The organism is Aquabacter sediminis (assembly GCF_028863665.1).
Classification (GTDB): Bacteria; Pseudomonadota; Alphaproteobacteria; order Rhizobiales; family Xanthobacteraceae; genus L1I39.
In genome coordinates, this window is the sequence record NZ_JARBFX010000009.1 from 111,339 (window position 1) to 168,566 (window position 57,228).

The following is a 57,228-nucleotide window of genomic DNA, read 5'->3' on the forward strand; positions in this document are numbered from 1 at the left end:
TGAAGTTCAAGGAGGGTCCCTTCACCCTCATGTCCCGCTATTCCCGCGAAGCGGTGGCGGCGGCGGTGCACGACGTGTGTGATCGCATGGGCCATCCCGAGCCGCGCCTGCCGGTGCCCCTGCCGGCCTGAGATCCAAAGCCGGCTCTGCAAAGAGGCCGGCCCCTGAAACGTGGCGCGGCCTTTCCGGCCGTCGCCAGGAGGAACCGCACATGAGCACCACCGACGTTGTCTTCCTGTCCGGCGCCCGAACCGCCATCGGCGATTTCGGCGGCGCGCTGAAGGATGTGCCGCCCACCGCGCTGGGCGGCCATGTGGCCAAGGCGGCCATCGCCCGCGCGGGCATTGAAGCATCCGACATCGGCCAGACGGTGATGGGCAACGTCATCCATACCGAGCCGCGCGACATGTACCTTTCCCGCGTCGCGGCCATGGAAGCGGGCGTGCCCAAGGAGACGCCGGCCTTGACCGTCAACCGCCTGTGCGGCTCGGGCCTCCAGGCCATCATCAGCGCCGCCCAGATGGTCAAGCTGGGCGATGCGTCCTTCGCGCTCGCCGGCGGCGCCGAATGCATGAGCCGCAGCGGCTACCTGATGCCCGGCGCCCGCTGGGGCCAGAAGATGGGCAATCTTGGCCTGGTGGACATGATGGTGGGCGCGCTCAGCGATCCGTTCGGCAATGGCCATATGGGTATCACGGCCGAGAACATTTCCGAGCGCTATGGCGTGGACCGGGCCGCGCAGGACGAGGCCTCCCTGGAAAGCCACCGCCGCGCGGCCGCCGCCACAGCCGCCGGGCTCTTCAAGGAGCAGATCGTCCCCTTCGAGATCGCCTCCCGCAAGGGCACGGTCAGCTTCGAGACCGACGAGCATGTGCGCGCCGACGTCACCGCGGCCGATCTCGCCAAGCTGCGCGCCGTGTTCAAGAAGGACGGTACCGTGACCGCCGGCAATGCCTCTGGCATCAATGATGGTGCGGCCGCCGTGGTCATCGCCTCCGGAGAGGCGGCGAAGCAGCGGGGCCTCACCCCGGTCGCGCGCCTGGTGTCCTATGGACTGGCGGGTGTCGATCCCTCCGAAATGGGCATGGGGCCTGTGCCGGCGGTGAAGACCGCCCTGGAGCGGGCGGGCCTGACGGTGGCCGATATCGACGTGATCGAATCCAACGAGGCTTTCGCTGCCCAGGCATGTGCCGTCAGCCGTGCCCTCGGCTTCGATCCGGCCAAGGTCAATCCCAATGGCGGCGCCATTGCGCTCGGCCACCCCGTAGGGGCGACGGGCGCCATCCTCACCGTCAAGACGATCTACGAGCTCCAGCGCACGGGAGGCCGCTATGGCCTCATCACCATGTGCATCGGCGGCGGCCAGGGCATCGCCATGGTCATCGAGCGTCAGTGACGCACAGGCGGGGGCGTCCCGGACGCTCCCGCCCGTCGCAGCTGGTGCTGTGCTCTCGGCGCCCCAGCCTGCGGCAGTATGGGGGTGCCTGATCCATGCAGCCTGGCGCGCTTTCCGTCAGGGAGCGCCCCGCTTTTGCCTTTCACTCTGTTTCAACCAGATCGGATCAGGCTCTAGAGTGAGATGTGATTCGCGCGGGAACAGGGGGCCCGCGCCTGGCAGGCATGGGGCGGACGCGGCATGGGCGAGTGGAGCAAGGGCGCGGGCAGGGCGGAGCTTTGCCGAAACACCGGCGCGCCCGGCATCCCCGCCTCCGGGCGGCGCACGGCACCTCGGTCTGCCGTCTTTTTCCATCGGCGCCCTCTGGCCGCCGGACTTTTCGCCCCCGTTCTGGCGATCCCCGCCTCCGCGCATGCCGCACCATTGCTCGACGTGGTGGCGGGCGGTGTCAGCCCCGTTGCGCTCCTCGCCGGTTGCGCCTCCCTTGCAGCCCTCGGCCTAGGGCTGGCCTGTGCCATACGCAGCCGGGCCGCGGCGCGGATGCAGCGGGCCGGCGCGCGCGCCCTGACATTGGCGCGTGCCGATGCCATGTCGCTCGCCGCACTTCTGGGCGCGGGCACGGATGGGGCCGCGATCTGGCTCGGGGGGAATGAGCCGCCCATGCTGATGGGCGCGGCCGGTCGGCTTCTCAAGATGGACGCCGCGGGCAGGGGCGAGGTGCCGGATCTGTCCCTGTGGCTGGGCGCCGGGGTCGCCGATAGCCTCTCGATCCCTCTTCAAGGCCTGTTCCTGCGCGACGAGCCCTTCTCGCGGGACATGACGGTCGCGGGCGTCCTGATGTGCGTCGAGGGCAAGGCGGTGGCGGGAAATCGCGTCGTCACCACGCGGCGCCTCAGTGCCTCGGCGGAGGGCGAGGTCTCCACCTTGCCATTCCAAGGCCTCTTCCGTGCCTCCACCCTGCCGGTGTGGCAGCGGGACCTGGAGGGGCGCCTGGTGCGCGTGAACCCGGCCTTTGCGACCGCCGTGGGCGGAGGAAGCCCGGAGGAGGTCTGCGCCAAGGGCCTGGAACTGCTCGATCAGCCGGCCCGCGAGGCGTCCGCAGCCGCCCGGCGCAAGGGCGAACCCTATCAGGCGCGAGTGCGTGTTGTGGCCGGGGGGCGCCGGCAGATCCTTGATGTGCTGGAAGTGCCCGGGCCCCAGGGCAGCGCGGGCCTGGCGGTGGACGCCACCGCTGCCGAGGCGCTGCGGGGCGAGATCGAGCGGACCATCGCAGCCCATCGCCGCACACTCGACCAACTGGCCACGGCGGTGGCCATGTTCGGCGCGGACGAACGCCTCCAGTTCCACAACTCGGCCTATGAGCGCCTGTTTGAGCTCGATCCCGCCTTCCTGGACGAGCGCCCCACGGAGAGCGAGATCCTGGAGCGCATGCGCCTCGCCCGTCGCGTGCCGGAGCAGGCGGATTTCCGTGCCTGGCGCGAGCATCTGCGCGACGCCTATCGCGCTCTCGAGCCGGTGCACGACTGGTGGCACCTGCCGGGTGGCCAGATGCTGCGCGTGGTCGCCACCCCCAATGCGGAGGGCGGCGTCACCTATCTGTTCGAGGACCTGTCCGAGCGCATTTCGCTGGAGAGCCGCTATAACAGCCTCATCCGCATCCAGGGCGAGACACTGGACGGCCTCGCCGAGGCGGTGGCGGTGTTCGGCTCCGACGGGCGCCTCCGGCTCTACAACCAGGCCTTCCTGGCCCTGTGGTCGCTGAGCGCCCAGGCGCTGGGCGAGCGTCCCCATATCGACGCGGTGGCCGCCATGTGCCGCCCACTCTATGGAGAAACGGGGACCTGGGCGCGCATCCGGTCGGTCATCACCGCCATCGAGCATCGCCGGGGCGAGCAATTGCGCCTGGAGCGCGCGGACGGCCGCGTGCTGGATGGCGCGGCCCAGCCGCTGCCCGACGGCGGCACAATGGTCACCTTCCGCGATGTGACTGACAGTGTGAAGGTGGAGCGCGCCCTCATCGAGCGCAATGAGGCGCTCGAAGCGGCCGACGTGCTCAAGAATGCCTTTGTGGGCCACGTTTCCTACCATTTGCGCACGCCGCTCAACACGCTCATCGGCTATGCCCACATGCTTGGCGAGACCGCCATCGGCCCGCTGAACGACCGGCAGCGCGAGTTCCTGGACCATGTGCGCCAGTCCTCCGACACGCTGCGCGCGCTCATCGACGACATTCTCGACCTCGCCACCATCGATGCGGGCGCCATGGCGCTTGATTTGGGCGAAGTGGACGTGCGCGGCACCCTGGAAGGGGTGGCCGAGGCGGTGCGTGATCTGCTGGAGCAGGTCGACGTCACCTTGCGCATCGATGCCGCCAGCGATGTGGGCCTGTTCGTGGCCGACGGGCGGCGCGTGCGTCAGATCCTGTTCAACCTCCTGTCAAACGCCATCGCCGCGGCGCCCCCCGGCACGACGGTGGTGCTCAGCGCCGAGCGGCGGCCAGATGCGGTGGTGTTGAAGGTGCGTGACCAGGGGCCGGGCATTTCGCCAGAACTGACCGAGCGTCTGTTCGACCGCTTCGAGACCGGCCCTGCCGCCGGCGGACGGGGCGGGGTGGGCCTGGGTCTGTCCATCGTCCGCTCCTTCATGACTCTGCATGGCGGCACCGTGAGCCTCCAGGCGGCGCCCGGTGGCGGCACGGTCGCCACCTGCGTTTTCCCGTTCAATGCCCCCCATCGCAGCGAGGCCGCCGCATGACCGGTTCCATGTCACGCCTCGACGATTTGGCCGAAGGCGGAGCGGGCACCTTTGCGCTCGATTTGCCGGGCCTGTTCGCCACCCAGCAGATGGCCGCCATGCTCGCGCCCTGGCTCTCGGCGGGAGACGTGGTGGCGCTCACCGGCGACCTCGGCGCCGGCAAGACCGCGTTTGCCCGCGAGCTGATCCGCGTGCTCGCGGGCGATCCCGCGCTCGAAGTGCCCAGTCCCACCTTTTCCCTGGTGGTCTCCTACGACTTTCCCCGCGCCAAGGTGCTGCACGCGGATCTCTATCGCCTGGAGGAGCCCGAAGAACTGGAGGAGATCGGCTGGGAAGAGCTGACCGACGGCGCCATCGCTCTGGTGGAATGGCCGGAGCGGGCACCCGCTTATCTGCCTGCCGACCGGCTCACCATCTCCTTGACCCTTGCGCCGGAACTGGGACCGGAAGGGCGCCGCGCCCAATTGATCGGAACCGGTGCCTTCGCCGAGCGTCTCGACCGCCTTCACGCGTCCGAACTCCTGATCGAATCCAGCGGCTTCGCTGAGGCCGAGCGGCGCTACATGCAGGGGGATGCGTCCTCCCGCTCCTATGCCCGCCTCGTTCTGCCCGATCGCTCGGCGGTGCTGATGAACGCGCCGCGCCGGCCCGATGGCCCGCCGGTGCGCCGGGGGCTGCCCTATAGCCGCATCGCGCACCTCGCCGAGGATGTGCGGGCCTTCGTGGCCGTTGCGCGGGGATTGAAAGCAGCGGGCTTCTCTGCGCCCGACATCTACTCGGCCGACCTGGAGCGTGGGCTCCTCATCATTGAGGATTTCGGCGACGAAGGCGTGCTGGAGGGCAATCCCCCCGAGCCCATCAAGGCGCGCTACGAGGCGGCGGTCGAAGTGCTCGCCGCCCTGCATGCCAAGCGCCTGCCCAGCATCCTGCACATTGCCCCCCAAAGCGAATATGTGTTGCCCACCTACGGCATCGAGGCGTTCCAGATCGAACTGGAACTGATGCTGGACTGGTATCTGCCCTATCGGAACGTGATGCTCGACCAGGTGGTGCGGGACGAGTTCACCATGCTCTGGCGCAATGCCCTGGCGCCCGTCCTGTCCGAGCCGCAGACCTGGGTGCTGCGTGACTACCATTCCCCCAACCTGATCTGGCTGCCCGAGCGGGAGGGCTTGAATCGCGTGGGCCTGATCGACTTCCAGGACGCTGTGCTGGGTCCGGCCGCCTATGATGTCGTGTCGCTGGCTCAGGATGCCCGGGTCGATGTTTCTGAAAGCCTCGAGCTGGCGCTGGTCGGCCATTATGTGAAGGTGCGTCGGGAGGCGGATCCCAGTTTCGATGCGCGGGCCTTCGCCCATCTCTACGCCCTGATGGGGGCGCAGCGCGCCACGAAAATTCTCGGGATATTTACCCGGCTGAAGCTGCGCGACGGCAAACCGCAATATTTGCGTCACCTTCCCCGGATTAGGCGCTATCTGGCGCGGTGCCTCGGCCACCAGGAGCTGGGTTCTTTGCGCATGTGGTACGAGGCGGTCCTGCCATCGAAGGAATTCCAGACGTGACCAAACTGCGCAAGGCCATGGTGTTGGCGGCGGGCCTCGGCACAAGGATGCGCCCCTTGACGGATACGCGGCCCAAGCCCTTGGTCGAGGTGAATGGCCGCCCTTTGATCGACCATGTGCTTGATCGCCTGGCGGAGGTCGAGGTGGACGAGGCGGTGGTCAATGTGCACCATCACGCCGACCTCCTGGAGGCCCATCTGAAGGCCCGCAAGGGGCCGCCCCGCATCGTCCTCAGTGACGAGCGCGACGCGCTGCTGGAGACCGGCGGCGGCGTGCGGCGGGCGCTTGGCCATTTCGGAGATGCGCCGTTCTTCGCCATCAATTCGGACACGATCTGGATCGAGGGCATGCGGCCAAACCTCGCGCGCATGGAAAGGGTGTTCGATCCGGAGCGCATGGACGTACTCCTGCTTCTGGCTTCCACCGCCTTGTCCATCGGCTATGACGGGGCGGGCGACTTCATGATGGATCCGGAAGGCCGCCTGACGCGCCGGCCGGAGCGGGTCATGGCCCCGTTCGTTTATGCGGGCGCGGCGATCCTGAAGCCGGGCCTGTTCGCCGATGTGCCCGAGGGGGCCTTCTCTCTGAACCGCATCTTCGACCTGGCGCGGGAGGCGGACCGGCTGTTCGGCATCCGCCTGGAAGGCACCTGGATGCATGTGGGGACGCCGGACGCCATCGCCTCCGCCGAGGAAGCCATCCGGCGCTCCAGCGACTAGAGTGTCGTCCGATTCAGGCCAAATGGACCTGTTCGGAGGCATCGCGGGAGGGGCATCGTCCATGAAGCGGGTTCTGTCCATTCCGCCCACGGCGCCCTTCCTGCCGACCCTCGCCCGGGCTTTGCTCGACGGGCGCCTCGTGCCCGGCTTTGCGCCCGCAGGCGATCCGCTGGCGCTTGCCTCCGCCACCATCTATCTGCCCACGCGCCGCGCCGGGCGCGCCTTCGAGGCGGCGCTGCTGGAGGCGTCGGGCGCCGAAGGACTTCTTCTGCCGCGCATCGTCCCGCTCGGCGATGTGGACGAGGATGCGCTGGCCTTTTCCGAGGAGGCCCCGCTCCTGGCCCCGCCACGTGCGGTGGATGGCGTGCATCGGCGCATCGCCCTCAGCGCCCTGGTGGCGCGGTGGCGGGACGCGCTGGCCGACGGATCCGACCAGGCGGCGGTGGCGGCCGGTCCTGCGGCCACGGTGGCGCTGGCCGACGCGCTCGCAAGCCTGTTCGACCAGATGACCATTGCGGGCGCTGCCTGGGAGCGGCTGGAGGGCCTCGCTCTCGATGAGCATGACACCTATTTCGAAATGAGCCGCCAGTTCCTGCGTATCGCCCGCAAGGCGTGGGAAGGACACCTGGCGGAACAGGGCATGGTGGAGCCCGCCGTGCGCCGCGACGTGCTGGTGGCGGCGGAAGCGCGGCGCTTGGCGGAGCTCGGCGCTGCTGCCGGCCCGGTGATCGCCGCCGGCTCCACCGGCTCGCTGCCGGCCACCGCCCGGCTGCTCTCGGTCATTGCCGGCCTGCCGCTGGGGGCGGTGGTGCTGCCGGGCCTCGATTTCCATGCCGAGGACGACGCCTTCGCTCTCCTGGCCGAGGATGGGCCGGGCGCGGCGCCCGACCACCCTCAGTTCGGCCTCGCTCATTTGCTGGACACGCTGGGCATCACCCGGGAGGATGTGGAGGAGATCGGCGTGCGCGCCGCTCCGCCCCGCGAGGCCCTGCTGAGCGAGACGCTGCGCCATTCCAGCACAACGGACCGGTGGGTCAATCTCCCCGATCGCTTGCCGGATGACGAGCGGGATGCCGCCATTGCAGATGTGACGCTCATCGAGGCGGCCGATCCGCGCGAGGAGGCGCTCTCCATCGCCCTTGTCCTGCGTGCGGTGCTGGAGCGGGCCGGTGCACGGGGAGCGCTGGTGACGCCGGACCGGGATCTGGCTCGCCGCGTGACCGCGGAATTGAGCCGCTTTGGCATCGAGATCGACGATTCCGCCGGCGAGCCGCTGGCCGAGACGGAAGCGGGGCGGTTCGCCCGGTTGGTGGCGCAGGTGGTGGCGCAGGATTTCGCGCCCGTGCCCCTGTTCGCGCTCCTCAGCCACCCCATGGCGACGCTCGGCCGTGCGCCAGCGGAACAGGCCGAGGCGGTGGCGGCGCTGGAACTGGTGGCGTTGCGCGGCCCGCGCCCGCGCACCGGCATTGCCGGCTTGCGTCAGACGGTGGCCGCATTCGACCGCGATCGCCTGCACCGCACCGATCCGCGCCGACGGATCGGTGCGGACCGGCTCGTGCCTGCGCAGGAGCTTGTGGAACGGCTGGCACAGGCTTTCTCCGCTTTCCCCGCCGGACCGGGCCTGCAGCCTTTGGCGAGCCTGGTGGCGGCGCACCGCGTGGCCATGGAGGCCATTGGCGGGCCGCTGGATCTGGAGGCCGAGGAGCCGGGGCGGGCGCATCTGGCGGATGCCTTCGAGGCGATCCTCCAGGCCGCGCCCCACGGACCCGCGCTCTCCGTGCGGGATTATGCCGAGACGGTGGGGGCACTGCTGGCCGACCAGATGGTGCGGCCGCACGCCCGCCCTGGCGCGCGGCTGCGCATTCTCGGGCCGCTGGAAGCGCGCCTTCTGGATGTGGACCTTGTGGTTCTTGGCGGCCTTGTGGAGGGCGTTTGGCCCCCCCAGACGCGGACCGACCCCTGGCTCAGCCGGCCCATGCGGGGCGAGCTGGGCTTGGAATTGCCGGAGCGGCGCATCGGCCTGTCCGCCCACGATTTCGTGCAGAGCTTCGGCGCCCCCCAGGTGGTGCTGGCGCTCCCCGCCAAGGTGGAGGGAACCCAAAGCGTGCCCTCGCGCTTCGTCCAGCGCCTCGCCACCGTCTGCGGCGCGGAGCGCTGGGCGGCGGTGCGGGCACGGGGCGAGGTGTGGCGCACGGCCGCCGCAACCCTCGATCGGGCTCCGCCGGTGCCCCGCGCGGTGCAGCCCGCGCCGGCGCCACCCTTGGCCCTGCGGCCGCGCCAGCTCTCGGTGACGGAAATCGAGACCTTCCTGCGCGATCCCTATTCCATCTTCGCCCGCCATGTCCTGGCGCTCCAGCCGCTGGAGCCGCTCGACGCGGAGCCAGGGGGCGCCGAGCGTGGCACTGCGCTTCATGATGCGCTCGGCCAGTTTGGCATCGCCTTCCCGGAAGACCTCCCACCCGATGCGCTGGACCGCCTCATCGCCTATGGCCGCGCCGCGTTCGCGCCGCTGGAGGTGTTTCCCGCCGAGCACGCCTTGTGGTGGGCGAGGTTCGAGCGGGTGGCCGGCTGGGTGGTGGCGTTTGAGCGGGAGCGGCGGGCGGCGGTGCGCAAGGTGGTGGCGGAGACGGGAGGCGCGCTCGACATCCCGCTCGCCAAGAGCGGCTTCCGGCTCACCGGGCGGGCGGACCGCATCGATATTCTCCAAGACGGCGCCCTCGCCATCGTCGACTACAAGACCGGAACTGCGCCTTCCACGCGCCAGGGCCGGACCTTCTCGCCCCAATTGCCGCTGGAGGCGGCCATGGCGGCGCGGGGCGGCTTCAAGGCGGTGCCGGCGGCGCCCGTCAACGACTTCTTCTATGTGGAACTCAAGGGCGGCGCGGAGCCGGGGCGGGTGAAGCCGGGGGTGGCCAAGGACCAGGACGCCACCTCCATGGCCGAGGAGGCGCTCGGCCGGCTCACGGATCTGCTGCTGGCCTTCGAGGACGAGGCGCAGGGCTATCGCTCGCTCAGCGCCCCCCAGTGGCGTGGGCGGTTCGGGCCTTATGACCATCTGGCGCGGGTGCGCGAATGGGCGCTGGGTGCGGAGGAGGAGGCCTCGTGAGCAGCGCGTCCGATAGCGCCAAAGCCGCGCCCTCACAGACGGCGGCGCTCCTGGCGGCCACCCGCCACCAGAGCGAAGCATCCGACCCGGAGGTCTCCGCCTGGGTGTCCGCCAATGCGGGCTCGGGGAAGACCCATGTCCTCTCCCAGCGCGTCATCCGCCTGTTGCTGGCGGGCACGCCGCCGGGGCGCATCCTGTGCCTGACCTACACCAAGGCGGCGGCTGCCAATATGGCGAACCGGGTGCTCACCACGCTTGGTCGCTGGGTGGCTCTGCCCGATGCCGCGCTGGACGAGGAGATCGCCCGCACCGACCACCGCCGGCCCACGCCCGAGTTGCGCGCCATCGCCCGGCGCCTGTTCGCGGCGGCGCTGGAGACACCCGGCGGCCTGAAGATCCAGACCATTCACGCCTTCTGCGGCGGCCTGCTGCACCAGTTCCCCTTCGAGGCAGGCGTCGCCGCCGGCTTTCGCGAACTGGACGATGCCGGCCGCATGGACCTCCTCGCCCGCATTCGCACCGACCTCATCGTGGAGGCCACGTCCCAGCCCCACGCCGCGCTCGGCCGCGCACTCGCCCATCTCATGGGGGAGACCGGCGACAAGGGCATCGACGACCTCATCGCCGCCTCGGTGGATGCCCGCGCCCGCATCCTCAAGCTGGCACAGGAGGCGGACGCCCGGCGCGCGCAGATCGCGGCGGGACTGGGGCTCGACCCCTCCATCACCCGCGACGGGCTGCTGCGCCAAGTGCTGGACGGCCCCCATCTGCCACAAAGCGAATGGCGGGCGGTGGCGGCAGAGATTGCCGCATCCGGCAAGGCCACCGACCAGAAGCGAGCGGCCTCGCTGCTTGCCGCCGCCGGGGCCGGGTCGCAGGAGGAGGCGCTGGCCGCCTATCTCGGCGTGTTCCTGAAGGCCGATGGCGGTCCGCGCACAGACAAGGACCTTCTCACCAAGGGTGCGCGCGAGGCGCTGCCCACCATCGCCGCCCGGATGGAGGCTGAGCGCGACCGCATCGCGCTCCTGGAGGATCAGCGCCGGGCGGTGGAAGTGCTGGAGCGCACCGATGCCGCCCTCACTTTGGGGGCTGCCGCCTGTGCCCGCTACGAATCCGCCAAGGCCGACCGTGGGCTCCTGGATTTCGACGACCTCATCGCCCGCACAGCTGCGCTCCTGAACCGCGTGCCGGCCTCCTGGGTGCATTTCAAGCTGGATCGCGGCATCGACCATGTGCTGGTGGACGAGGCGCAGGACACAAGCCCGGCCCAATGGGCGGTGGTGCACGGCCTGATCGACGATTTCTTTGCCGGGGCAGGAGCGCGCGGGCCGTTGCGGCGCACCCTGTTCGTGGTGGGCGACGAGAAGCAGTCCATCTTCTCCTTCCAGGGGGCCGATCCCCGCACCTTTGGCGAGATGCGGCACCGGGTGGCCCGAGAAGCGGGCAATACGGGCTTCCGCAATGTGCGGCTGCCCCATTCTTTCCGCTCGGCGCCGGGCGTGCTGGCGGCGGTGGATGCGGTGTTCGCCAGCCAAGCCGCCCGCGCCGGCCTCTCCGACGACGATGCCAAGACCGTCCATGAGGCCATCCGTACCGATGCCCCGGCTTTGGTGGAGGTGTGGCCCACCATCAAGCCGCCGGAACGGCCCAAGGTGGATGATTGGCGGCGCCCCCTGGACGAGGTGCCGGGCGATGATCCCGTCAACATGCTGGCCCAGCGCATCGCGGATTTCGTGCGCCGGGGCATCGCAGAGCGGCTCGCCATCCCCTCGCGCAAGGGGCGCCCCATGCAGGGGCGGGATGTGCTGGTGCTGGTGCGGCGGCGCGGCAAGCTGTTCGAGGCCATCATCCGTGCCTTGAAGGGAGCGGGCGGTGGGGTGGAGGTGGCCGGCGCCGACCGGCTGGTGGTGGCCGACCATATCGCCGCCCTCGACCTGATGGCACTGGGCGATGCGCTGCTCTCGCCGGACGATGACCTGGCGCTGGCCGGCGTGCTGAAGGCGCCCCTCTTCGGCTTCACTGATGACGACCTCATGCGCTGGTGCCCCGGCCGTCCCGGCCGGCTGTGGGACGCGCTTGCGATCGCCGCACCGCAGGAGGGGCCTCTGGCGGATGCCCTCGCCCGCCTGGAGCGCTGGCGGGGGGAGGCGCGGCGCCTGCGGCCGTTCGACTTTTACGCCCGGGTGCTGGGCCGTGATGGCGGCCGCCGGGCCATGTTGGCCCGCCTCGGGCCGGAAGCAGCCGACGTGCTGGACGAATTCATGGCCCTTGCCCGCACCTATGAAAGCGGGGAGGCGGCGACGCTCGCCGGCTTCCTCGCCTTTCTGCGCCGGGGCGGTGCGGAGACCAAGCGCGACATGGAGACCGGTCGCGACGAGGTGCGCGTCATGACCGTCCATGGCGCCAAGGGCTTGGAAGCGCCCGTCGTGGTCCTCGCCGACACAGTGGACGTGCCCCGCCCGCGCACCTCGGAAGGCTTCCTCACGCTGCCCTCCGGCCTCCCGGTCCTGGCGCCGCGCAAGGCGGAGGACCCGGAGGTGCTGGCTACAGCGCGCACCGAAGCGGCGGCGCGCGAGAGCGAGGAATATCGCCGGCTGCTTTATGTGGCGCTCACCCGCGCGGAGGACGCATTGGTGATCTGCGGGGCCGAGACCCGCGCCGCGGCCAAGGACAAGCCTCACGCGCGCCCCGAAGGGTGCTGGTACGACCTGGTCCTCGGCGCCCTTCAGGACGAGGCCCATGCGGTGCAGGTGCCCTATGCCCCCGAGGAGGTGCTGCGCTGGCGCAGGCCGGAAAGCCTGCCGCCGAGCGGCGAGGCGCCAACCACCTCCGTATCCGTGCCGCTGCCTGCCCCCGTCGTCCTGGGGCTGGCCGGGGAGGCCCTGGAAGGGGAAGCGTCGGCTCCGCTGCGCCCCTCCCGCGTGCTGGCCCGCTCAGTGGTTGCGGCCAGCACCGCAGCCGAGGGGCTGGACCCGATGGTTCGGGGGGACCTGATCCACCGGCTTTTGGCTGGCCTCGCCGGGATCGCCCCGGCTGAGCGCGAGGCGGCCGGCTTGCGGATGCTCGGCCACGCCGCCGCCAATCTGCCTGCACAGGTGCACCGGGAGCTTTTGTCCGAGGCCGTCGGGATTCTCGAACGGGATGAGCTTGCCGAGGTGTTCGGTCCCGCCAGCCGCGCTGAAGTGCCGGTGGCCGGGCGCTGGACCACGCCCCAGGGGCGCGTCATCGCGGTGACCGGGCGAATCGACCGGCTCGCCGTGACCGAACGCCGGGTTCTGATTGCCGACTTCAAGACCGACCAGCGACCGCCATCCACAGGCCAGGCGCCGCCGGAGCGGCATGTCTCCCAGTTGGCGCTCTATGCGGCTGTCTTGGAGCGGACCTTTCCCGGTCGCCCGGTGGAGGCCGTTCTGGCCTATACACGCGGGCCGGTGATCGTTTCGCTTGATGCCGGGCGCCTGCGGCGGGCGCTGGAGGCGCTTCACCCATAGGGCCGCGACACCGTCTTCCCTTCACGTCGGCGCGACGCGCCTTGACGGCGGGGGGAGGGGATACCTACGTTGCGTCCACGCTTCCCAATCCCTTCGCCCCCCAAGAGGTGTGTTATGGCGATCGAAAAAGTTTCCGATCAGAGCTTCGACCAGGACGTTTTGAAGTCCGGCAGCCCCGTCGTGGTGGATTTCTGGGCGGAGTGGTGCGGCCCCTGCCGCATGGTGGCCCCCATCCTCGACGAGGTGTCCGACGAGCTGGGCGACAAGCTTAAGATCGTGAAGCTGAACGTGGACGAGAATCCCGAGACCGCGTCCAAGTACGGCATCATGTCCATTCCCACACTGCTCCTGTTCAAGGACGGCAAGATCGCCTCCCGTCAGGTCGGCGCGGCGCCCAAGGCCAAGCTCGTGCAGTGGATCAACACCTCCATCTGACCGCTGCGGCGTTCCGATCCGTGCATCAAGCCCCCGGCGGTCCCGGGGGCTTTTTCATGCCCGGGCGCCCGTGGCCGGCACGGCTTGTGCGTCATAAGCCGCCTGGGCAGCCAGAACGGCATCCATATTGTGCTCCGCCCATCGGGCGAGGGCGGCCACCGTCTCGTTGAGCGTTTCGCCCAGTGGGGTGAGGGCATATTCCACCGTCACCGGAACGGTGGGGAAGACAGCGCGGGTGATCAGCCCATCGCGCTCCAGCTTCTTCAAGGTCTGCGAGAGCACCTTCTGCGAGATGCCGCGGATCTCCCGGCGCAGTTGGTTGAAGCGCACCGGACCGCCGCGCAGACGCGCGAGGATGAGAACCGCCCATTTGTCGGCGATGCGGTCCAGCAGCATGCGCGTGGGGCAGCGCTCTTCATAGACATCATAGGCCCATTGCATCCGCTTCATCCTGGCTGGCCGGTTTCCTCGGTGAAACCATGTCACCGGAAGGTGCTCTCTTTTGCACGTTCACCGGGGAGCGTATGTATCCACCAGAAACGTGGTTTCTATTGGATACCAGGAGATGAACATGTCCGGCAAGAGTCTTGTCCTCGGCGCCACCGGAACGGTGGGGCGGCCTCTCGTGGAGCGGCTTGTCGCGGCGGGGGCGCAGGTGAAAGCGGCGTCGCGGACGGGCAAAACGGTGACAGGCGCCGAGGGCGTGGCCTTCGACTATCGTGACCCCTCCACCTTCGCGACGGCCTTCGAGGGAGTCGACCGCGCTTATGTGATGTTGCCCACGGGCTATATGGACCCTGTCGGTCTGCTGGTGCCCGTGATCGAGGCCGCTGCGGCCCGCAAGGTCAAGGTGGTGCTTCAGACGGCACTGGGTGTCGATGCGGATGATGCGATCCCTTATCGCCAGGTGGAACGCGCCCTGGAGCGCTCCGGCACCCCCTATGTGATCCTGCGGCCCAACTGGTTTTCCGATAATTTCCTGACCTTCTGGAAGCCGGGCATCGACCACGGCGTCATCGCCGTGCCGGCAGGCGAGGGCAAGTCGAGCTTCATCGATGCCCGCGACATCGCCGCGAGCGCGGCAGCGGCTCTCTCCTCCAGCCAGTTCGATGGACAGGCCTTCAACCTGACGGGGCCGCAGGCGCTTGGCTATGGCGAGGCGGCCGCGCTGATTTCGCAGGCGGTGGGTCGCCCTGTCGCTTACACCCCCATCGACGATGAAGCCTTCATCGCCCTTCTGACGCGCGCTGGACTGGCCCCCGATTATGCGGGTTTCCTGGCCTTCCTCTTCCACCCCGTGCGCGAAGGCTGGACCGCTGGGGTAACGGACCATGTGTTGCGCATGACGGGCCAGCCGCCCATCCCGCTTGCCACTTTCGTGCGCGACTATGCCTCTGTCCTGAAGGCATAGCCAAAGGAAGGTGCACCGGGCGTCCACGACCGCCGGGTGCACCTCTCCGATGCAGCCATCTGAGGAGGGTCAGCGATGGGGGTATCGCACGATTCACTCCTTGACCTATTTATATTCATACTGAATACATATTCTCATGCATGACGCTCAACTCACCAACCTTCTTGGCGCCCTCGCCTTGGCCTTGTCCGATGCACAGGATGACGCCGCCCGTTCCGCTTCGGGGCTCGGCACCAGCGCCTGTTCGGCGCTGGTGGTGTTGAGCTTTTATCCGGGCACGCCGATCCGCACCCTGGCGGACATTCTGGGTCTCACCCATTCCGTGGTCGTGCGCCTTGCCGAAGATCTGTCCGACCGGGGCATGGTGGCACGGGACGCCGGCACGAAGGACAAGCGTCAGGTCCAGCTGCGCCTGACCTCGGAGGGCAGGGACGTCGCAGCGAGCATTCTGGAGGCGCGCCGGGCTGCGCTGGGCGCGGCCCTGGGGCAGGTGCCGGCGGCCATCCGACCTGCGCTTGGGGACGCCGTGTCCCACATGCTCGCTGCTCTGACGCAGAGCCGTGCAGCCGCCGATCATATCTGCCGGATGTGCGACGAGGACGCGTGCCCGCAGGACAACTGCCCGGTGGAATGCGAGGCCGTGCGGAAAGAGGGGCCCCGCTTATGACCGACACACAGGCCGTGCAGCCTTCGCCTGATCTCCCTGCTTTTCCCCGGCGCGGGAGGGTTTGGCTCGCCACACTGGCGATCATTCTCTCCGCCGCCTGCTGGGGATTGGCGACGGTGGCCACAAAGGGCCTTCTTGAGGAGGTCCCGCCGTTCCAACTGCTCGGCCTGCAATTGGGTGCGAGCGTGACCTTTCTCTGGTGTTGCGTGGGGGTGGCGCGGCCGTCTTTTGCGGGCCTGGAGCGCATCACGGCGGTCCTTGCCTCCGGGATGCTGGAGCCGGGCCTCGCCTATGGACTCGCAGTCCCCGGTCTTGCACTCACGACAGCGGCCAATGCCACCGTCATCGGCGCTGCCGAGCCGGTCTTCATCTGCGCTCTGGCCTGGCTGCTGGTGGGCGACCGGCCGAGCCGCGGTGTTGCAGGAGTCCTCGCCCTTGCCATTGCCGGCGTGCTGATGGTGACGCTTTCAGGGGCCGAGGGACTGGGGGAGGGCCGGCTTTCGGGAGATGCCCTGGTGGGCCTCGGCACAGCGGTTGCTGCGCTTTACGTGGTGATGTCGAGCCGGCTAGTGGGCTTCATGGCACCGCTCAGCCTGGCGGCCCTCCAGCAGTCGGCGGGGCTGGCTTGCGTGCTCGGTCTTCTGGCGGGCGCCTGGGGCAGCGGGTTCGAGGCACCTGCCGCGCTGTCATGGACCTTGATTCTCACGGCCGCCGCTACGGGCGTCGTGCAATATGCGCTGGCGGTCTGGTTCTATCTGCTGGGTCTGCGGATGCTCTCCGCCCCCATTGCCGGCCTTTATCTGGCGCTTATTCCGGTGTTCGGCCTAGCGGGTGCGGTGCTGGCCCTCGGCGAGCCGATTGCGCCCCTTCAAATGGTCGGTGCGGTTCTGGTCATCGCCGCGATAGGGCTCCTTGGCCTCCTGCGGCGGGCAGCGGCATGACTGCTTGGCGCTGGTCTGCGAGCACGCGACGGGTGGAAATCACCACCCAGCTTTCCGCACCGGACGGCCGCCGGGCATTGAGGCGGGCTGCCGCGCCCTCCGCTGCCGTGCGGTCACGATAGAGCAGGGCTTCATCCAGAAAGAAGGCGCCGCCTGGCACGATCACCGCACCACTCGCGCCCGCTTGCGCGGTTTCACGGCCATCGAAGAAAATGAAGCGACAGGGTGCCACTTCGACCGCGCGGGCCACCACATAGCTCACCCAGGCCTGGAGGGAGGACGTGCCCTTCGCCTGGCGCTCAGGGCGGCGACTGCGGAATGAGAACCCAAAGGTCATGACGCGAAACCTGTGACGCCAAAGGGCGCAATTGCCTGGGAAACGCGCGCAGAGGATTTGAGTTCCGGTAGCAGGGCGCAATTTGCGCAGGTCTGGACCGCACGGGGCGCGGGTCAGTAGCTGACCGCGGCCAGATACAGCCCGCAGGCTGGAGCCATGGGTCCGCAGCGCGCGCGATCGCGGGAGGCCAGGACATCGGCAAGGTCATCAGCACTCCACCGGCCCTCTCCCACCCGCATCAGCGATCCTGCCATGGAGCGCACCTGGTGGTGGAGGAAGGAGCGGGCGGAGGTGACAATGCGGATCTCGTCCCCCACGCGTTCCACATCCAATTGATCCAGCGTCTTCACCGGAGAGGCCGCCTGGCACTCCGCCGCGCGAAAGGCGGTGAAGTCATGCCGACCCAAGAGGCGCTGCGCGGCCGCATGCATGGCCTCTGCGTCCAGTCTTTGGGGAATGCGCCACGCGCGGTCGCGGTCGAGCGCCAGATCCGGCCGGCGGTTGATGATGCGATAGACATAGTGCCGCTTCACGGCCGAGAAGCGGGCATCGAAATCATCCGCCACCGCCTCGGCGGACAGCACCGCGACAGGGACCGGCCGCAAATGGGCAGTCAGTCCGTCTCGCAAGGTGTCCGTCCGCCAGGGACGGGTCAGGTCGATATGCGCCACTTGTCCCGTCGCATGGACGCCGGCATCGGTGCGGCCGGCGCCGGCCACATGGACCTCTTCACCGGTGAGGCGTGTCACCGCTTGCGCCAGCGCGCCCTGGACAGTCGCCAGCTCCGCCTGGATCTGCCAGCCGGCAAAGGACGTGCCATCATACTCGATGGTGAGCTTGTAACGAGGCATGGGCGCGGCTCCCGCCGCTCACGCGAGCCGTGTGCCGGCGGGAACCGGATTGCCATTCAGGAAGGCATCGGCCGTCCCTGCCTGCTTGCCGGCCTTCTGCAGCTGCACCAGCCGCACGGCGCCGTCCCCGCAGGCGATGGTGAGGTGGTCGTCCAAGGCCGTGCCCGGTATGCCCTCGCCCGCAGCCAGCGTCGAGCGCAACACCTTCACGCGGGTCTCTTCCGGCCCCAGCGGGAACCAGGCGCCAGGAAAGGGAGAGAGACCGCGAATATGGTCATGCACTTCTTGGGCGGGGCGGGACCAGTCGATGCGCGTCTCGCCTTTGTCCAGCTTGTGCGCATAGACCACGCCGGCCTCGGGCTGAGGGGTGAAGTGCAGGCCACCCCGCTCCAGGGCGGCAAGGGCGCGCGCCATGAGATCGGCACCGAGCACCATCATCTGGTCGTGCAATTCGCCGGCCGTCATGTTCGGGCCGATGGCGACACGCTCCAGAAGGCCGACGGGGCCCGTGTCGAGCCCGGCTTCCATGCGCATGACCGCAAGGCCCGTCTCGGTGTCGCCAGCCATGATCGCCCGCTGGATGGGCGCCGCTCCACGCCAGCGCGGCAGGAGCGAGCCGTGCAGGTTGAGGCAGCCAAGGCGCGGCGCGTCCAGGATGGCCTGGGGCAGGATCATGCCATAGGCCACCACCACCGCCACGTCGGCCTCCAGCGCGCGAATGGTCTCGGCGGCCTCTTCGCCGCGCAGCGTCTTGGGGGTGAAGACCGGCAGGCCGAACTTCTCGGCGGTCGCATGGACAGGGGAGGGCAGGAGATCGAGCCCCCTTCGGCCCGCAGGCGCGGGGGCGCGGGTGTAGACCGCAACGACCTCGTGGCCCCGGGAGACAATTTCGGTGAGCGTGGGCACGGCGAAATCCGGGGTGCCCATGAAGAGAATGCGCATGGAGGATCCGATCCGTCAGCCGGCGTCGCGCTTGGCGGCCTTCACGAACTTCTTGGTCACCCGGTCACGCTTCAGCTTGGAAATGTGGTCGATGAACAGCACGCCATTGAGGTGGTCGATCTCGTGCTGGAGGCAGGTGGCCAGCAGGCCGTCGGCCTCCCGCTCAATGGTGGCGCCCTCTAGGTCTTGATAGCGCACGGTCACCCGCGCGGGCCGTTCCACTTCCTCGTAATAGTCCGGAATGGAGAGGCAGCCTTCATTATAGACCGAGAGCTCCTCCGACGTTGCGATGACTTCGGGGTTGATGAAGGCCATGGGCTGCTTGGCTTCGCCCTCGCGTGACACGTCGATGGTGACGATGCGGCGCAGCTCGCCCACCTGCACGGCGGCAAGCCCGATGCCGGGCGCGTCGTACATGGTCTCGAACATGTCCGTCACCAGCTTCTTCACCGCATGGTCGACTTTCGCGACCGGCGCTGAAGGCAGGCGGAGCTTGGGATCGGGCAAGATGATGATGGGTCGGATGGCCATTCCCGCCAGATAGGCGATGCAACGGCAACGGTCAACATGTTCGCTCTTTGTTCACGAAGAGGAGTCATGTATTGGGGAGGAGATGATGGAGCAGCTCTTTCCGATGAGTTTTCTCAGTCTCAGCGGCGGCGAGATCCTGGCCGGCATGGGGGCGATCGCTCTTGTGCTTCTGCTTGCCCTCCTGGTGGCCACCCGGCGCACCGCAGCCCTGCGCGCGCAAGAGGCGGCCGAGGCGGCACAGCGTGCGGCCGAGCTGGAAGCGCGTTTGCGCGATCTCGCCCGCATCCAGGCGGAAACGGCCGGGCGCGTGCAAACCATGGCGGAAGTTCTGGCCCAGCGGCAGAGCGAACTTGCCCGCGCGGTTTCGGAGCGGCTTGATTCCACCTCTCATCGGTTGGGCGAAAGCTTTTCCACCGCCGCCCGTGCCACCCATGACAGTCTGACCCGCCTCGCCGAACGCCTGGTTTTGGTGGAGAAGGCGGAGCGGAGCCTCTCCGATCTCTCCTCGCAGGTCGTCTCCCTGCGCCAGACCCTGGCCAACAAGCAGGCGCGGGGCGCCTTCGGGCAGGCGCGCATGGAAGCCATCATCGCCGACGGTCTGCCGCGCGACAGCTATGCCTTCCAATATACCCTCTCCAACGGCCGCCGGCCGGACTGCGCTGTGTTCCTGCCCGGGGATGCGCGCCCGCTGCTGGTCGACGCTAAGTTTCCCTTGGAAGCGGTCACCGCCTTCCGCGAGGCGGCAACGCCCGAGGCCCGAAAGGCCGCCGGCACGCGCCTGGCCGGCGACATGATGAAGCATGTGGGCGATGTGGCGGAACGCTACCTGCTGGCGGGCGAGACACAGGACATCGCGCTTATCTTCGTGCCCTCGGAATCCGTCTATGCCGACCTTCACGAGCACTTCGACGCGGTGATCCAGCGTGCCTTCCGGGCGCGGGTGATGATCGTTTCGCCTTCCCTGCTCATGCTGGCCATCCAGGTGGTGCAGGCGATCTCCAAAGACGCCCGCATGCGCGAACAGGCGGACCGCATTCGCGCCGAGGTTTCGGCATTGGTCGAGGATGTGAGCCGGCTACGAAATCGGGCGGGAGATCTCGCCAAGCATTTCGGGATGGTGGGCGAGGACATTTCCGGTCTTCTCATCTCCGCCGACAAGATCGCCAAGCGCGGGACGCGCTTGGAACAGTTGGAGTTTGAGCAGTCACCTGAAAAGACGGAGCAAACCGCGTCGCCCGTTTCTCGCCGGTCGACAGGTGCGGATCTAAGGGACGCAGCGGAATAGGGGGATATCGGCAAGGCCTCTTTCTTTCTTGCTTGCACTGCGGCGCAACCTCGATAGCCTTCCTGCTTCAAATGGTGATCAAAGCCGGATCTGCGCCAGGGTGGCGCACCGGTGGAGCAGTAGACAAGATGCCTGAATTGCCCGAGGTGGAAACCGTCCGCCGCGGCCTTCTCCCCGTCCTTCAAGGCGCCGTTATCGAGGAGGCCGAAGCGCGCCGTCCCGATCTGCGCTGGCCCCTCCCCGAAAGCTTCGCCGAGCGACTGGCCGGGCGCCGGGTGGAAGCGATCGGCCGCCGGGCAAAATACATCCTCGCGGACCTGGATGGCGGAGAAGTGCTGATCCTTCACCTGGGCATGTCCGGTTCGATCCGCATCGACGGTGGGCCCGCGCCCTCCCGTCCCGGTGCCTTCCATTATCCGCGTGCCGCGCCGGGCCCGCATGACCATGTGGTGTTTCGCCTCGCCGGCGGCGCGACCGTGACCTTCAACGATCCGCGTCGCTTCGGGGCCATCCTGCTGGTGCCCTATGACCGGCTCGACAGCCATCCCCTGCTGCGGGATCTCGGCCCCGAGCCGCTGGGCAACACCTTCCATGCGGAGCATTTGGCCCGGGCCTGCGCCGGCAAGCGCACCAGCCTGAAGGCGGCATTGCTCGACCAGAAGGTCGTGGCGGGTCTGGGCAACATCTATGTGTGCGAGGCCCTCCATCGCGCCGGCCTTTCCCCCCGGCGCCAGGCGTCGACGCTGGCCACCCGAACCGGCGCACCCACCGCGCGCGCCGAGCGGCTCGTCACCGCGATCCGAGATGTGCTGCGGGATGCCATTCTCGCCGGCGGCTCCTCCCTGCGCGATCATCGCCGGGTGGATGGAGAGCTGGGCTATTTCCAGCACGCCTTTCGCGTCTACGACCGGGAGGGACAGGCCTGCCGCACCCTTCATTGCAAGGGGCGCGTGGAGCGCATCGTGCAGAGCGCACGCTCCACCTTCTTCTGCCCGACCTGCCAGAGGTGAGCGGGGCCGAGGGCTGCGCAAAGCGCTTCCCTCGCGCGCGCGGCCCCTCTACACAACTTGCCCAGGCGGGCTTCAGGCCCCCATCGGGAGGCAAGAAATGGCTTACGAGACGATTCAGGTTGAAACCCATGGCCGTGTTGGGCTCATCCGCCTGCACCGGCCGCAGGCCCTGAACGCATTGAACGCGCAGATCATCCGCGACCTGAATGCGGCCCTGGATGTCTTCGAGGCCGACCGCGAGATCGGCTGCATGGTGCTGACCGGCTCCGAGCGCGCCTTTGCCGCCGGTGCGGACATCAAGGAGATGAAGGACTTCTCCTATCCCGACACCTATCTTGACGACTTCATCACCTCCTGGGAACGCCTGTCCCGCACCCGCAAGCCGGTGATCGCCGCGGTGGCTGGCTTTGCGCTGGGCGGAGGCTGCGAGCTGGCCATGATGTGCGATTTCATCCTGGCCGCGGACAATGCCAAGTTCGGCCAGCCGGAGATCAAGATCGGGGTGATGCCCGGCTCCGGCGGCACCCAGCGTTTGACGCGCTTCGTGGGCAAGTCCAAGGCCATGGAAATGTGCCTCACGGGCCGCATGATGGACGCCGCGGAGGCCGAACGGTCCGGCCTTGTGTCCCGTGTGCTTCCGGTCGCCGATCTCCTGCCCGAGGCCCTGAAGGTGGCGGCGCAGATTGCCGACATGTCGCTGCCCGTGGCCATGATGACCAAGGAGGCGGTCAACCGCTCTTATGAGACCTCGCTTGCCGAGGGCATCCGGTTCGAGCGCCGCGTCTTCCAGTCCCAGTTCGCCCTCGCCGACCAGACCGAAGGCATGGGTGCGTTCGTCGAGAAGCGCGCGCCGGGTTTCGTGCACCGCTGAGGGACGTTCGCCGAGGCGCCGTCGATCCGACCAGCAATCCCCCCTCGATCCTGCTGAGCGAGGGGGCCACCCCGGACGGGGATCGTCTCGCGATTTCGCTCATGCCGGGTGATTGCGGGCACCATCTACCCGTGAGTCGTGGTGCGGACGACTTGCGCGAAGGGGCCGTTGGTCGGTCAGAGACCCTCTGACGTGGCCCTCCTCCTTGCCAAGCAGGTCCTCTCATTCTCCGAACGCAGCCCCGACACGCGGGATCAGCCCCAGTGCGAAACCGTCCCCCGTCAGCGCTGGAGCCTCGCGACGTATCTTCGTCAATTCGGCATTGCGAGTCGCGCCCGCACCGCACGGGCCGGAGGCTCTGGGTCTCCCGACCGGGAGCCTGTGGAAAAGTCGCCTGTTTCAGTCACGGCAAGCCTTCGCGCCAGATTTCGCACCCGTTTGCCGACTTTGGCGCAGCAGGGCCGTTGACAAGCCTCCCGCCTCCCCCTTAAGAGAACGCCTCCCGCCGCTCGAAAGAGCTGCGGAGCCCAGGTGGCGGAATTGGTAGACGCGCTGGTTTCAGGTACCAGTGGGTAACACCGTGGAGGTTCGAGTCCTCTCCTGGGCACCATCGCCTTTCTAAGGCGTTGATTTGCCAAAACTCTTTGTCTTTCATGGCGTTGGAAACCGTCTGGTGGTACAGACAGGTGGTCCAATGGTCCTCGCCATGTCCCGTCCGACGAAGCACCCCAAGAGCGGCGTTTATCAGTTCCGCAGGGCCGTCCCTGATCGCCTGAGGCCCCTCCTTGGCAAGACCGAGGTGAAGCGCTCGCTCGGCACCAAAGACCCTCAAGAGGCCAAGCGGCGGCATGCCGAGATGTCTGCACAGGTGGAAGCCGAGTGGGCGGACCTGGAGCGGCTGGAGCGACTGAAGGGCCAACCAGCAATTTATCGGGCCATCATCTGAGGATTGACGAGGCCAGCCGCGCCCCCAACTGGCCGAGGTGGCAAAGGCCCATGCGCAGGCAGCGGAGGCCCTACAGCGGCAAGCCGAGGGTGCCTATCGGCCAAGAGCCTGTTGAAGCCCGTTTCCGCCCCTGGGGCTGGCCAATGCCGCGAGGGGTGAGCCTGCTGCCAAGCCGGTGGGCAAGATGGTCAAGAAGCCCAAGTTGACGCAGAAGAGACTTACCGATGCCGAGTCCGCAGCGGTGTTCAGCCATGCGTTGACCGATCAGGGCAAGCCGAGAGGCAGGCGTCAAACTCACCCTTGCTAAGAGGTGAGTGCGCCTGCTGCGTGCCTATATCGAGGCGAGGCTGGGGGAGAGTTCGCGGGCCCTGCTTTTCGCCAGCGCCACAAATTCGAGTGCCGAGAAGAGGAGGAGGCCGTACCCAAAGAGTTCTACGCACTCTTCGCTCATGTCCTTCACTGGGCGAGCATAGGCCTCCTGCAGAACGATCTGCCAGAAAGCTCCCATGCCGTACAGTCGGGCGAAGATGTAGGTGGTCATCAGGGCCGATATGAGCAGCCCAAATGAGACACTCTCTGTGTAGACCTTTTGCTCTTCGAGGAAGGCGTCGCGATTGATCCAGGTATATGCGAGGCCCACCAGAATCACCGGCGTGACGAGTATCTGCCATCCGTCGGAGTGGAGCATGTCCAGCCAGATGTCGTTCTCCCGAATGAGCGATGCGGTGGAGAATGTTGCGAGCAGCCAAGCGGACTTGCGCAGGGCAGCCACCTTTATGGCGGTGAGGACGAAAATCGCCGAAATGGCGAACAGAAGTATTGATTGGGATATCTCGACAAGAGACGTTTCGCCGAATGTGCCAGTGGTAGTCGCGTCGACATACATCAGGCCAAAAATCAGGCAGGTGATAGCAGCGTATAGGGCAACCCGTGAAAGGCCGCGCACGAACGGAATATACTTATCAGGCAATACAGCGGCTCCGCATTTGAGGGAGGCCCACGGTTGTGCATTTAATGCTCAACAATCGCCCCCTGAGCCGTCAGTGATATTGCCGGATGTGGGAGGTCAGGTCAAATTCCGCTGCGTCAGGTGCGGCAGAGGTGACCGCGCGCGGCCTCGTCTGGCAGAGTCTGCAGACTCGCAGAGGCGCTCGCTCTCCCACAGCGGCGCCCTTGCCATGGCTCCACCCTTCGCGGCGCTCGCTCCTGCCCATGGGCCACGGTTGCAAGGCAGCGTCCACAGGCTCGGGCAAGCTTCAGGCGGTTACCTCACGCGCTCTTGTGGCCGAGAGAGGTCTGCAAGGGCGCGTGAGGCGCACCGTGGCGGCGGCATATCAACGGCCACCGTCGGGCGGGTCCTTTCGCAAGAGAGGGCGATGCCGCGCGTTGGCGCCCCAGGGGCTCATGCGCGACGTCACCCCTCGCCTCGAACTTGTCGTTCCGGGGACTGCGTTACTTGCCGTCCTCTCCTTGCAAAGAGCCATACCGGACGAGCCACGCGGACACGGCGGCCGGACAACTGAAATCGGAGTGCACGATGAGCCTGAAGAATTTGGCGATCCGAACAAAAATCGTTTTGATGTTCGGGCTTGTACTTCTGACCAGTCTTGTCACCGGGGGCATCATTCTTCAGGCGGAAACGACCTTGGAGAAGAATGTGGACTGGACGATCCACACTTACCATGTGCTGGACAGGGTCGACGGGATGATGGCGGCCATGGTGGACCAGGAGACGGGCCTACGTGGTTTTCTTTTGACGCGGAAGGATGGCAGCCTCGCACCGCTTGTGTCCGGCGAGAAAGCCTTCGCCGACAATTGGAGTGCGGCGAAGTCGCTGACCAGCGACAACCCGATCCAGCAGAAGCGGCTAGACGCCGTGCGCGAGCAGGTGGAGGACTGGCAGCGTAACGTCTCCCATTATGCCATCGACCTCATGAGGACGCCGGGTTCCGAGGATGCGGCCGTTGATGTGGAGCGCAGCGGCAAGGGCAAGGTCTATTTCGACAAGATCCGCCTTCTGGTTGCCGAATTGAAGGAGGCGGAGAGCTCTCTTCTTGGCGTGCGCAATGAAACGATGCGTTCAGCGGAGAAAACCATCCTCGTTTCCGCTATCGCATCTGTGGGCGCAATTCTGGTGATCGGCTGCAGTGCGGCTTTTGCCCTGAACACGCTCATCGCCGTGCCCATCCGCGCGACGGTGGCCAGCATGGAGCGCATCCGCTCTGGCGATTACGCGACCGAGGTGGGCTTCACCGAGCGCCAGGACGAGGTCGGCGCCATGAGCACGGCCTTGCGAACCTTCCGCGACACTCTGGCGGTCGCCGAAGCGGCACGACGGGAAGAGGACAGCCGCAAGGCAGCCGAACACGAAACGCTGGCGCGGCGCGAGCATCTGGCGCAGTCCTTCGTGAAGAACATGCAGTCCCTCGCCGGCCAGTTCGCCACAACCTCCAATGACGTGGCCGGATCTGCCCGCAACCTATCCGCCACTGCCGAGGAGACTTCCCGCCAGGCGCAGGCCGTGGCAGCGGCCGCCGAGCAGGCCGCGGGCAATGTTCAAACGGTCGCCGCCTCGTCGGAGGAACTGGCAGCTTCCGTTCGCGAAATGAGCGGTCGTGTGTTCCACTCGGCCGAAGTGGCCAATGTCGCCTTCCGGGAGGCTGAGGCGTCCAACACCCGCATCAGCGAACTGGCGAAGGCGGCAAGCGCCATCGGCGACGTCATCTCCTTGATCAAGGGGATCGCCGATCAAACGAACCTCCTCGCGCTCAATGCCACCATCGAGTCGGCACGCGCGGGCGAGGCGGGCAAGGGGTTCGCTGTGGTCGCGGCCGAGGTGAAGGAACTGGCCAGCCAGACCGCCAGGGCCACCGACGACATCGCCTCCAAGGTTTCCGAGATCCAATCGGCCACGGACGGCACGGTCGCCTCCATGGCGGAGATCATCCGTGTGGTGGGGGATATCAAGTCCATCTCCACTGCCATTGCGGGTGCGGTGGAGGAGCAGGGCGCGGCCACCGGAGAGATCGCCCAGAGCTGCCAGCAGGCCGCCACGGGCACGCAACAGGTTACGGACAACATCACCGGCGTCGGTCGGGCGGCGGAGATGACCGGCACGGCCTCAAGCCAGTTGCTGAGCCTGTCCGAAGGTCTGTCCAAGCAGGCTGGGGACCTGAGGCACGAGGTCGAGAGTTTCGTAACGCAGCTGCGCGCAGCCTGATCCGCGCGTCATGCACCACAGAGGGCGCCCCGCTGCTTTGCGAGGCGCCCTCTCACCCCCACAGGCCATTCCTCCTGGCAGCCTGGAGGTGCCGGCCAGTGCAACCCGTGGTCGGCGTCTGTCGGCCTCGTGAAAACCCGTGCTTGCCTCTCGCCCACAAGGGCGGCAATCTCCGCTCAGCTTGGAGCCGGATCCGGGCAGAACCTCTTCGCGCGATGGCACGGCCCCGGCGTCTGGCCGGGAGAGGCGCTTGTGGCATCTGGAGCGGCAAGCTTGGATCGGGGAAATGCGAGTCATGGTCATGGACGCTGGAAATGCCCGTCGGGCAAATGAGATGGCGCTGGCACGCGCGCTGTCGGGACGCCTCAGTCGGCGCACCTTCATGGTGGGTTCCGCGCTCGGCCTCGGTGCCCTTGGGCTCGGTGGCTGCGCCACCCCGGACGGCATGACCCTCGCCGAGGCGGAAAAGCTCTACGGCCCCTTGCCAGCTGAGAAGTTCCCCGTTCCGGCGGCCGACGTCAGCAAGCTCGATCCCAAATATTATCGCCGCACGGTGCGGTACGAGACGAAGGAAGCGCCCGGCACGATCATTGTCGATCCAGGCAATTACTACGTCTATCGCATCGAAGAGGATGGGATGGCCACCCGCTATGGCGCCAATGTGGGCCGCGATGGCTTCCGCTGGAGCGGGGATGCCTATGTCGGCCGCAAGGGCGAATGGGCCACCTGGACCCCGCCCAAGGAAATGATCAAGCGCCAGCCGGAAGTGGCCAAATACGCCAACGGAATGCCGGGTGGCCTGGAAAATCCGCTGGGCGCCAGGACGCTGTATCTCTACCAGAACGGTAATTACACGCTCTACACAATCTATGCGACGATCGATCCCGAATCCATCGGCCACGGCGTGACCAGCGGCTGCGTCGGCCTCCTGACCCAGGACATGCTGGATCTTTACTCCCGCACGCCGGTGAAGACGAAGGTCGTCGTGCTGCCGGCATAGAGTGCCGGCCGCGCCCGATGGGCGCTTGTTGATGGGAAAAGAGAGATCTGCCCCAGCCATTGGAGCGGATGTGATGTCTCTTTTGCCTGCCGTCAGGCGTGGCGAGTTGAATTTGCCATATTGACGTCCTATGCGTGGGCGCCATGGACATCCAGCTTGCCCCCGAAACGCCCCAGCTTTCCTTGTTCCGCCACGGGCGGCCGTCCGGAAAGGCCGCTCCCTTCCTGCCCATGAGCCGGGCGGAGATGGATGCGCTCGGCTGGGATGCGTGCGACATCGTGCTGGTGACGGGCGATGCCTATGTGGACCATCCCAGCTTCGGCATGGCCATTATCGGCCGGCTGCTGGAAGCCCAGGGCTTCCGGGTGGGCATTATCGCCCAGCCCGACTGGCATTCGCCCGATCCGTTCAAGGCGCTCGGCAAGCCGCGTGTGTTCTTCGGCGTCACCGGCGGCAATCTGGATTCCATGGTGAACCGCTATACGGCCGATCGCCGCCTGCGCCATGACGATGCCTATACGGCCGGTGGCGAGGGTGGAAAGCGGCCGGACCGCTGCACCATCGTCTATACCCAGCGGTGCCGCGAGGCTTACAAGGACGTACCCATCGTGCTGGGCGGCATCGAGGCCTCCCTGCGCCGCATCGCCCATTACGACTACTGGTCCGACAAGGTGCGCCGCTCGGTGCTCGCCGATGCCAAGGCAGACCTTCTGATCTACGGCAATGCCGAGCGTGCGGTGGTGGAAGTGGCGAACCGTCTTGCCGCCGGAGAGGCACCGCGCGACCTGGACTCCATACGCGGCGTGGCCTTGTTCCGCAAAGTGCCGGAGCACTACACCGAACTTCCCGCCGATGATCTTGATTCTGCTGACGAGGCGGCAAGCCGCGTCGCAGGCGACACGGTCATTCGCCTGCCCTCCTTCGAGGTGGTGGAGCAGGACCGCGAGGCCTATGCCCGCGCGTCTCGCGTGCTTCACCGCGAGGCCAATCCCGGCAATGCGCGCCCGCTTGTCCAGCGCCATGGCGACCGAGACCTCTGGCTCAACCCGCCGCCCATCCCCCTGACCACGCAGGAGATGGACGCGGTCTATGACCTGCCCTATGCGCGGGCGCCGCATCCTTCCTATGGAGATGCCAAGATCCCCGCCTGGGACATGATCAAATTCTCGGTCACCATCATGCGCGGCTGCTTCGGCGGCTGCACCTTCTGCTCCATCACCGAGCATGAAGGGCGGGTGATCCAGAACCGGTCGGAAGGCTCCATCCTCAAGGAGATCGAGCGAATCCGGGACAAGACGCCCGGTTTCACCGGCGTGATCTCCGACATTGGCGGGCCAACCGCCAATATGTACCGCATGGCCTGCAAGGACCCCAAGATCGAGGCCGCGTGCCGGCTGCCGTCGTGCGTCTTCCCGGACATCTGCCCCAACCTCAACACCTCCCACGACGATCTCATTCGCCTGTACCGCAAGGTGCGGGAGGTGAAGGGCGTGAAGAAGGTGATGGTGGCGTCCGGCGTGCGCTATGATCTTGCGGTCAAGAGCCCCGAATATGTGAAGGAATTGGTGACCCACCATGTGGGCGGTTATCTGAAGATCGCGCCCGAGCACACGGAGCGTGGTCCCCTCGACAAGATGATGAAGCCGGGTATCGGCACTTATGACCGGTTCAAGGAGATGTTCGACGCCGCGGTGAAGCAGGCGGGGAAGAAATACTATCTCATCCCCTATTTCATCGCGGCCCATCCGGGCACGACCGACGAGGACATGATGAACCTCGCGCTCTGGCTCAAGAAGAACCGCTATCGCGCGGACCAGGTGCAGACCTTCCTGCCCTCGCCCATGGCCACCGCCACCGCCATGTATCATACCGGCGTCAACACGCTGCGCGGCGTGCGGCGCGGGGCCAGCGACCAGGTGGAAACCATCAAGGGGCTGCGCCAGCGTCGGCTGCACAAGGCGTTCCTGCGCTATCACGACCCTGACAATTGGCCGATCCTGCGCGAGGCGCTCAAGGAGATGGGCCGGGCCGACCTCATCGGCCCCCGTCCGGACCAACTCGTGCCGGCGCATCAGCCGCCCGGCACGGGCAAGGCGGCGGGCACGAAGCGGCCTGTGCGCCCCGCGCCGGTGGCGCGGCGATTCACCACCAAGGGTGTGCCTCTGCCCCGCAAGTGAGTGAAGCGGCGCTGCGATCCGATATGGTTCAGGGCGCTGCGGGTGTCGGGACGCGTTGCATGACGGCGGCGAAGAAGCCGTCCGTGTCGTTGCGGGCCGGGGTCAAGGCCAGATAGTCCGGGTGGGTGGAGCCGGTCAGTCCCGGCGCGGCCTCGCTCAAGGGTACCACGCGGAAATCGGGATGGGTCGCGAGGAAGGCCGCGACCTGCTCCTCATTCTCCTCCAGCAGCAGCGAACAGGTGGCATAGACCAGCCGTCCGCCCGGCTTTACGAGCCGCGCCGCGCTGTCGAGAATAGAGGCTTGAAGCGGAAGGAGATTGTCGAGGCCTGGCCCCAGAACGCGCCAGCGGGCGTCCGGATTGCGCCGCCATGTGCCGGTGCCGCTGCAGGGCGCATCGACCAAGACGCGATCAAAGCCGCCCTTGTGGCGCTTGACCCACTTGTCCCGTTCATTGGCCAGGGGCCGGGTCTCGATATTGTGCAGCCCCGCGCGACGGAAGCGCTCGGCGGCGCGCTTCAGGCGGATGTCCAGCACGTCGCAGGCGATGACGTGGCCCTTATTGGCCATCTGGGCGGCGATGGCCAGGGTCTTGCCGCCGGCCCCCGCGCAGAAATCCACCACCCGGTCGCCGGGGCGGGCGTCGACCATAAGCGCGACCAACTGGGAACCCTCGTCCTGGATCTCCACTTCACCGGTCTTCAGCATGGGCAGGCGAGCGAGGGAGGGGCGCTCGCGGACGCGGATGCCGTGGGGCGCGAGGGCTGAGGGTTCGGCCGGCAAGCCGAGGTCATGGAGCGCCTGGAGAATGGAGTCCCGCTGCCCTTTCAAGGGGTTGACGCGAAGATCCAGCGGCGCGGGGTCCAACAGCGCGGCGACGTCCTGCTCGAAGGTGTCCGGGAAGCGCCGGTGCAGGGCGGCGGCGGCCCAATCCGGGCATTCGACACGCACCTCGGTCGGCATCGCGGGGGAGGTGAGGGCCGAGCCGTGCAGCTTCACCAGCAGGGCGCGCTCGTTATCGTTCAGCCGCGCCGGTTCCAAGTGCTTGCCGCTGAAGATGTTTTTCAACTGGTCGGGCGTCTGGCGCGCGCTGAGCGCCAGCCAAGCCAACAGGCGGTTCCGGGGCGTCGCCTCCCGCCCATGCCGCGTCACCCACCAGCCGAGGCGCGCGTGATGGCGCAGCAGGGCATAGAGCAGGTCGGAGATGAAGCCGCGGTCCGCCTCGGTCAGCTGGCGGTTGGCGCGGAACCAGGATGAGACCAGCGCGTCCGCGGGGCGGGCGACGGCGTGGACTTCGGTCAGAAGATCGAGGGTGGCTTGGAGGCGGGCGGCGTAATGCACGGGGGGAGACCAGGCTTGAGGGGCGGGCACCTTAGAGGGCTGGGCGAGGATTGGCCATTGGCGGGCGGGAGGGGGGTGACAACGAAAAACGCGCGTGACAGGCGTCACGCGCGCTTTGAACTGGGTTTGGCCGAGGCGGAGGAGCGTGAGTTCCGCTCAGATCTGGCGCTCGACCATCATCTTCTTGATCTCGGCGATGGCCTTCGCCGGATTGAGGCCCTTCGGGCAAGCCTGGGCGCAGTTCATGATGGTGTGGCAGCGATAGAGCCGGAAGGGGTCTTCCAGATTGTCGAGCCGGGCACCGGTGCGCTCGTCGCGGCTGTCCTTCAGCCAGCGATTGGCCTGGAGGAGGGCCGCCGGGCCGAGATAGCGGTCGCCGTTCCACCAATAGCTCGGGCAGGAGGTGGAGCAGCAGGCGCACAGGATGCATTCATAGAGGCCGTCCAGCCGCTCGCGGTCTTCCTTGGACTGGCGCCACTCCTTCTCGGGGGCGGCGGTGTCCGTCTGCAGCCAGGGCTCGATGGAGGCGTGCTGGGCATAGAAGCGGGTGAGGTCGGGAACGAGGTCCTTGACCACCGGCATGTGGGGCAGGGGATAGACGTTGACCACGCCCTTCACCAGCACCTCGTCCATGCCCTTGGTGCAGGCCAGAGTGTTGGTGCCGCCGATATTCATGGCGCAGGACCCGCACACGCCCTCGCGGCAGGAGCGCCGGAAGGTCAGGGTCGGGTCGATCTTGTTCTTGATGTAGATGAGGCCGTCGAGCACCATCGGTCCGCAATCGTCGCGGTCCACATAATAGGTGTCGATGCTGGGATTCTTGCCGTCGTCCGGGTTCCAGCGATAGATGCGGAACTCCGTGACCTTGGTCGCGCCCTTGGGCTTCGGCCACACCTTTCCGCCGGAGATCTGCGAATTCTTGGGAAGTGCGAGCTCAACCATTGGTGCATCCTGCTCGCCGGCTGCGCCGGGCGTAAGAAGGGGTCTCAATCATCCAGCAGGTCGCGGCGATCCGAACGGAAGCGCCGCTCCTCCTCGCGGTCCTGGCGCGCATCGCGTCGCGCCAGTTCGGTATTGGCGGCGGCGAGGCGGGCATTGGCGGCGATCAACTGATCGTCGAGGCCGTCCATGCGCTCCACCACCGCGTCGAGGTGACGGTTGAGGTGGTCGAGCTTGTCCTCGAGCGTCTTGAGACGCTCCAGGATCAGCTTGCCCACCTTCTTCTTCGCCACGCTCGCCTCCGCGCGAGAGCCGTCTGAAGCGCGCTCAGTAAACGCGCTTCTTGGGCTCGATATACTGGATGTCGTTCGACAGGGTGTAAGTGTGAACCGGACGATCGTCGAGCTTCACCTGGCCCGTAGCGGTGTCCAGGTAAGCCAGCGTGTGCTTCATCCAGTTGTGGTCGTCCCGGTCCGGATAATCCTCGCGGGCATGGGCGCCACGGCTTTCCTTGCGGTTGGCCGCGCTTTCCATGGTCACCACCGCCTGGGAAATGAGGTTGTCATATTCCAGGGTCTCGATCAGGTCCGAATTCCAGACCAGCGAGCGGTCGGACACGCCGATATTGGTGGTGGCCGAGAACACGTCGTGGATGAGCGTGCGCCCTTCCTCCAGCACTTCGCCGGTGCGGAACACCGCGCAATTGCTCTGCATCACCCGCTGCATGCGGGCCCGCAGCTCCGCCGTGGGGGTGTCGCCCTTGGCATTGCGGAAGTGGTCGAGGCGCGAAAGCGCCTTGTCGGCGCTGTCGGCGGGCAGCTCGCGATGCTTCTCGCCGGGCTGCACCACCTCGGCGGCGCGCAGCGCCGCAGCGCGGCCGAACACCACCAGGTCGATGAGCGAGTTGGAGCCCAGGCGGTTGGCGCCGTGCACGGAGACGCAGGCGGCCTCGCCGATGGCCATCAGGCCGGGCACCACCTTGTCCGGGTCGCCATGCACCTTGTTCAGCACCTCACCGTGATAATTGGTGGGGATGCCGCCCATATTGTAGTGCACGGTCGGGATGACCGGGATCGGCTCGCGCGTCACGTCCACGCCGGCGAAGATGCGTGCGCTTTCCGAGATGCCGGGCAGGCGCTCGTGCAGGATCTTCGGGTCCAGATGGTCGAGATGCAGGAAGATGTGGTCCTTGTTCTTGCCCACGCCCCGGCCTTCGCGGATCTCCATGGTCATGGAGCGCGAGACCACGTCGCGGGAGGCAAGGTCCTTGGCCGAGGGGGCATAGCGCTCCATGAAGCGCTCGCCCTCGGAATTGGTCAGGTAGCCGCCCTCGCCGCGCGAGCCCTCGGTGATGAGGCAGCCCGAGCCATAGATGCCGGTGGGGTGGAACTGCACGAACTCCATGTCCTGGAGCGGCAGGCCGGCGCGCAGCACCATGGCATTGCCGTCGCCCGTGCAGGTATGGGCCGAGGTCGCCGAGAAATAGGCGCGGCCATATCCGCCGGTGGCGAGGATGGTCAGGTGGGAGCGGAAGCGGTGGATGGTGCCGTCATCGAGCTTCAGGGCGACGACGCCGCGGCAGCGGCCTTCCTCGTCCATGATCAGGTCGATGGCGAAATATTCGATGAAGAACTCGGCCTTGTGCTTCAGCGCCGCGCCATAGAGCGTGTGCAGCATGGCGTGACCGGTGCGGTCGGCGGCGGCGCAGGTGCGCTGGGCGGTGCCCTTGCCGAAATGCGTGGTCATGCCGCCGAAGGGGCGCTGGTAGATCTTGCCGTCCTCGGTGCGCGAGAAGGGCACGCCCCAGTGCTCGAGCTCATAGACGGCGGCCGGCGCATTGCGCACCAGATATTCGATGGCGTCCTGGTCGCCGAGCCAGTCCGACCCCTTGACGGTGTCGTACATGTGCCATTCCCACTTGTCCTCGCCCATATTGGCGAGCGAGGCGGCGACGCCGCCCTGGGCGGCCACCGTGTGCGAGCGGGTGGGGAACACCTTGGTGATGCAGGCGGTGCGCAGGCCCGCCTCCGAGCAGCCGACCACCGCGCGCAGGCCCGCGCCACCGGCGCCGACCACGAGCACGTCGTAGGTATGGTCCTGGATCGGATAGGCCGCGCCGTTCACGCCGGGGGCGGCTGAGCCGTTGGATGCGTTGGTTTCGGCCATTGCGTCAGCCTCCCAGGCTGATCTTGAGCACGGCAAACGCGCCGGCGAGACCGACCGCGACCGTGAAGAAGGTGTTGGCGACGATGCAGAGCACCTTCATCGCTTCACCATGGACATAGTCCTCGATGATGACCTGCATGCCGATGCGCATGTGGGTGGTCACCGAAAGCAGGGTGAGCAGCAGGACGATGGCCACGAAGGGGCTGCCGATGGCGGCCCGCGCGGTGGCATAGCTTTCGCCCGCCAGCGAGATGACGATGCAGATGAAGGCGATCATCAGCAGCAGGTTGGCGGCGCCGGTGACCCGCTGAAGGAAGAAGTGATCCGTACCCGACCGGGCGGCGCCAAGGCCGCGGACGCGGCCGAGAGGGGTGCGCATGGGGCTGTGCATGTCTCTCTCCTCAGCCCTTTACGGCCAGGCCGATGATCCAGATCAGCAGCGTCAGCGCCACCGAGCCGGCCAAAGTGGCCTTGGCCAGCAGGACCCGCTCATTGGCACCGAAGCCGATGAGGAAGTCCCACAGGAAGTGACGGATGCCGCCGAGGGCATGGTGCAGGAGCGCCCAGGTGAAGCCGAACAGGATCAGCATGCCGAGCCAGGACCCGGCCAGCCCCGAGAAGGTGGCATAGGCCCCCGGCGAGGTTGCCGCCGCCAGCAGCCACCACACCAGGATGACGGTGCCAAAATAAAGGGCGCCACCGGTGATGCGGTGCACGATGGACATCATCATCGTGAACAGCGGCGTATAGATCTGCAGGTGGGGCGATAGCGGGCGCGTGACGCGCGTGGGGCTGTCGGCCATGGGCCTCCTCCGAAAATCGACCGATCAGGTATCTCAATCGTCGCCAGTTCGCAACGATTCCAAAGCACAGTATGGATCGGACTGCACCTTTATGCCGCACCGCGGGAAAAAGGTAGAGAAAACCGCGCGGGTCCGGGCTGTGAGCCGCGCGTTCCGCGCCGGTCTTTCCGCGCGGCGACCGCCCATCGCTCCGAACGCAAAAAGGGGCGCGGACCCAGGTCCGCGCCCCTGACTGTCGATCCTGCGTTGGCGCGGGATCAGAAGCGATAGGTCACACCGGCGGCGACCAGCCAGGGGTTCAGGTCGGCCTGGCCCGGCAGGGTGGCGGCGCCCACGCCCACGTCGAAGCTCGGGGTGAGGAAGATCTTCTTCACGTCGACGTTGATGCCCCAGTGCTTGTCGAACATGTAGTCGAAGCCGGCCTGCAGCGCCCAGCCCCAGGTGTTCTGGAGGCTGAGGGAGGTGACCGAGTTGGTGGTGCTGGTGTTGTAGAAGAAGGTGTAGTTCACGCCGAAGCCCACATACGGCTTGAACGCGCCCATCTCCGTGAAGTGATACTGCAGGGTCAGCGTGGGCGGCAGGATCCAGGTGCTGCCGATCTTGCCCAGGCTGGAGATGGAATCCTGGCCGTAGATGCTGCTCTTGGTGGTGCCCAGGATCAGTTCGAGGGCCACGTTCTTGGTCAGGAAGTAGGAGATGTCCAGTTCCGGCGTGATGGAGTTGGAATAGGACAGGTTGGAGCCGGCCACGCCCTGGACGTTACCGCCATTCATGGGCAGCACGCCGAGCGCGCGCAGGCGGATCATCCACGGGCTCGGCTCGGTCACCGGCTGCACCGGAGCCTTCACCACCGGCGACAGATCCGCCGCGCTCGCAGCGGTCGCGAAAGCCGCCGTCATCATCGTCGCGGCGAAAAGGCCGATCCGCCCCCAGAAGCCCTTCGTAGCCATGTCCCAGTCCCTTTGTGCAATGTGACTGCGGGAGAGTTGTCCGGCTTGGCCGTGGGAAAGTTTGAGATAGATCAAATCTACGAGCCTGCCTTGTGGCTGCCTTCATTCCGCCTTGCGAATGTGGCTTGCGCGCAACAGCCGGGGGCACAATTTCTGCGACATGCTGTCCACTCGGCATGAGTCGGCGCCGTCAGCCGGGGAATGGATCGCTGTGATTGAGACCGTAGCCGCGCAGGAGTCGCAACGTCAGATGGCCGACTCGCTGGACCGGCGCGCTCCGGCCGCCGTGAGTCTCTGGCGGGCAGGGGCCCGCCTGTTCGCGGTCCTCGTCCTTCTGGTGGTTGCCTGCGGCGCCGCGCCTCCGGCCCTTGCGCAGGCGCAGCCGGCCGGTTCCGATGCCGCCAACGCAAATCCTGCAACGTCCGACCCGGCGGAGGAGCACATCCAGGTGGGGCGGGAGGACCGCACCTATCTGATCTCCCGGCCGCCCGGGATCACCGCGCCCGCGCCCACCGTCATCGCCCTCCACGCCGCCGGGCAGTCGTCCCAGAGCTTCCGCGACTATCTGGGGCTCGATGCCTCCGCCACGCCGCAGGGCGTGGTCACGGTCTATCCCCAGGGCATCGGGCGGGTCTGGAATGATGGGCGCCCGGCCGCCATGCGCCTCAAGGCCCTGCTGACGCCCGGCGACGACGTGCCCTTCCTCATTCTCCTGGTGCATCGCCTGGTGCAGGAGGGCATCGCCGATCCCCGGCGCATCTATCTGCTTGGCATCTCCAATGGCGGCTTCATGGTGGAGCGCATGGCCTGCGAATATGCCAACCTGTTCGCCGCCTTCGCCGTCACCATGGCGACCGCCCCCGCCAATTATCGCGAGGAATGCGCCCCGGCCCGGCCGGTGCCCATCATGTTCGTGCATGGGACGGCGGATTCGGTGATCGGCTGGTTCGGCTTCTGGACGCCGCTGGGCGCCACCCTGTCCGCGCCCGACAGCGCCTTGCTCTATGCCGCCCTCGATCGGTGCGCGCAGACGAAGACCGAGCCGCTGACCGATCGCGATCCCCTCGACGGCACCAGCATCTCGCTCCAGACCTGGACCAATTGCGAGGGCGGCGCCGAGGTGCGGCTCTACAAGGTGGACGGCGGCGGGCACCAGTCGCCCGCCCGCGTGCGCACCAAGCCGGACCTCGCCTCCTCCGTGCTCGGCCTGCGCAGCCGGGACATGGACATGGGCGAGGCCTCGCTGGCCTTCTTCTCACGCTTCGCGCTGCCGGGGCAGGACCCCGTCCCGCCGCCCCCGGCGAAGCGCACCACGGGCAAGCCGGCCCCCGCCAAGGGGACGGCCAGTGGCCCGGCGCCCAAGCCCGCGTCCGCCGATGCTCAGCGGGGCAGCAAGACCCAGTAGTCGAGGTCGAGGATCACGCTCGGGTCGTACTCCTCCCCCGTCTTCAGGGGGAAATCGGCGCAAGGGCGGTCCTTGGTGGCGATGGTGCGCACGCGCAGCGCGCCCACATCGTCGCGGCCGGAAATCTCCGCCTTGTCGAGGATCTCGCTCCAGGCGAACACAGTCAGCCCGGCAAAGAGCGGCGAGACATGGCGCCCGCCATTGATGGCGGCCACGTGGAAGGCATTGGCCAGCCCGTTGAAGGACAGGGCGCGGGCGATGGAAATGACGTGCCCGCCATAGATCAGCCGGCGGCCGAAGCGGCCCTGGCCTTCGGTGAACTGGTTGAAATGCACCTTCGCCGTGTTCTGGTAGAGGCGGGTGGCGATCATGTGCTCCGCCTCCTCCACCGTCATGCCGTCCACATGGTCGATCTTCTCGCCCACCTCATAATCGCCGAAGCGATAGGGCGAGCCGGACAGGTCGTCCCGCCATTCGGAGGCATCCAGGGGCGGCACCGCATCGCCGAGGGCGTCGGGGGCAAGGGCCGCGGGCAGCTTGGGCACCACGGCCTCCACCGCCGGGGTCTTGGGATCGCGCTTGCGCACCATCACCCAGCGCACATAGTCGAGCACCTCGACGCCGTCCTGGTTGAAGCCGGTGGAGCGCACATAGACGACGCCGCTCTGGCCGTTGGAATTCTCCCGCAGCCCGATCACCTCGGAAACCGCATGCAGCGTGTCGCCGGGATAGACCGGGGCAAGGAAGCGCCCGCCCGCATAGCCGAGATTGGCCACCGCGTTCAGGGAGATGTCCGGCACCGTCTTGCCGAACACCACATGGAACACCAGCAGGTCATCCACCGGCGCGCGGGGATAGCCCAGCGCCTGGGCGAAGCTGTCGGCGGACTGCACCGCGAAGCGTGATCCATAGAGCGCGCTGTAGAGGCTCACATCACCCGACGTGAGGGTGCGCGGCGTGGCGTGCCGGATCACCTGGCCGACGGAAAAATCCTCGAAGAAGTTGCCGGAACTGGTTTTCGTCATGGAGCCCCTCGCGCGCTTTGTGGCATGTTGGACCATGGCCAAGGTGCAACGCAACAGGGCGGCTTCCGCACGCCTTGACGGGACAGGCCCCGGCGCGCCACATGGGGCTTGGCGTGGGAGGGGTGGTAACGGGAGCGGGCGTCTGTCCAGGCGCGCGACCCGGGAGAGGGGGTGGGGGTGAAGGGTTCTACGAGCCAGCAATTGTCGTTCCAGGCGATGATCTTCGTCATCTGCCTGTTTCCCTTCTATATCCTGGCGGCGTCGCTGACCAATTCGGCAGCGGTGCTCACCGACCTTCTGGCCACCTCCTTCGACCTGACGTCGCTGACCGCCTGCTGGCTGGTGCTGCGCATCGCCCATAAGGGCCCGGGGGAACGCTATGCCTATGGCCTCGGCAAGCTGGAAAACCTCGCCGAGCTGATGATCGCCATGCTTCAGGTGATCCTGGTCATCATCGCCAGTGTGCGGGCGGTCTCCAGCCTCATGCACCCGGAAGCGGTGAGCGGGGCCATGCTTGGCCTTGCCGTGACCGCCGCCGCCGTGGCGGGCAACGTCTTTCTCAACCGCAAGGCGACGCGCCTCGCCCGCGAGACCCGCTCGCCGGTGCTGGCCGCGCAGGCGCGGGTGCATCTGGTCTCGGCGGTGTCGTCCGGCTCCGTCTTCTGCGTGACGGTCATCACCTCCACCTTCCACCACATCGAATGGGTGGCCTATCTCGACCCCATCGCCTCCTTCCTGGTGATCGGGCTGATGGTGTTCAACATCTTCGAGATGCTGACGAACTCCCTCGGCTCCCTGCTCGACCAGGCGATCGGGGAGGCCGGGCAGCTGCGCATCCTGAAGGCGCTGACCTCCCATTTCGACGAGTTCGAGGAACTGGGCGACATCCGCACCCGCCAGCATGGCGGCAAGATGCTGGTGGAGCTGCACCTGGGCTTTGACCCGCACTGGACGGTGGAGCGGGCCCGCGAGGCCGTGGCCAAGCTGTCCGGCGCGGTGAAGGAGGAGTTCAGCACGGTGGGTGACAGCGTGGACGTGGCGGTGGTGCTGCTCCCCCCCACCGCCCGCACGTTCCACGCCGCTGTGGCCGAGGCGGCTCAGTAGTCGGAGAGGGTGACGTCGTCCGTCCAGTCGCCCGGCACGTCCTTCACGATCACCTGGCCGCAGATGACGCGGCCCTTCACCGGATCAAAGGTGAGGGTGGGTGCCCCATAAAGCTGCCATCCCTTGTTCAGCGCCGCGCTCACGCGCTTGCAGAAGGCGCTGTCGTCGGGACCCGTGAGATAGCGATAGAGCTTCATGTGGCGGCCTTTGCCGGGTGGATGGAACCGTGCGGTTATAATCCGGCGGCAGGGTCGCGCAAATGGCGTGCGCGCGCCCGGCGCGTGCGTTGGCGCGCCGTGGCGGAAGACGCCCTGGCGCGCGCCGGTGGTGCAATCGCGCATCCGATAGGCGGTGCAACGATGAGTTTCTTCTTCAGGCGACGAAGGGAGAGGTAAAAACGCTCCATTCTGGCAAGATGTAGGAGGTATTTGGATGCGATGTGGTTGAGAAAAGCTGGCAAGGTTGGGGTCGAAGCTGCATTTTCAACCCCTGCTTTCATTGACACTTCCAAGCCACATGACTGAGAAAAGCCTCAAGAAAACCGCCCAGCACGAAGGGCGGAAGCGAGGCAACCATGGCGCGGGCTTATCTTCCTTCCGATCCCCTGTTTGCGGCGCAGTGGCATCTGCTCAATACCGGACAGGACCTGATGGGGGTGCCCCAGGCGGCCGGGGCCTATCGCAATGACATCAATGTCACACGCGTGTGGCCCGACTATACGGGCGAGGGGGTGACCGTCGGCGTGGCCGACGACGGCTTCCAGGCCCGCCATCCCGACCTCGCCCCCAACTTCCTGTCTGACCTGTCCTACAATTTTGGCACCAACAGCTGGGGGACGGCTGACGGTGTGCACGGAACGTCCACGTCCGGCCTGATCGTGGCCGCGGACAACCAGTTGGGCGGCGTCGGTGTCGCCTTCGATGCCAAGGCCATCGGCTATGGTTATGGGAACAGCATCCTGTCCTTCAGCAAGGCGGTGACGCTGATGCTCATGGCGGGGGTGGATGTCAGCAGCAACAGCTGGACGTTCCAGGACGAATGGAATGCCTCCCAGACCGAGAAGTCATTCGTCCGCCAGTCCCTGAACAGCCTCGCCGAACTGGGACGCGACGGCCTGGGGACAGTGACCCTGTTCGCGGCCGGCAATTTCCGTCCGGCCGGGACGGACTCGAACCAGTATCTGACCACCAACTCGGCCTATGTCATCACCGTCGGCGCGGCCCTGTCGGACGGCACGGCGGCGTCCTACAGCAATCCCGGTGCGAGTGTTCTCATTGCCGCGCCGAGCGGCGGTTTCTCCACCTCCGGCCCCGCGCGCGAGCTTGAGAACGTGGTGACCACGGACCTGCTGGGAACCGCCGGCCTCAACAAGAACGCGGACGGCGATTACACCAACGTCCTCGGCGGCGGCAGCACGGGCTTTACGGGAACCTCCGCCGCAACGCCGATTGCGGCGGGCGTCGTCGCTCTGATGCTGCAAGCCAATCCGAATCTTGGATATCGCGATGTCCAGGAGATCCTGGCCTACAGCGCCCGGAATCCGGAAGGTGTTGCAAGCTGGCAGACCAATGCGGCCACCGACTGGAACGGCGGCGGACTGCTTTACAATCACGAACTCGGCTTCGGGCTGATTGATGCTCACGCCGCTATACGCCTGGCGGAGACCTGGCAGAAGCAGTCCGTGGTCGGCAATATGGTTTCGCTCAACAAGCTGTTGACCGAGGATCCCGACACCTTCAGCTCCACGATCACCGTCGCCAGTGGCGAGACCCGCGTGATCGAGGTGGACTTCGACACAGCCGTTCGCATCCAGCACGTCACCGGCTATCTGGCCATCGAGAACATGGCGGGCGCGGTGGTCACCGACGTGACCGTGACCCTCGACGGGCCCGGTGGTGTCTCCCGGAGCGTGCTGCTGAACCCCTATGCAGCGCCGGAGCGCACCAAGCTGCAATTCGATTTCGACTCCGTCCACCAATGGGGCGAAATCAGCACTTCCGGCACCTGGACGCTGACCATCGCCAATGCGGCCACCAATGCCGACATTCAGGTGGAAGCGGGGATCACGGTCATGGGCGACGCCGTCACCCCCGGCGAGACCTTCATCTATACCGACGATTACGGCCGCCTCGGAGCCGAGGATGCCGATCGGGCCATCCTCTCCAGCACGCAGGCCGGTCCCCACACGCTGAATGCCGCGGCGGTGACCTCCGACACCATGGTCGACCTGTCCGGCCACGAAGCCACCATCGCCGGCGTCGCCACGTCGTTCGCGCCGGACATGAGCTTTGCCCGCGTGGTGACGGGCGATGGCAATGACACGCTCACGGGCGACGAGGGGGACACCGTCTTCTTCACCGGCCGCGGCATCAACAGCGTCGATGGCGGCGGTGGCCACGATACGCTGCAAGTCCTGTGGGACTTCAAGGCCTATAGCCAGACCGCTTATGGCATCCAGACGGTGATCGTCGGTGCGGACAGCGTCGATTATGCCACCGACATCGCCGCGATCCAGTTCGCCGACGGCACGCTGACGCTGGACGGCAACTCCCTGGTCAACGATCTCTTCTATGCCGGCCAGGTGCCGAGCCTTTTGAATTCCGCCACCACCGCCGAGAGCCACTATGACAGCGTGGGCTGGAAGGCGGGGCTGGACCCCAATGCGGTGTTCGACACCTCCGCCTATCTCGCCAACCACGCCGCCTTGAAGGCGGCCGGGACCAACCCGCTCGATTATTTCCATGAGACCGGCTGGAAGAATGGCGATGACCCCTCCGCCCGCTTCGACACCTCGCTTTATCTGAAGCTCAATCCCGATGTGGCGTCGGCGGGCGTCGATCCGCTCCAGCACTATCTGGAATACGGCATGCATGAGGGCCGGGAGGTGCGCCCCGTGGTCGACAGCGCCCATCTGCAGAATGCGGGCACGTTCGACGCCACCTTCTACCTCCTGGTCAATGAGGATGTGGCGCTGGCCGGGGCCAATGCATATGAGCACTGGATCACATACGGCCAGAAGGAAGGGCGCGACCCCAACGCCTATTTCGATGTGAGCTATTACCTCTCCGCCAATTCGGATGTGGCGGCGGCGGGTGTCAACCCGCTGGAGCACTACATGACCTTCGGCTGGAAGGAGGGGCGCGATCCCTCTCAGGCCTTCGACACCGAGGGCTATCTCGACCATTACACGGACGTGGCGGCGGCCGGCATCGATCCGCTGGTCCACTACCTCGTCTATGGCATCGGCGAAGGTCGCCAGTCGACTTGGGATCTCGCCTGAAGACCCAGCCAAAGGACCCCAGACACGCCATAGCGGGGACCCTGTCCAGCCACGGTGCGCGCCAGCCTCAACCGGCGCGCGGACCGCGGCGGGCCGGGCGCTGTGGTCTTGCGAAGACCTGTCTGCCGGTAAGGGAAATAGGATTTGAAATAATACGTAACTTTGCCGAGGCGATATTCATCATTTCATTTGTGACCTAGTCTTTCATTGACAGGAGTTATTTGCCTGGCCGAAGAATGACGCAGAGTGAATTGCCTTGCGCGTTCGGTGGGGAGTGTCGGCATGGCCACGTCCTATGGGTTTTGGGATCCGTTATTCGAATACCAGTGGCATCTGCTCAATACCGGGCAGGACATCATGGGCCTGCCGCAGGCGCCAGGGGCCTATCGCAACGACATCAATGTCACCGGCGTATGGCCCAATTACACCGGCAAGGGCGTCGTGGTCGGCGTCCTGGATGACGGCTTCGAGGCCGATCACCCGGATCTGAAGCAGAACTATCTGGCGGACCGGTCCTACAACCTCGTCACCAACACGCCCGGCCAATTTCTGGGGACGCATGGCACGGCCACCACGGGCCTCATCGTGGCGGCGAACAATGGCGTGGGAGGGCTGGGCGTTGCCTATGAGGCGACCGCCATCGGCTATACCAGCGACGCCGACGGCAGCTCCCTTCTCAACAATTTCATCAAGGCCTCCAGCCGCATGCTTCTGGAGGGCGTTGACGTCAGCTCCAACAGCTGGGGTGTTCCCGAGAACATCTTGTTTGCCGGGGCGGAGCTGCAGCGGGTCTTCAACACTGCCACCCTGAACCTGGCGCAGCTGGGGCGCGAGGGATTGGGGACGGTCTCCGTCTTCTCCGCCGGCAACGGGCGCCTGGAGAATGAGCATACGACCCTGGAGGTGACGGGCTCCTCGCCCTTCACGATTCTTGTGGCCGCTGCCAATGCGGACGGCACGGTGGCGAGCTATTCGACGCCCGGTGCCAGCGTGCTGGTGGCCGCCCCGGGCAGCGGAAACACCCCGGATGGAACGGCAAACACGATCCCCAGCATTGTCACTACGGACCTGACGGGGACCGCCGGCTACAATATCCGGGAAGACGGCGACTATACGAATGTCAGCGGGGAAGGAAGCACCGGCTTCAGCGGCACCTCCGCAGCCGCGCCCATCGTCTCGGGCGTGGTGGCCTTGATGCTCGAGGCCAATCCCAACCTTGGCTACCGGGATGTGCAGGAAATCCTCGCCTACAGCGCCAAGAACCCGGCGCAGGTGGCCACGTGGCAGGAGAATGGCGCGGGCGACTGGAACGGCGGCGGCCTCTTGTTCAACAACGATCTCGGCTTCGGCTTGGTGGATGCCCATGCCGCGGTTCGCCTGGCTGAGACCTGGACCAAGCAGAGCACCTTCGACAATGCCGCCCGGCCTTCAGCTGCGTTCTCCAATGGCGAGGTCAGCCTCGCCGGTGGCGAAAGCGTGAACCTGACGGTCAGGTTCGAGGATGTCATCCGGGTGCAGCACGCTTTTCTTTCGCTGCATGTGCGCGCGCCGAACGGCGAGTTGCAGGACCTGTCCGTCAGCCTGATCGCGCCGGATGGCACATCGAACCTGTTCATGGACCCGTCTCTCTATGCGCCGTTCACCTCCATCGGACTGAAGGATCTGTCCTACACCTTCGACACGACGCGAAGCTGGGGGCAGATCTCCACCTCGGGCGACTGGATCCTCTCGGTCACCAACAACACGGCTGCCTACGTCTATATTGAAGCCGGTCTTTCGCTGATCGGCGATGCCCCGACCTTCGGCGAGACCTTCATCTATACGGACGATTACGGCCGCCTCGGCGCCGAGGATGCCGGTCGCACGGTGCTGTCGAGCACCGAGGTCGGCGCCCACACGCTCAATGCGGCGGCGGTGACCTCCGACACGATGGTCGATCTCTCCGGCCACGAAGCCACCATCGCCGGCGTCGCCACCACCATCACGCCTCTCATGAGCTTCGGCCGCGTGGTGACCGGCGACGGCAATGACACGCTCACGGGCGACGAGGGCGACACGGTCTTCGTCAGCGGGCGCGGCATCAATGTGGTGGATGGCGGCGCGGGCAACGACACCCTGCAATTCCAGTGGGGCTTCAAGAACTACGCTCAAAATGCCTATGGCGCCCAGACGATGATCTCGGGCATCCAGAGCACCGATTATCTGAGCAATATCGAGGCCCTGCAGTTCGCCGACGGCACGCTACTGCTGGATGACGATTCCCTGGTCAACGACCTCATGTATGCGGGCTATGTCCCGAGCCTGCTGAATTCCGGCCTCACCGCGCGGGACCATTATGACAGCGTAGGCTGGAAGGCGGGGCTGGACCCCAACGGGATGTTCAGCACCACCGCCTATCTCGCCAACCACGCCGTGCTGAAGGCGGCCGGGACCAATCCGCTGGATTATTTCCATGAAACCGGCTGGAAGAATGGCGATGACCCCTCCGCCCGCTTCGACACCTCGCTTTATCTGAAGCTCAACCCAGATGTGGCGGCGGCGGGCATTGATCCGCTCCAGCACTATCTGGAGTACGGCATGCATGAGGGCCGCGAGGTGCGCCCTGTAGTCGACAGCGCCCATCTGCAGAATGCCGGCACGTTCGACGCCACCTTCTATCTCCTGGCCAATGTGGACGTGGCCCTGGCGGGAGCCAATGCCTATGAGCACTGGATCACGTACGGCCAGGCGGAAGGGCGCGACCCCAACGCTTATTTCAGTGTCGGCTATTATCTTCAGGCCAATCCGGATGTGGCCGCGGCGGGTGTCAACCCGCTGGAGCACTACATGACCTTTGGCTGGAAGGAGGGCCGCGATCCCTCTCAGGCCTTCGACACCGAGGGCTATCTCGACCATTACACGGATGTGGCGGCGGCCGGCATCGATCCGCTGGTCCACTATCTCATCTATGGCATCGGCGAAGGTCGCCAGTCGACCTGGGACCTCGCCTGATCCTGGCGCGGACGGTCCGTCAGGGGGGACCGCCTGCTCCGTCCCCGCCGGTGCGCGGCATCGGCGGGGATCTCTTGCCCAGGGCATTTCCGAGCGCAGTGGGAGCCGGCTGGACCCGCCCGCCCTCAGGCGGAAAGCCTTGCCCCGGCGGCGCGCGCGGCGGCTTCCCGGGTCATCTGGAATTCCTCCGTGCGGGCGCGGATTTCCGCCTCCAGCCGCTGGCGCGTCTCCGGGTCCATGGGCGCGAGATGGGCTTCATATTCCAGCGCCAGCGCGATGCGTCCCGCCTCGTCAGCCCCGGCCAGGGCTGACACGATGGCCAGCGCCACATCGAGACCGGCGCTCGATCCGGCCCCCGTCACCCGGTTGCCGTCCTGCACCACCCGTTCGGGGGAGGGCAGGGCGCCCAGGAGGGGCAATTGCCCGGCCGAGAGCCAGTGGCACGCGGCGCGATGGCCCTTCAGAAGGCCCGCCGCGCCCAGCAGAAGCGAGCCCGTGCTCACCGCCGCGATGATCCGCGCCTCCTGCGCCATGTAACGCAGGAAACGCAGGACCGTCTCGTCGGCCATGAGCTTCACCTGGCCCGGCCCGCCCGGCACGAACAGCACGTCGCAGCGGTCCAGGTGGCCGAACTTGATGGTCGGGGTCAAGGTGAGCCCCGCCGCGTCGGTGATGGCCCGGGTGGAGGTCCAGGCCAGATGCACCTTCGCGTCGGGCAGGCGGGCGAGCACCTCGAACGGTCCGGTCAGGTCGAGCTGCGTCATGCCGGGATAGGCCAGCATGACGATGGAGAGCGCCATGGCTCAAGCGCGCGCGGCGATGGCGTCGGCGAGCGAGACGGTGCGGCGCGCCATGTCCGCATGCATCCGCTCCACCATGCGGCCATCCAGCTGGATCACGCCCTTGCCGGCATTTTCCGGCTGGTCGAAGGCGGCGATGATGGTGCGGGCACGGGTGACCTCCGCCTCCGGCGGGCTGAAGGCGGTGTTGCAGGGCTCGATCTGGGCGGGGTGGATGAGCGTCTTGCCGTCCATGCCCAGTTCCACGCCCTGCTGGCACTCGGCTGCGAAGCCCTCCATATCCTGGAACTGGTTCCACACGCCGTCGAGCACGTCGATGCCATAGGCATGGGCGGCGGCCACCGACAGGGTCAGCCAGGGATACATGGGCGCGCGGCCGGGAATGAGGGCGGCGCGGGTTTCCTTGGCCAGGTCATTGGTGCCCATCACGAAGACGGCGAGGCGGGTGATGGGGTCGCGCGCGGCGGCGGCGATGTCCTTCACGGCGAAGATGGCGAGCGGGGTCTCGATCATCGCCCACACGCGGGTCTCCGCCGGCACGCCCAGCGCCTCCAGGCGGCGGCCGACGGTGACGAGCTGCTCGGGATCCTGCACCTTGGGGATGAGGATGGCATCGGGACGGGCGGAGGCGGCCGCCTCGATGTCGTCGCTGCCCCAGGGGGTGTCCAGCCCGTTGACGCGGATCACCACCTCGCGGGGGCCGAAGCCGCCGGCCTTCACCGTCTCCACCACGCGGGTGCGGGCCTCCAGCTTGGCATCGGGAGCGACCGCGTCCTCCAGGTCGAGGATCACGCCATCCGCCGGCAAGGTGCGTGCCTTTTCCAGCGCGCGGGCATTGGAGCCGGGCATATAAAGGACGCTGCGGCGCGGGCGGATGGTCATTTGGGCTCTCCCCAGAGGTTGTTGCGGTGCAAAGCTAGAGCGATGCGACGCAAGAGGGAAGCGGGGCGAGAGGGAAGCGGGCCTTTGGTCGGGCGGGAGGAGAAGAATATGCGGTTCCTGGGGATGGACGGGTGCCCGGGCGGCTGGGCGTGTCTTTATTGGGACGGGGCGCAAGGGCTCGACATCCTGCGCCTGCCGACAGTGGAGGCGGCCATGGCGCATCTGGGGCCGGAGGGCTTTGCCGCCGTGGATATGCCCATCGGCCTGCCGGAGCGCAGTTTTCCCGGCGGGCGTGAGGCGGAGCGGGCGGTGCGCCCGCTGCTGGGGCAGCGCCAGTCCTCGGTCTTCTCGGTGCCGTCGCGGGCGGCGGTGGAGGCCGGCACGGACGAGACGATCCCCGACCTGGAGCGCTATCGCCATGCCTGCACGGTGGCCCGGGCGACCTCGGAGCCGCCCCGTTCCATCTCCAAGCAGTGCTTTGCCATCTTTCCCAAAATCCGCGAGATCGACCTTCTGCTCCAGCGCCGGCCGGATCTGTTGCCCCGCTTGTGGGAATGTCATCCCGAGGTGAGCTTCCGCACCATGCTGGGCGGGCCCGTGCCCGTGGCGAAGAAGGTGAAGGGGCGCATCAGCGCGGACGGTCTCGCCTTCCGGCGGGAGCGCCTTGCGCAGGCGGGCTTTCCCGTGGCCGATCTCACCCAGGACACGGCGCGGCGTTGGCGCATGGGCTGGGACGATTTGGTGGACGCCGCCGCCTGCGCCTGGACGGCCTGGCGCATCGGCACCGGCGTCGCGCTGTCTTTTCCCGACCCGCCGGAGCGGGATGCCAAGGGCCTGCCGGTGGCGATCCGCGCCTGAGCGATGCGTCGCCTCAGCAGGCGCGGTCCGGCGCCACCACGGGGCGGTCGCAGGTGATGCGGTAGACATCCGCCCGCGCCAAAGCGCGCACCTGGCTTTGGGAGGCCACCAGCCAGGCGGAGACATCGGTCCCGGTGGCGCGGCAGGCGTCCACCCAGCCTTCATTCTCCAGCAGGTGGCGACGCCGCAGCATCATGGTGCGGTCGCCGGAAAGTTCCGCGAAGGCGGGGAGGTCGCCGATGTCAGAGCCGATCAGCCCCAGCGCGACCGTTTCGCTTTCTCCCCGCACGGTGCGCAGATAATCGAGCTGGAAGGAGCAGAAGCAGGTCTGGGCCTCAAGCCCGGCGTCCCGCACCACCCGCACCATCTCGGCAATGCCGGCGGATGTCGCGGGCTGCTTGATCTCGGCATAAAGGCGCGCGCCCCGAGGCTTGGCCAGCGCCACCACTTGCTCGAACAGGGGAATGCGCTGGGGCGGCCAATTGGGCCGGCCCGCGGCGGCATTCAGCCCGGTGATGTCGGCGAGCACGAGATCCGCCACGGCGCCGGTGCCGTCCGTGGTCCGCTCGAGGGTGGCGTCATGGAGCACCACGGGCACGCCGTCCTTGGTGAGCCGCAGGTCGAATTCCAGGGAGTGGTAGCCAAGGTCGAGGGCCTGGGAGAAGGCGGCCAGCGTGTTCTCCGGCGCCATCTGGGCAAAGCCGCGATGGGCGATCACCTCCACCTTGCCGGTGGGGCAGACCAAGGTGGCGTCGTCGGCATGGGCGCCGGCCGCCACCAGCGGGCTGGCCGCTGCGCCCGCCAGGAGCGCGAGCACGCCGCGCCGGTCCAATCTCCCCTCCTGAGGCAAATCATCCTCTCCCTCGGTTGCGCGGTTCGCATAGCACGGTCCGCCTTTGCGCAGAACTGGCCGCGCCGTCACGCTTTCTTGTACCGCAGATGGCGCGCCGCGCCTTGTTGCGCAAGGCTTCCCCCCAATCAGTCGGGCGCCCGCCAGTGCTGCCGCTCGGCCCGCCCCGTCCGACCTAAGGAGAATTCCAGGCTGTGCGCGCCCATGCGCTTATGCCTTGCTTCCCGCTGCATCGGACCTAAGGACCCTGCTTCATGCCGCATGACCGTATCCGTCTCGCCTCCCTCCAGGACAAGGTGGTGAGCGCCGAGGAGGCCGCATCCCACATCAAGGACGGCATGATCGTGGGCATGAGCGGCTTCACCCGCGCGGGAGAGGCGAAGGCTGTGCCCTTGGCGCTGGCGGAGCGGGCGAAGCGCGAGCCCTTCAAGATCACCCTCGTCACCGGCGCCTCGCTGGGCAACGACTTGGACAAGCAGCTGGCCGAGGCCCATGTGCTCGCCCGCCGCATCCCGTTCCAGTCGGACAGCTATCTGCGCAAGGCCATCAATGCCGGCGAGGTGATGTTCATCGACCAGCATCTGTCCGAGACGGTGGAGCATCTGCGCACCCACCAACTCGGCCCCATCGACGTGGCGGTGGTGGAGGCGGTGGCCATCACCGCCCAGGGCGGCATCATCCCCACCACCTCGGTGGGCAACTCGGCCACCTTCGCAATCCTCGCCGAGAAGGTCATCGTGGAGATCAACCTCACCCAGCCGGTGGAGCTGGAGGGGCTGCACGACATCTATATTCCCACCCGCCGGCCGTTCCGTGAGCCCATTCCGGTGGTGGCCCCGGAAAGCCGGGTGGGCCTGCCCTTCATCCCGATCCCGCCGGAGAAGATCGCCGCCATCGTGGTGACCGCCAAGCTGGATTCGGCCTCCACCGTCCTGCCGCCGGACCCGGAGACCGCCGCCATTGCCGGCCATCTCATGGACTTCCTCGACAATGAGGTGAAGCGCGGGCGCCTCACCCACCGCCTTCAGCCCCTCCAGGCGGGCATCGGCACCATCGCCAATGCGGTGATGCACGGCTTCATCGAGAGCCCGTTCTACGATTTGACCATGTATTCGGAGGTGCTCCAGGATTCCACCTTCGACCTGTTCGACGCCGGCAAGCTGAACTTCGCCTCCGGCTCCTCCATCACCCTGTCCAAGGCCAAGCATGACGTGGTGATGCCGCAGATCACCCGCTACAAGCCGCGCCTGATCCTGCGGCCGCAGGAGATTTCCAACCATCCGGAGATCATCCGCCGGCTGGGGGTGATCGGCATCAATACGGCGCTGGAGTTCGACCTCTACGGCAACGTCAATTCCACCCATGTGGGCGGCACCCACATGATGAACGGCATTGGCGGCTCGGGGGATTTCGCCCGCAACGGCTATCTCTCCGTCTTCGTCACCAAGTCCATCGCCAAAAGCGGGGCGCTCTCCTCGGTGGTGCCCATGGTCTCCCATGTGGACCATACCGAGCATGACGTGGACATCGTGGTGACCGAGGTGGGTCTGGCGGATCTGCGGGAACTGGCGCCGCGCGAGCGGGCGCGGGTGATCCTGGCCAATTGCGTGCACCCGCTCTATCGCGATGCGCTGGAAGACTATTATGCCCGCGCGCTCGCCCGCGGCGGCCACACGCCCCATGTGCTGGAGGAGGCGCTCTCCTGGCATGTGCGGGCGCGGGAGACCGGCTCCATGCAGATGGCGCGCTAGGGCATGCGCCGATCAGCCTGCACCGCAGGCTGATCGGATCACGCATTCTCTATCAATAAGTTAGAGGGCGATTCACCGATCAGATTGGTTCAATCTGATCGGATCGCGCTCTAAAGCCCAAACGAAAACGGCGCCCGCGCGGGCGCCGTTTCAGCTTGGATCAAGCCAGCCTCAGGCCGCCTTGCGGCGGGAGGTGATGAGCTTGCGGTTCACCAGCACTTCCGCGATCTGCACCGCGTTCAGCGCCGCGCCCTTGCGCAGGTTGTCCGACACGCACCAGAAGGCGATGCCGTTGTCCACGGTCGGGTCGTCGCGCAGGCGCGAGATATAGGTGGCGTCCTCGCCGGCCGCCTCGTGAGGCGTGGCGTAGCCGCCGGGCTCGCGGGTGTCGATGACCAGGATGCCGGGCGCCTCGCGCAGGATCTTGCGCGCCTCGTCCGCCGACAGGGGCTTCTCGAACTCCACGTTCACCGATTCGGAGTGGGAGATGAACACCGGCACCCGCACGCAGGTGGCGGTGAGCTTGATCTTGGGATCGAGGATCTTCTTGGTCTCGACCACCATCTTCCACTCTTCCTTCGTGTACCCGTCCTCCATGAACACGTCGATCTGGGGGATCAGGTTGAAGGCGATGCGCTTCGGGAACTTCTTCGGCTCCACCGGATCGGAGACGAACACCGCGCGGGTCTGGCTGAACAGCTCGTCCATGGCGTCCTTGCCGGCGCCGGAGACGGACTGATAGGTGGACACCACCACCCGCGTGATGGTCGCCGCGTCATGCAGCGGCTTCAGCGCCACCACCAGCTGCGCCGTGGAGCAGTTGGGATTGGCGATGATGTTCTTCTTCTTGAAGCCCACGATGGCGTCGGCATTCACTTCCGGAACGATCAGGGGAACGTCCGGGTCCGTGCGCCACTGGGAGGAATTGTCGATGACCACGCACCCAGCCGCGCCGATCTTCGGCGAGTATTCCTTCGACACGGCGCCGCCCGCCGACATCAGGCAGATGTCGGTGTCGGAGAAGTCGTAGGTGGCGAGGTCCTTCACCTTCAGGGTTTTATCGCCATAGGAGACCTCGACGCCCATCGAACGGCGCGACGCGAGTGCGACCACCTCATCGGCGGGAAAGCCCCGCTCGGCGAGGATCGAGAGGATCTCCCGGCCCACGTTTCCCGTGGCGCCGGCTACTGCGACCTTGTAGCCCATGACGTCCCTTCAGGCTTGCCGGCACCCTTGGCCGGAAACGCGCGTTTCTATGCCCATCGGCCGTTCCATGCAACGCGCATTTCCCGCGCCGCAGCGCCGCTCCTGACGCAGGGGTCGCTCGTCCCGTCCCGCCCGGTGGCGGCGAAGGGTGTTGCCCCCCGGTCACGTGGACGCGACTTTCGCACCCCGGCCGGCCCTCGGGGCGGATTTGACGATGATCATTAATGCGTTGTCGATCAATGCCCTATAAGAGAGGTCCGGCGTTCCCGCCGGCGCTTGGCGCAGGCACAGGGGACAGTGCTGGGCAGGAACCGACCTCGACCGGACGGACTTCCTCGCTTAGATTGCAGATTGGGCTGCGACCGAATGGGATTCGGGGCAGCCATGTCCGGGCTGGAGGGTTCAATGCGTGTCGCGCCGCTTCTCACCATCGCCGCCGCGTTGATGTTCGCGGGGGTTGGCATGGCCGAAGCCCAAACCACCTCTCCTTCCAGCAGCACCCCATCCGCGTCCGCGGCACCCGCCACGACGACCACCCCCGCCAAGAAGCGCACGCGCACCTCGGTGGACATCTCCAAGCGCTCGCCGCTGGATGCCGGCACCGTGGTGAAGCCGGGCTCCAAGTCCTATCTGGACTATGCGCTGCCCTCCGGCTGGTTCTACCCGACCTATGGCGCGGTGGACGGCGGCTTCGTGCCCGGCCGCTATCCGCTTCCCGGCCGCTTCGACCTGCCCGGCTACTGAGCCGACGTCCGGCTGATCTGCGGCGCGGCTGGCCTAAGCCCGCCGTCCGCTCGACAAGTGCCCGCGTCCCCGCCATAACGGCCCCTCTGTCCGGCGGAGCACCGCACGCTCGGTTCGTCGCAAGCCTGGGGGTCGGCTCATGTTCAGCGTCATTCCGGGCTTCCGCCTCTCGCTGGGCATCACGCTCACTTATCTCGCCCTCATCGTCCTCCTGCCCATTTCGGCCTTGCTGCTGAAGGCGGCGGACGTGGGGCTCGAGCGCTACATCGCCATCATCCTCTCCCCCCGCACGCTCGCCTCCTTCCAGGTGACCATCGGCGCCGCGCTGGCCGCCACCGCCTTCAACGCGGTCTATGGGCTCATGCTGGCCTGGGTGCTGGTGCGCTACGAGTTTCCCGGCAAGCGCTTCCTCGACACTTTGGTGGACGTGCCTTTCGCCCTCCCCACGGCGGTGGCCGGCCTCGCCTTGACCGCGCTGTTCGCCAAGAATGGCTGGTTCGGTGCGCCGCTGATGGATCTTGGCATCCAGGTGGCCTATGCGCCGGCGGGCATCGTGTGTGCCATGGCCTTCACCTCCATTCCCTTCGTGGTGCGCACGGTGCAGCCGGTGCTGGAGGATCTCGCCCCCGATGTGGAGGAGGCCGCCACCACGCTGGGCGCCTCCGAATGGCGGGTGTTTCGCACGGTTATCCTGCCCGCCATCTTCCCCGCCTTCCTGGCCGGCTGCTCTCTGGCCTTTGCCCGCTCGCTGGGCGAGTTCGGGGCGGTGGTATTCATCGCGGGCAACCAGCCCTTCCGCACCGAGATCGTGGCGCTGCTGACCTTCATCCGCATCGAGGAATATGACTATCCCGCCGCAGCGGCGATTGCGGCCACCATGCTGGGCCTCGCCTTTGTGATGCTGGTGTGCGTCAACCTCATCCAGACCTGGCACCAACGCCGGGCGATCCGGGAGGACTGAGCATGTCGGACGCGACCTCCCCCAACCGCCAACGGGTCGGCGATGGCCGACACACGCGGCGGGTGCTGATCGGCCTCGTGCTTCTGGTGACCCTCGTGGTGCTGCTGGCCCCGCTCGCGTCCATCTTTTCGGAGGCGCTCAAGCGCGGCACGGCGGCCTATCTGGAGAGTCTTGCCCGCCCCGACACGCTGCACGCCATGGGCCTGACGCTGTTCACCGCGCTCATCTGCGTGCCCGTGAACGTCGCCTTCGGCATCGCCGCCGCCTGGGCGGTGACCAAGTTCTCCTTTCCCGGGCGCGGGCTGCTCCTCGCCCTCATCGAGCTGCCCTTTTCCATCTCGCCCATCGTGGCGGGCGTGGCCTATCTCTTTGTCTATGGCGCGCAGGGGCTCTTGGGGCCGGTCCTGGAAGCCCATGACATCAAGATCATGTTCGCCATTCCCGGCATCATCCTGGCGAGCCTGTTCGTCACCGCCCCCTTCGTCGCCCGCGAGATCGTGCCGCTGATGATGGCGCAGGGGCGCGAGGAGGAAGAGGCGGCGGTGACGCTTGGGGCCTCCGGCTGGCGCATCCTGCGCACCGTCACGCTGCCCAATGTGCGCTTCGCGCTGCTTTATGGCGCCGCGCTCTGCAACGCCCGCGTCATGGGCGAGTTCGGCGCCGTCTCCGTGGTCTCGGGCAATATCCGCGGCAATACCTCCACCTTGCCGCTCCAGGTGGAGCTGCTCTACCAGGACAGCCAGGTGGTGGGCGCCTTCGCCGCCGCCACCGTCCTGGCCATGGTGGCGCTGCTGACTTTGCTGGCCAAGCTCGTCATCGAGCGCATGGACCAGGAGCGGGCGCGCCTCCAGCTGCCGCGCGGCCCCGCCGGCCATTGAGACGCGGGCGGGAGGAACCCGCCCGCCCGCACGTGGAGGGGGACTACCCCACGCCCTCATAGGCCACGAAGGCCATCATGCCCGCCTCCATGTGGTAGAGGTGATGGCAGTGGAAGGGCCAGTGGCCGGGATTGTCGGCGTCGAAGGCGATCTTCACCCGCGCCATGGGCGGCACCACCACCGTGTCCCGCACCGCCCCGGTCACTGCGCGACCATTGATCTCCACCACCTGGAAGCGGTGGCCGTGCAGATGCATGGGATGGGACATCATGGACATGTTCATCATGGCGATCTCCACCCGCTCCCCCCGCCGCACGGTCAGCGCCTGCGGCCCGCTGATGGCCCAGCTATAGCCGGCCATGCTGCCGGTGAGCGTCACCGGATAGCTGCGGTCCACCCGTCGGCGGGGCAGCGGGGCGAGGGCGCGCAAGCTCTGCTCCAAGGCGAGGTCGACGACACCGACCTTTTGCGTGCCAGGGGTCGCCAGCTTTCGGACCGGCGCGCCCGCCGTCGCCAGAATGATGCCGGTGCGCTCCAGCTCGCCTTCCCGCAAGGCCAGGATGGGCCACGCCCCGCCTTCGGCCGGCACCGCCAGGCGAATGTCGATGCGTTGGCCCATGCTGAGCGGAAACAGCGTGCCGCGCACCGGCTGCACGGGCTGGCCATCCACCGCGATGGCCTGCCCCTCCAGGACGCCGGTCGAGATCTGGAAGGCCGTGGCCGAGGCGCCGTTGATGATGCGCAGGCGGACCCGCCCGCCTTTGTCCACCTGGACAAGTTGGGGGTCATCGAGGGTGCGGTCATTGGCGAGATAGGCGTCATAGGCGATGTCGTTCAGGTCCATGGCGCTACCGGCTCCATGGCCCATCGCACTATGCCCCATCGCGCCGTGGGACGTGCCGCTATGGCTCATGCCGGCATGCCCCATCATCCCGCCGGGCATGGCGCCTGGATTCATGCCTGCCGCGCCATGGTCCATGCCGCCCGCGCCACCGCGCAGGCGGGCAAGGAGTTCCTCCGCGGGGGTGAAGGAGAAATCGTGCAGCAGGATCACCACCTCCTGCTCGTCATATCCGGCGTCCTCGCGGCTGCGGACGATGAGCGGGGCGGCCAGCAGATTCTGTTCCTGGAGCGTATGGGCGTGCATCCAATGGGTGCCGCCGGGCCCGGCGGGAAAGTCATAGGCGCGCACCTCGCCGGGCGAGAGCGGGGCGGCCGGGTTGCCGGGCACGCCATCCTGCGGCCAGGGCGGGGTCAGGCCGTGCCAGTGGATCAGCGTCGGCGCGTCGATGGTGCTGGTGAGGACCGCATCGAACGCGTCCCCCGCATTGAAGGTAAGGCCTGGCGAGCCGTCCGGCTGGACGAGGCCGAACACCGTGGCGGCGCGCTTGTTCACCTCCAGGGTCCGGGAGGTGACGGACAGCCGCCGGGCTTTCGCCGGCTCCTGGACTTTCGCCGGGTCCTGGAGTCTTGCGGGGTCCTGGGTCTGGGCGAAAGCCGGGCGCGGAAGGCCAAGGCCCGAAGCGGCAAGGGTTGCGGCGCCGACGGCGCATCCGGTGAGGAGGTCTCTTCTGTTCATGATGGATCTCGATCGCGTGCACCGCGTCGCCTTGGACCTCTCCCCGTGGGGGAATCGAAGGACAGTCGGTGCGGAAGGGCAGGGGTCGTGAGCGTGGGCCCGCCCTGCTTGATCGCACCACGATCGGGCAGGCACGGCACAGTCCAGGCTCAAAGCGTCCGAAAGGCGCAGGCGCGCCTTCAGGCCAGCAGGCTGCGGGGCGGATCGAGGGCCTCTCCCGGCGGCAGGCCGTCAGGCAAGCGCGTGCTCAGCGTCAGGTGGCTGCGCCGGGCAGCGGCCGGCGCCGCAAGGCCGGGCCCCGTGGCTACGGCCGGAAGGCAAGCCGGGCAGGCGGCGAGGCAACAGCCGGGGTGGCCCGTCGGCGCGGTCCCGGTCCCGTCGGCCGATGCCACCTTCGCCATCTCTCCCGATGCTTCGGGCGGGGCGTGATGAGCGGCCAGATGCCCGGAGGGATGGCCCGACGCCCGATGGAGCGTCGGCGATGCCGTCCCCTCATGCGCCATAGTGGCGTGCGCGGCCGCGCTGTCAGCGGCGTCCGCACAGTGCAGCCCCATGGCCGGACCGGGCATTGCGAGGGCGGGGACGAAGGAAAATGCGAGCACCAGAGCCAGCATCCGGGCCAGCATCCGGCGCAGCACCGGCATTTGCCGGGGGCGCAGGGGCGGACGGGGACAGGCGCGTGACATCCGGTGGGACCGAGACGGTGGCAAGCTCTTTACAGCATAGCGCAGAAACCGCCGGCTGTCGCGCTTCCGCTGGCGGTGCACGCCGAGGGGCTGGGGACGTCAGGCCGGGCCGGCTTCGGCCGGGAGACTCAGGCGCGGCGCACGGGCGCGGGCAAAGCCGGGCCGGATTTCGGCGTGGGCGCCACCTTGCGGGCGCGGCGGGCATCGCGGCGCGCCTGACCCTGGCCGAACCAGGCGACGCAGCCGCCGAGGATCACGCCCACGATCAGGGCGCCGAAGATGATGACGAACAGCGGCAGGTTCACCGCCATGGCGGGCGCGTCGGCGCTGAAGGGGTCGAGCGAGAGCGTGACAAGGCGCCGGTTGGCGACGGCCAGCG

Annotated in this window: 48 protein-coding genes and 1 tRNA gene (2 of these 49 running past the window's edge); 28 read left to right on the top strand and 21 right to left on the bottom strand. The window is 67.1% G+C overall.

Going from position 1 to position 57,228, the window contains the following annotated elements; translation table 11 throughout:
* The 8 genes from PV781_RS18125 to trxA form a co-directional block, all read left to right on the top strand.
* Nucleotides 1-131: the 3' end of a 3-hydroxyacyl-CoA dehydrogenase gene (locus tag PV781_RS18125; RefSeq protein ID WP_274777046.1), read on the top strand. Its footprint begins 949 nt before the window's first position; the window shows 131 of its 1,080 coding nt (coding positions 950-1,080); the start codon falls outside the window, past its left edge; its stop codon occupies nt 129-131.
* Between the two features lie 80 nt (nt 132-211).
* Nucleotides 212-1,396: an acetyl-CoA C-acyltransferase family protein gene (locus tag PV781_RS18130; protein ID WP_274777047.1), complete on the top strand. Its 1,185-nt coding sequence runs from the start codon at nt 212-214 to the stop codon at nt 1,394-1,396.
* A 240-nt stretch (nt 1,397-1,636) separates the two neighbouring features.
* The gene (locus PV781_RS18135; RefSeq protein WP_274777048.1) at nt 1,637-4,150 is read left to right on the top strand and encodes a PAS domain-containing sensor histidine kinase; all 2,514 of its coding nucleotides are present in this window, start codon (nt 1,637-1,639) and stop codon (nt 4,148-4,150) included.
* On the top strand, nt 4,147-5,712 hold the full coding sequence (gene tsaE, locus PV781_RS18140) for a tRNA (adenosine(37)-N6)-threonylcarbamoyltransferase complex ATPase subunit type 1 TsaE (RefSeq protein WP_274777049.1): 1,566 nt from the start codon (nt 4,147-4,149) through the stop codon (nt 5,710-5,712). Before PV781_RS18135 ends, tsaE begins: the two co-directional genes overlap by 4 nt.
* Nucleotides 5,713-5,729: 17 nt before the next feature.
* Nucleotides 5,730-6,431 (top strand): nucleotidyltransferase family protein, encoded by a 702-nt coding sequence (locus PV781_RS18145; RefSeq protein ID WP_274777158.1) that lies wholly within the window; start codon nt 5,730-5,732, stop codon nt 6,429-6,431.
* Between the two features lie 61 nt (nt 6,432-6,492).
* Nucleotides 6,493-9,537, top strand: a complete 3,045-nt coding sequence (addB, locus tag PV781_RS18150) for a double-strand break repair protein AddB (RefSeq protein ID WP_274777050.1) — start codon at nt 6,493-6,495, stop codon at nt 9,535-9,537.
* On the top strand, nt 9,534-13,028 hold the full coding sequence (addA, locus tag PV781_RS18155; RefSeq protein WP_274777051.1) for a double-strand break repair helicase AddA: 3,495 nt from the start codon (nt 9,534-9,536) through the stop codon (nt 13,026-13,028). Before addB ends, addA begins: the two co-directional genes overlap by 4 nt.
* Before the next feature lie 114 nt (nt 13,029-13,142).
* Entirely contained in the window at nt 13,143-13,463 is a 321-nt protein-coding gene (trxA, locus tag PV781_RS18160) for a thioredoxin (protein WP_274777052.1), read from the top strand.
* A 54-nt stretch (nt 13,464-13,517) separates the two neighbouring features.
* On the opposite strand, the gene PV781_RS18165 is transcribed toward trxA, so the two are convergent.
* Nucleotides 13,518-13,904, bottom strand: a complete 387-nt coding sequence (locus tag PV781_RS18165; protein WP_274777053.1) for a winged helix-turn-helix transcriptional regulator — start codon at nt 13,902-13,904, stop codon at nt 13,518-13,520.
* 130 nt (nt 13,905-14,034) lie between these two features.
* Between PV781_RS18165 and PV781_RS18170 the strand changes: the two genes are divergently transcribed.
* From PV781_RS18170 to PV781_RS18180, 3 genes are all read left to right on the top strand, one after another.
* Nucleotides 14,035-14,874: an SDR family oxidoreductase gene (locus tag PV781_RS18170; protein WP_274777054.1), complete on the top strand. Its 840-nt coding sequence runs from the start codon at nt 14,035-14,037 to the stop codon at nt 14,872-14,874.
* A 136-nt stretch (nt 14,875-15,010) separates the two neighbouring features.
* A complete protein-coding gene (locus PV781_RS18175) occupies nt 15,011-15,541 on the top strand; it encodes a MarR family winged helix-turn-helix transcriptional regulator (protein ID WP_274777055.1) in 531 nt (176 codons plus the stop codon).
* Complete coding sequence (locus tag PV781_RS18180) at nt 15,538-16,482, top strand: DMT family transporter (RefSeq protein ID WP_274777056.1); 945 nt, start codon at nt 15,538-15,540, stop codon at nt 16,480-16,482. Before PV781_RS18175 ends, PV781_RS18180 begins: the two co-directional genes overlap by 4 nt.
* Here PV781_RS18180 and PV781_RS18185 read toward each other — a convergent pair.
* The 4 genes from PV781_RS18185 to def form a co-directional block, all read right to left on the bottom strand.
* Nucleotides 16,433-16,744, bottom strand: coding sequence for a hypothetical protein (locus PV781_RS18185; protein WP_274777057.1), 312 nt, complete (start codon nt 16,742-16,744; stop codon nt 16,433-16,435). The two genes, PV781_RS18180 and PV781_RS18185, sit on opposite strands and share 50 nt — an antisense overlap.
* A gap of 188 nt (nt 16,745-16,932) precedes the next feature.
* Nucleotides 16,933-17,670, bottom strand: a complete 738-nt coding sequence (gene truA / locus PV781_RS18190) for a tRNA pseudouridine(38-40) synthase TruA (protein ID WP_274777058.1) — start codon at nt 17,668-17,670, stop codon at nt 16,933-16,935.
* A gap of 18 nt (nt 17,671-17,688) precedes the next feature.
* On the bottom strand, nt 17,689-18,612 hold the full coding sequence (gene fmt, locus PV781_RS18195; RefSeq protein ID WP_274777059.1) for a methionyl-tRNA formyltransferase: 924 nt from the start codon (nt 18,610-18,612) through the stop codon (nt 17,689-17,691).
* Nucleotides 18,613-18,627: 15 nt separating this feature from the next.
* Entirely contained in the window at nt 18,628-19,143 is a 516-nt protein-coding gene (gene def / locus PV781_RS18200; protein WP_274777060.1) for a peptide deformylase, read from the bottom strand.
* An 82-nt stretch (nt 19,144-19,225) separates the two neighbouring features.
* Between def and PV781_RS18205 the strand changes: the two genes are divergently transcribed.
* From PV781_RS18205 to PV781_RS18225, 5 genes are all read left to right on the top strand, one after another.
* A complete protein-coding gene (locus tag PV781_RS18205) occupies nt 19,226-20,428 on the top strand; it encodes a DNA recombination protein RmuC (protein ID WP_425532420.1) in 1,203 nt (400 codons plus the stop codon).
* A gap of 128 nt (nt 20,429-20,556) precedes the next feature.
* A complete protein-coding gene (gene mutM, locus PV781_RS18210) occupies nt 20,557-21,438 on the top strand; it encodes a bifunctional DNA-formamidopyrimidine glycosylase/DNA-(apurinic or apyrimidinic site) lyase (protein WP_274777062.1) in 882 nt (293 codons plus the stop codon).
* Nucleotides 21,439-21,535: 97 nt separating this feature from the next.
* Complete coding sequence (locus PV781_RS18215) at nt 21,536-22,309, top strand: enoyl-CoA hydratase (protein WP_274777063.1); 774 nt, start codon at nt 21,536-21,538, stop codon at nt 22,307-22,309.
* Nucleotides 22,310-22,834: 525 nt separating this feature from the next.
* Nucleotides 22,835-22,919, top strand: a tRNA-Leu gene (locus PV781_RS18220).
* An 84-nt stretch (nt 22,920-23,003) separates the two neighbouring features.
* Complete coding sequence (locus PV781_RS18225; protein WP_274777064.1) at nt 23,004-23,255, top strand: DUF6538 domain-containing protein; 252 nt, start codon at nt 23,004-23,006, stop codon at nt 23,253-23,255.
* Between the two features lie 331 nt (nt 23,256-23,586).
* Here the strand turns inward: PV781_RS18225 and PV781_RS18230 are convergent, their stop codons facing one another.
* Complete coding sequence (locus PV781_RS18230) at nt 23,587-24,225, bottom strand: hypothetical protein (RefSeq protein ID WP_274777065.1); 639 nt, start codon at nt 24,223-24,225, stop codon at nt 23,587-23,589.
* A 567-nt stretch (nt 24,226-24,792) separates the two neighbouring features.
* Here PV781_RS18230 and PV781_RS18235 point away from each other — a divergent pair.
* From PV781_RS18235 to PV781_RS18245, 3 genes are all read left to right on the top strand, one after another.
* Nucleotides 24,793-26,475, top strand: coding sequence for a methyl-accepting chemotaxis protein (locus PV781_RS18235; RefSeq protein WP_274777066.1), 1,683 nt, complete (start codon nt 24,793-24,795; stop codon nt 26,473-26,475).
* A gap of 295 nt (nt 26,476-26,770) precedes the next feature.
* A complete protein-coding gene (locus tag PV781_RS18240) occupies nt 26,771-27,475 on the top strand; it encodes a L,D-transpeptidase (protein WP_274777067.1) in 705 nt (234 codons plus the stop codon).
* A 143-nt stretch (nt 27,476-27,618) separates the two neighbouring features.
* Nucleotides 27,619-29,652, top strand: coding sequence for a YgiQ family radical SAM protein (locus PV781_RS18245; protein WP_274777068.1), 2,034 nt, complete (start codon nt 27,619-27,621; stop codon nt 29,650-29,652).
* Nucleotides 29,653-29,680: 28 nt separating this feature from the next.
* On the opposite strand, the gene PV781_RS18250 is transcribed toward PV781_RS18245, so the two are convergent.
* From PV781_RS18250 to PV781_RS18280, 7 genes are all read right to left on the bottom strand, one after another.
* Complete coding sequence (locus tag PV781_RS18250) at nt 29,681-30,991, bottom strand: RsmB/NOP family class I SAM-dependent RNA methyltransferase (protein ID WP_274777069.1); 1,311 nt, start codon at nt 30,989-30,991, stop codon at nt 29,681-29,683.
* Nucleotides 30,992-31,147: 156 nt separating this feature from the next.
* Nucleotides 31,148-31,933, bottom strand: coding sequence for a succinate dehydrogenase iron-sulfur subunit (locus PV781_RS18255; RefSeq protein ID WP_274777070.1), 786 nt, complete (start codon nt 31,931-31,933; stop codon nt 31,148-31,150).
* 44 nt (nt 31,934-31,977) lie between these two features.
* Entirely contained in the window at nt 31,978-32,223 is a 246-nt protein-coding gene (locus tag PV781_RS18260; RefSeq protein ID WP_274777071.1) for a hypothetical protein, read from the bottom strand.
* 34 nt (nt 32,224-32,257) lie between these two features.
* Nucleotides 32,258-34,096 carry a succinate dehydrogenase flavoprotein subunit gene (gene sdhA, locus PV781_RS18265; RefSeq protein ID WP_274777072.1) on the bottom strand — a complete coding sequence of 613 codons (1,839 nt, stop codon included), beginning with the start codon at nt 34,094-34,096 and terminating at the stop codon, nt 32,258-32,260.
* Between the two features lie 4 nt (nt 34,097-34,100).
* Nucleotides 34,101-34,487 carry a succinate dehydrogenase, hydrophobic membrane anchor protein gene (sdhD, locus tag PV781_RS18270; RefSeq protein WP_274777073.1) on the bottom strand — a complete coding sequence of 129 codons (387 nt, stop codon included), beginning with the start codon at nt 34,485-34,487 and terminating at the stop codon, nt 34,101-34,103.
* A gap of 10 nt (nt 34,488-34,497) precedes the next feature.
* Nucleotides 34,498-34,899: a succinate dehydrogenase, cytochrome b556 subunit gene (sdhC, locus tag PV781_RS18275; RefSeq protein ID WP_274777074.1), complete on the bottom strand. Its 402-nt coding sequence runs from the start codon at nt 34,897-34,899 to the stop codon at nt 34,498-34,500.
* A gap of 257 nt (nt 34,900-35,156) precedes the next feature.
* On the bottom strand, nt 35,157-35,849 hold the full coding sequence (locus PV781_RS18280) for an OmpW/AlkL family protein (RefSeq protein ID WP_274777075.1): 693 nt from the start codon (nt 35,847-35,849) through the stop codon (nt 35,157-35,159).
* A gap of 250 nt (nt 35,850-36,099) precedes the next feature.
* On the opposite strand from PV781_RS18280, the gene PV781_RS18285 reads away from it, so the two are divergent.
* A complete protein-coding gene (locus PV781_RS18285; protein ID WP_274777076.1) occupies nt 36,100-37,254 on the top strand; it encodes a CE1 family esterase in 1,155 nt (384 codons plus the stop codon).
* Here PV781_RS18285 and PV781_RS18290 read toward each other — a convergent pair.
* Complete coding sequence (locus PV781_RS18290; protein ID WP_274777077.1) at nt 37,230-38,279, bottom strand: MaoC family dehydratase; 1,050 nt, start codon at nt 38,277-38,279, stop codon at nt 37,230-37,232. The two genes, PV781_RS18285 and PV781_RS18290, sit on opposite strands and share 25 nt — an antisense overlap.
* Before the next feature lie 177 nt (nt 38,280-38,456).
* Between PV781_RS18290 and PV781_RS18295 the strand changes: the two genes are divergently transcribed.
* A complete protein-coding gene (locus tag PV781_RS18295) occupies nt 38,457-39,383 on the top strand; it encodes a cation diffusion facilitator family transporter (RefSeq protein ID WP_274777078.1) in 927 nt (308 codons plus the stop codon).
* Here PV781_RS18295 and PV781_RS18300 read toward each other — a convergent pair.
* Nucleotides 39,377-39,580, bottom strand: coding sequence for a DUF1737 domain-containing protein (locus PV781_RS18300; RefSeq protein WP_209101780.1), 204 nt, complete (start codon nt 39,578-39,580; stop codon nt 39,377-39,379). The genes PV781_RS18295 and PV781_RS18300 overlap by 7 nt on opposite strands.
* 377 nt (nt 39,581-39,957) lie before the next feature.
* On the opposite strand from PV781_RS18300, the gene PV781_RS18305 reads away from it, so the two are divergent.
* On the top strand, nt 39,958-42,663 hold the full coding sequence (locus PV781_RS18305; protein ID WP_274777079.1) for a S8 family serine peptidase: 2,706 nt from the start codon (nt 39,958-39,960) through the stop codon (nt 42,661-42,663).
* 282 nt (nt 42,664-42,945) lie between these two features.
* Entirely contained in the window at nt 42,946-45,654 is a 2,709-nt protein-coding gene (locus PV781_RS18310; RefSeq protein WP_274777080.1) for a S8 family serine peptidase, read from the top strand.
* Between the two features lie 125 nt (nt 45,655-45,779).
* Here PV781_RS18310 and PV781_RS18315 read toward each other — a convergent pair whose 3' ends face one another.
* Together PV781_RS18315 and PV781_RS18320 are read right to left on the bottom strand one after the other, a co-directional pair.
* Complete coding sequence (locus tag PV781_RS18315; RefSeq protein ID WP_274777081.1) at nt 45,780-46,454, bottom strand: DJ-1/PfpI family protein; 675 nt, start codon at nt 46,452-46,454, stop codon at nt 45,780-45,782.
* Nucleotides 46,455-46,457: 3 nt separating this feature from the next.
* Nucleotides 46,458-47,336 (bottom strand): HpcH/HpaI aldolase/citrate lyase family protein, encoded by an 879-nt coding sequence (locus PV781_RS18320; RefSeq protein ID WP_274777082.1) that lies wholly within the window; start codon nt 47,334-47,336, stop codon nt 46,458-46,460.
* Nucleotides 47,337-47,444: 108 nt separating this feature from the next.
* Between PV781_RS18320 and PV781_RS18325 the strand changes: the two genes are divergently transcribed.
* Nucleotides 47,445-48,194, top strand: coding sequence for a DUF429 domain-containing protein (locus PV781_RS18325; RefSeq protein ID WP_274777083.1), 750 nt, complete (start codon nt 47,445-47,447; stop codon nt 48,192-48,194).
* A 13-nt stretch (nt 48,195-48,207) separates the two neighbouring features.
* On the opposite strand, the gene PV781_RS18330 is transcribed toward PV781_RS18325, so the two are convergent.
* The gene (locus PV781_RS18330; RefSeq protein WP_274777084.1) at nt 48,208-49,026 is read right to left on the bottom strand and encodes a glycerophosphodiester phosphodiesterase; all 819 of its coding nucleotides are present in this window, start codon (nt 49,024-49,026) and stop codon (nt 48,208-48,210) included.
* A gap of 272 nt (nt 49,027-49,298) precedes the next feature.
* Between PV781_RS18330 and scpC the strand changes: the two genes are divergently transcribed.
* The gene (scpC, locus tag PV781_RS18335; RefSeq protein WP_274777085.1) at nt 49,299-50,795 is read left to right on the top strand and encodes a succinyl-CoA:acetate CoA-transferase ScpC; all 1,497 of its coding nucleotides are present in this window, start codon (nt 49,299-49,301) and stop codon (nt 50,793-50,795) included.
* 171 nt (nt 50,796-50,966) lie between these two features.
* Here scpC and PV781_RS18340 read toward each other — a convergent pair whose 3' ends face one another.
* A complete protein-coding gene (locus PV781_RS18340; RefSeq protein ID WP_209101808.1) occupies nt 50,967-52,001 on the bottom strand; it encodes an aspartate-semialdehyde dehydrogenase in 1,035 nt (344 codons plus the stop codon).
* A 405-nt stretch (nt 52,002-52,406) separates the two neighbouring features.
* On the opposite strand from PV781_RS18340, the gene PV781_RS18345 reads away from it, so the two are divergent.
* From PV781_RS18345 to cysW, 3 genes are all read left to right on the top strand, one after another.
* A complete protein-coding gene (locus tag PV781_RS18345) occupies nt 52,407-52,745 on the top strand; it encodes a hypothetical protein (protein WP_274777086.1) in 339 nt (112 codons plus the stop codon).
* A gap of 139 nt (nt 52,746-52,884) precedes the next feature.
* Nucleotides 52,885-53,706, top strand: a complete 822-nt coding sequence (gene cysT / locus PV781_RS18350) for a sulfate ABC transporter permease subunit CysT (RefSeq protein WP_274777087.1) — start codon at nt 52,885-52,887, stop codon at nt 53,704-53,706.
* Nucleotides 53,707-53,708: 2 nt separating this feature from the next.
* Entirely contained in the window at nt 53,709-54,584 is an 876-nt protein-coding gene (gene cysW, locus PV781_RS18355) for a sulfate ABC transporter permease subunit CysW (protein WP_274777088.1), read from the top strand.
* A 43-nt stretch (nt 54,585-54,627) separates the two neighbouring features.
* Here the strand turns inward: cysW and PV781_RS18360 are convergent, their stop codons facing one another.
* A complete protein-coding gene (locus PV781_RS18360; RefSeq protein ID WP_274777089.1) occupies nt 54,628-56,163 on the bottom strand; it encodes a multicopper oxidase family protein in 1,536 nt (511 codons plus the stop codon).
* A gap of 814 nt (nt 56,164-56,977) precedes the next feature.
* Nucleotides 56,978-57,228, bottom strand: partial view of a lipopolysaccharide assembly protein LapA domain-containing protein gene (locus tag PV781_RS18365; protein ID WP_274777090.1) — the 3' portion only. It continues 55 nt past the right edge of the window; the window shows 251 of its 306 coding nt (coding positions 56-306); its start codon lies beyond the right edge, outside the window; the stop codon is at nt 56,978-56,980.

Excerpts from the sequence above, each read along its gene's own strand:
- PV781_RS18315 (WP_274777081.1), bottom strand. The coding sequence starts at position 46,454 with ATGGCGCTCTCCATCGTCATGCTGGCCTATCCCGGCATGACGCAGCTC.
- addB (WP_274777050.1), top strand. The coding sequence starts at position 6,493 with ATGAAGCGGGTTCTGTCCATTCCGCCCACGGCGCCCTTCCTGCCGACC.
- sdhD (WP_274777073.1), bottom strand. The coding sequence starts at position 34,487 with ATGCACAGCCCCATGCGCACCCCTCTCGGCCGCGTCCGCGGCCTTGGC.
- def (WP_274777060.1), bottom strand. The coding sequence starts at position 19,143 with ATGGCCATCCGACCCATCATCATCTTGCCCGATCCCAAGCTCCGCCTG.
- PV781_RS18320 (WP_274777082.1), bottom strand. The coding sequence starts at position 47,336 with ATGACCATCCGCCCGCGCCGCAGCGTCCTTTATATGCCCGGCTCCAAT.
- PV781_RS18255 (WP_274777070.1), bottom strand. The coding sequence starts at position 31,933 with ATGGTTGAGCTCGCACTTCCCAAGAATTCGCAGATCTCCGGCGGAAAG.
- PV781_RS18290 (WP_274777077.1), bottom strand. The coding sequence starts at position 38,279 with ATGACGAAAACCAGTTCCGGCAACTTCTTCGAGGATTTTTCCGTCGGC.
- PV781_RS18175 (WP_274777055.1), top strand. The coding sequence starts at position 15,011 with ATGCATGACGCTCAACTCACCAACCTTCTTGGCGCCCTCGCCTTGGCC.
- PV781_RS18235 (WP_274777066.1), top strand. The coding sequence starts at position 24,793 with ATGAGCCTGAAGAATTTGGCGATCCGAACAAAAATCGTTTTGATGTTC.
- PV781_RS18215 (WP_274777063.1), top strand. The coding sequence starts at position 21,536 with ATGGCTTACGAGACGATTCAGGTTGAAACCCATGGCCGTGTTGGGCTC.
- PV781_RS18280 (WP_274777075.1), bottom strand. The coding sequence starts at position 35,849 with ATGGCTACGAAGGGCTTCTGGGGGCGGATCGGCCTTTTCGCCGCGACG.
- PV781_RS18245 (WP_274777068.1), top strand. The coding sequence starts at position 27,619 with ATGGACATCCAGCTTGCCCCCGAAACGCCCCAGCTTTCCTTGTTCCGC.
- cysW (WP_274777088.1), top strand. The coding sequence starts at position 53,709 with ATGTCGGACGCGACCTCCCCCAACCGCCAACGGGTCGGCGATGGCCGA.
- PV781_RS18300 (WP_209101780.1), bottom strand. The coding sequence starts at position 39,580 with ATGAAGCTCTATCGCTATCTCACGGGTCCCGACGACAGCGCCTTCTGC.
- PV781_RS18325 (WP_274777083.1), top strand. The coding sequence starts at position 47,445 with ATGCGGTTCCTGGGGATGGACGGGTGCCCGGGCGGCTGGGCGTGTCTT.
- PV781_RS18285 (WP_274777076.1), top strand. The coding sequence starts at position 36,100 with ATGGCCGACTCGCTGGACCGGCGCGCTCCGGCCGCCGTGAGTCTCTGG.
- PV781_RS18340 (WP_209101808.1), bottom strand. The coding sequence starts at position 52,001 with ATGGGCTACAAGGTCGCAGTAGCCGGCGCCACGGGAAACGTGGGCCGG.
- PV781_RS18310 (WP_274777080.1), top strand. The coding sequence starts at position 42,946 with ATGGCCACGTCCTATGGGTTTTGGGATCCGTTATTCGAATACCAGTGG.
- fmt (WP_274777059.1), bottom strand. The coding sequence starts at position 18,612 with ATGCGCATTCTCTTCATGGGCACCCCGGATTTCGCCGTGCCCACGCTC.
- truA (WP_274777058.1), bottom strand. The coding sequence starts at position 17,670 with ATGCCTCGTTACAAGCTCACCATCGAGTATGATGGCACGTCCTTTGCC.
- sdhC (WP_274777074.1), bottom strand. The coding sequence starts at position 34,899 with ATGGCCGACAGCCCCACGCGCGTCACGCGCCCGCTATCGCCCCACCTG.
- PV781_RS18180 (WP_274777056.1), top strand. The coding sequence starts at position 15,538 with ATGACCGACACACAGGCCGTGCAGCCTTCGCCTGATCTCCCTGCTTTT.
- PV781_RS18145 (WP_274777158.1), top strand. The coding sequence starts at position 5,730 with ATGGTGTTGGCGGCGGGCCTCGGCACAAGGATGCGCCCCTTGACGGAT.
- PV781_RS18135 (WP_274777048.1), top strand. The coding sequence starts at position 1,637 with ATGGGCGAGTGGAGCAAGGGCGCGGGCAGGGCGGAGCTTTGCCGAAAC.
- PV781_RS18205 (WP_425532420.1), top strand. The coding sequence starts at position 19,226 with ATGATGGAGCAGCTCTTTCCGATGAGTTTTCTCAGTCTCAGCGGCGGC.
- PV781_RS18130 (WP_274777047.1), top strand. The coding sequence starts at position 212 with ATGAGCACCACCGACGTTGTCTTCCTGTCCGGCGCCCGAACCGCCATC.
- cysT (WP_274777087.1), top strand. The coding sequence starts at position 52,885 with ATGTTCAGCGTCATTCCGGGCTTCCGCCTCTCGCTGGGCATCACGCTC.
- tsaE (WP_274777049.1), top strand. The coding sequence starts at position 4,147 with ATGACCGGTTCCATGTCACGCCTCGACGATTTGGCCGAAGGCGGAGCG.
- PV781_RS18240 (WP_274777067.1), top strand. The coding sequence starts at position 26,771 with ATGGTCATGGACGCTGGAAATGCCCGTCGGGCAAATGAGATGGCGCTG.
- mutM (WP_274777062.1), top strand. The coding sequence starts at position 20,557 with ATGCCTGAATTGCCCGAGGTGGAAACCGTCCGCCGCGGCCTTCTCCCC.
- PV781_RS18345 (WP_274777086.1), top strand. The coding sequence starts at position 52,407 with ATGCGTGTCGCGCCGCTTCTCACCATCGCCGCCGCGTTGATGTTCGCG.
- sdhA (WP_274777072.1), bottom strand. The coding sequence starts at position 34,096 with ATGGCCGAAACCAACGCATCCAACGGCTCAGCCGCCCCCGGCGTGAAC.
- trxA (WP_274777052.1), top strand. The coding sequence starts at position 13,143 with ATGGCGATCGAAAAAGTTTCCGATCAGAGCTTCGACCAGGACGTTTTG.
- PV781_RS18165 (WP_274777053.1), bottom strand. The coding sequence starts at position 13,904 with ATGCAATGGGCCTATGATGTCTATGAAGAGCGCTGCCCCACGCGCATG.
- PV781_RS18170 (WP_274777054.1), top strand. The coding sequence starts at position 14,035 with ATGTCCGGCAAGAGTCTTGTCCTCGGCGCCACCGGAACGGTGGGGCGG.
- scpC (WP_274777085.1), top strand. The coding sequence starts at position 49,299 with ATGCCGCATGACCGTATCCGTCTCGCCTCCCTCCAGGACAAGGTGGTG.
- PV781_RS18305 (WP_274777079.1), top strand. The coding sequence starts at position 39,958 with ATGGCGCGGGCTTATCTTCCTTCCGATCCCCTGTTTGCGGCGCAGTGG.
- PV781_RS18225 (WP_274777064.1), top strand. The coding sequence starts at position 23,004 with ATGGTCCTCGCCATGTCCCGTCCGACGAAGCACCCCAAGAGCGGCGTT.
- PV781_RS18360 (WP_274777089.1), bottom strand. The coding sequence starts at position 56,163 with ATGAACAGAAGAGACCTCCTCACCGGATGCGCCGTCGGCGCCGCAACC.